Source organism: Mastigocoleus sp. MO_188.B34 (assembly GCF_030065675.1).
Taxonomy (GTDB): domain Bacteria; phylum Cyanobacteriota; class Cyanobacteriia; order Cyanobacteriales; family Nostocaceae; genus Mastigocoleus.
The window spans coordinates 1-43,301 of record NZ_JASJDK010000068.1; the positions used below are offsets into that span (position 1 = coordinate 1).

The window sequence follows — 43,301 nt, forward strand, 5'->3', positions numbered from 1 at the left end:
TTTTTGTTAGTATTTCTGGCTAAAGCTTGCATTACTGCTTTTCCTGTTGAGTCCAGTACCATCAATTGTAAATTTTCAGGTAGATAAATGTGATTTTCTGTAGGATATACTTTCACTGAAACCTGATATTTAGGTGCTTCTACTGCTTGAAAACCAACTACCAGTGCTATGGATTCACCTGCTTGTTCTATACCTAAATTAAGCAACTTACCTCGTTCAACCAAAGATAAAGCATCTCTAAATCTAAAAGCCGGTTGAGTTTGGAAAGAAGGTGCTAACATTGCTTCCGTTGCTTCCCAACCTATATCAAAAGTACCATGCAACCAATTACTCAACTTCACTATAGATTGATTTGCTCGATTTAAAACTTGTTTTATACCTGAAGTGGCTGTTACTGATTGTGGTATTGGTAATGGAATCGCACTGGGTGCTACAAAACTCAAATATAACAATAATTGATTTGGTGCCAATTTAAATAATGATACTGGCAATTGATAATATTCATTCTGCAAAGCTTCTAAATTTACAGATTTACAATAATAATTTAGTTGGTCGTAAGGTAAAAAACCTTTAATCATTACCTGTCCTTGTTCTTCTAAAACCTCAACTAAAACGTAAAAATTAGCCGCAAATTCTGGAACATCAATAACAGTTTTTGTTACTGCAATAAATCCTCCAGTCAAATTATCTGTATTAAGTAAACAGACAATTAAGTCGCCTACTTTGATATTACATACTGCATTAATTTTACTAGAATATTGTGGTTTTAGAATTGAACATTCATTTCTATTAACTTGTAGTTCAGGTTTTCTTTGTTTAAGCCATTTTTCAAAACCAATTAACGCCAGTGCATTCTGATGATTTTGCCAACGTAAGGTTTCATCAATAAATCTTTCATCAATAAATCTTTCATCAATAAATTCATGGCTAATCTCTGTTGATCGTACGAAATCTTCTGATTCAAGTTGAACAACTTCTAATGGCAGATTTAGCAAGAAATTATCACTTTCAATAAAAGTATTTTTCATAATTATACATCCTTATATTTGGATAAATAAACACTTACTCTTTCAAAGTACAAACTATTTACTTGTTTAGCTTTGACATTTCCAGTTTTTTTACCACCTGATTCTTGATTCACAAATGAAAAAATTTCATTATCTACAAAAACCTCTATTTGAGATACTAAATTGCTAAAATACTCTAATTCTTCTGGGTTTTTAACTATACACCAATGCTTTACTTTATTTAGTATTAATTGTAGTAACTGTTCTTGAATTCTTAATTTAACCTGTTGAAGATGTTTTGGAATTAAAGGTTTGATATTTCTGCTGATTTGAGACTGCGTGATTTTTTTGATACGCGATTCCGTCTCTTTTTGAGTCATTCCCTGACAATAAAGACAATAAAAAGCTGGTTTTATATAATCAGCTAAATTAGCACACCTAGAACTTAAAGAATTAATAACATCGCAAAATCCTATATCTATAGCCTTATCCAAACATGGAATCAGTTCTTTTGAAAACAAGTTTCGTAAATCTTCTTCATCTTCTGACCTAAGGTTATTTAGGGAATTTCGATCTGGAATTCCCTCATAAAGATTTGTCCTAGTTGTAGAATCTGAAGCATCTAAAGATGGACATTTAACCATGCTGTTATGACTAACTAAACGATAATCTCGCAAACGACTAGCGATCGCTTTAATTTCGTCCATTAATCTTTGCAAAGTAATCTGAACTTGGTGTGTCATCCACAAATATTCAACCATGCGATGTAATTGAATTTTTGTTGGTGGTTGACACCGTCCATATTGATGATTTTTTTGGCGATCGCCACGATAAATTTCATGAAAGCCTTGCAAAATAGCTCTTGCACGTTGAATTTCCGACTCAGTTAGATGCTGAATCGCATTGGGAGAAAAAATATGAAATTCGCGACAAATTCTTTCTAATTGTCCGTAGCTAGTTGCGTTAAGTATTCCCCAATCACTGTCTGTACAGACACCACATTCCAATAAAAACTGTTCGATCGCATCACTGTGTTTTATCTTCATCAATGTCCATCGATCCAAGCCTTTCCGAGAACTGGGTTTGAGTTTAAGATATTCCTGTAATATCTCAAAAGAACAAGGAATAAAACATTCCCGATCTTGGAACGTAGGCAAGAATCTTTCATCATCATTTAGAACCAAACTTAACAAGTCACGTAGTTGAAAGAGTTGTCCTCCAAGACTAAAACGCATAAACCTTTCTTGACAAGCTCGTAATATAAAGTGGGATACATAACACCTCAAACATATTCCTTCCTGAGAATTAGTTAAGCCATTAATTACATGATTCTGAGAAGAAAAAGAGTCAGTCGTACAAACTGAATCAAGAAGTTGGTCTTGTATCTGTTTATCTTGCTGACTCAATAAATATCCCTGGCGATCTAAATTTGGGAAAGTCTGTTGCAGATATTCTTTTGCTTTTGAAACTGACTTTTGAGTAAATCCTGCCTTTCGCTCAGAAGCATCAATTTTGACAATACTCTCGTATGAATCAATAGGTATTTTGCCTGACCTGTCTGTTCTCATAACAATTTATTGTGACAATTAACTTGATATTGAGCTTACAGCAAGAATCTCATCTCAGTATTAAATAGTAATTTTTTGTAAAAAATGATTACAAATTAACAGATAAAAGAATGTAATTTGGGTATGAGTCTTGACAAGTGATTTATCTCATTCATATACCTTGGTAGAATTTATTTTATACTTGGGGTTTGAACCCCCTTATTAATCAATACGGTTGGATTAAGCATTCTCGTAGGTTGGGTTAAGCGACAGCGCAACCCAACCTACTTCAATCTTGAGATTCAGCCTTAAATCAACTGTATTGCCTTATTAATTTAATAGGATTATTTATTTGCTCATTTATGCACTTTGTGAAATTTATCAATTTGATTTATGTGGAAGATTTTAAGGAGATATACTTAAGCGCTACAGCTAATTAACTTATATTTATTCATATTTCCTACTTACCATCTTTATTGATAATCAACTGAAAATTAACCAGTTGTTTGGATTAAATATATTTTTCTAGATTCCTGTTATTGGAATATAGTTGGATAGACTTTTAATACGCTCAATCCAATTCAGTAGGTTTGGGTAGGGTTTAAGGTCAATTTTGCCACTTCAACTTAACTTCAGGTGTATCGCTAAAAGCAAGAATACCATCTACCATCCGTAGAAAGCGATCACTATAACGATCTAGCAAAGCAGCTAACAAATCGTTCTTTCGAGGGAAATGTGTGTGGATACTTGCCTTGCGAATTCCTACACTGTTACTAATATCTTGATAGCTCATGCAATTGACGCCAAGGCGTTGTATTAGCTCTTGAGCTACGTCCAGAATTAGGGTTTTGGTATCTGTCTGTTTCATGAATTTATTTTTCTAACATTCTTGTCGTCCTATTAGATAGGAAGATTTGTAAAGTATCCTCTTGAGCAAGATTTACCATTCAATAATTTTTTTACTTTTGGTTTGATATCATGTTCGATAAATTAGTTGTAATTTCTGTCACAGCGAAGGAAGAGGGAAGGTACGGCTCCGTTGGGAGAAAGACCTTCGGTCAACTAAGCATCTTTAAAGAAACGAATTATCTCCCGTATATGGTCCAGAAATTGACCGTCAGTGGAAAGTTGGGCGATCACTTGTCTGGCTTCCCGTGATAAATGTTCGTGCTCGGTTTGATTTATGGCACGTAATTCTTCTAAATTAGCAGTAATTTTCGCTAATGCTTGACGATTTTCTTTAATGTATTGTTCTTGCTTCGCTATTACAGAAGAAGAATCTTCGGGATTGAGTAGTCTTTCCAAATTTTTAACGCTTTCTTCCAAGGTATATAAACGGTTACGCAATTCAACAATATCTTCACGGGGATATTTCCATTCTTGACTAATCATCTTTAAACGAGCATACAAATACTCATAAGCACTGATAGCTGGACGCAGTCCCGTCAATAATAAAGCAGCTCCAGAACCTATATATCCCACTGCACTGATACCCGTTGCTGCGAGGATGTACAGACCGATGGCTGAAATTAGATGTAAACCAATAGCAATTAATAAAGAGCGTTTTACTAAAACATTGACGTATTTGAGTTTTTTCGGATCAACTGTTATTCCTTGTTCTATAGATATTTCTCCTTCAGCAATTACTTTCTTCGCTTGAAAGTGTATGTTCCAGGGTACAGTAACAATTACTAATAACCACCAAAAACTTGCACCACCAATTACCCAGTCAAGGAAATTACCTGCAGGTATATGCAATAATTGTAACAAGCCAAAAACCACCAACACTAAAACCCCTATTCCCAGGCTGGAACCAATAAACAAGTTAAAATACATATTCTTTATATTTCTCCGTGAGGTATTATCTCTATCTTGAATGGAGGGAGTAGAAAAATTATCTCTTGCTTGCGATAGTTTTATAAATTACACATACTTGCCAGTTATCCGTCAGGTGCAAATAGTAATAATTATTGAATTTCATATTCTGCATTTTAAAGTGTCACATTAGGAGCTTTAGTTTTTTGCACAAAATCACCCCTGTAGTAACGACCTATTAATACAGTTGTTATAAGCTGGCTTTCCTATCAATCAGTTCACTAATAAAACTATTAAGCTCTTTGACTGAAGTTATATGATATACCGACTTATGGTCAGAAAATCCTGCAAGCTTTTTACTAAATTCAGGCGTCCACAGCTTGGATGACTTTTGCAGATTTATCCAACTTGTAATGGTACTTCGTATCATTGGACTTTTATCCGGCCAACCTTCAGGCTTGAAAAGAGGACTTTTAAATAATCTCTTTGTTACCCACCAATAATGAACCCTTAGGGGGAGATCGATATAAATTAAGGTCTCAGCTTCAGATAACCGTTGTCGAAAAGTTGCAATCGTACCTAAACCATCTATTATCCAAGCTTCAGATTTTAAAATCTCATTATACTTTTGGAGGTAAATATCTTCGGAAACTTTTTCGCCTCCATCAAGGTACTCAATTTTATCTAACTGGTACAAAGGAATACCAGTAGCTGCAGATAGGTTTTTACTTAATGTTGATTTTCCACCACCTGGCTTACCAAATACTGCGATTTTTTTCATTTGTGATAGTTTGATGAGTTACACATATTTACTACTTCTCTATCAGGCAATAATTACTAATAATCATTAGACATCTCCAGAAATGAGATATCACCCCTGACTACATAAGGCTTTTATATTCTTTTTCGGAGATGTCTATTGATAACCATTAAATCTTATATTCTGCATTTTAAAGTGTCATATTTAAGAACCTTAGATTTTTGAAATAGCTTGATTAAACTTGTAGTCATAAATTGTCAACATAAAGAAATTAGTCAACACAAAGAAAAAATCAAAACGATTTCACTCAACCCAAAACTTGATATTTCAAACATTTCACCAACGTTTGTAATTGTAGCCGACAGAACCCAAAGCAGTCTTAAAGGAATACTATATATTGATAATGTTTCGATGCTTTTAAGTATTATTAAATACAAAAAAACTCATAACTTCACAGATAGAAAAAGAAATTAAAATTCTCAACAATACTTTAATTATAATTTGACGATAAATGTATACAGCAAATAAACTGTAGTAAATATACGTATTACTTTAGTTCAATAAAACTTTAAATGTTTTGAAAAGGGGGCAAAAACTGACTTGTCACTTGATTTTTGGCGAGAAAACAACTTTCGACTCGAACCTTGGAGTACTGACTACCAACCTCCCATTGAAATACAGGAACTTTCTTCATCTGAGAGTGAGGTCAACCATGGTGTAGAGGAAACAAACTGGAGTGATTTCATCAGTCAAAAAAGAGTTTCACCTGAATTACCACAAAAACTAGTTTTTATTGATGGTCGTCGCCGTATGGATGCAGCTTTAGTTGGTGGTGCTGGAAATACCATAAACTACGGTGTTTTTGGGACCATTGCTGTTGGTGCGGTAGTTGTAGATAGAAGTAAACACACTGCTAAATGCGATCGCATTACGATTCATCGCATTTTGGGATTTGGAGGTAACCAAAAAGCACCTGAAGAAACATTTATTCCTTGTCCGTTGGGGAGTAAAACAGAATTAGTTTACCTACCAGTGAAGCCGCATTTGGATAATAAGCCAGAAATCCGCAGAAAGCTGGTACAAACGGAAATGCTAAAGGCTGAGACAATTTTGGTAGACAGCTTTGCTCGCGAGCAAAATACTTTAATCGTTCGTGATGGTCCATTATCTTACAATTCTTCACCATCAACTTTGGGTTACGTTAAAACGATGCATAAAAACTATTTGGATGGTAAGCATGCAACTCTGTTATGGGAGTTACAACCCGGGGAAAGAACTCCTATTTTTGGAATTCAAGATAAGAATCAACCTCTTTGGAGTTGGTATCTAAAATCAGGTAATTCTCAGATATCTTCTCATAAATTGGGTTATCACGATTTGCACGGTATTGTGCGTTTGGAATTATCTAGTGAAGTTGATTTGGAAGAAGCAAAACTGATTGCTGACCAAACAACATATTTAATCCCCGAATATTCTTCCCATCCATATAAAGACCCCCGCGCACCCCAGAATCTTATACCGGTAGGTGCATTGGAACGAGAATTGGGACGACGCATGGGTCGGCGCTTACAGCATTTTCTGGGATCTATAGGAGTTGTGTTATGAATTCTATTGGTTATGTACTTGGTACGCAAGAAGCCACACCATTAGAGTTTTGGGTTGCAGTGTTACCTGGTAATGTTTTACGACTTGATGATGTGGTAGAGGTGCAGTCTCAACGACCCGATGGAAATGGAGTTGTGAAGTTCTTCGGGGTTGTGGATTATGTCCGCACTTTACATGAGGGGACTCAGTTTGATACGGATACTTTCCTGGCTAAGAATGGTAGTTTACCTGTTAATGTTTCTTACGCTGCACATATACAAGTAACGCGAATTGAACCTGAGGAATATTTACCACCACAACCGGGTGATGTGGTGCAAATCGCTGTTGATGAAGGTTTAAAATGTGCGTTACATTTCGATGGAATGGAAAAACGCATACCTGCAGGAATGATGCGATCGGGTAGTCCTGCTTATCTCAATTTTGAGTTTATTGATGGTACAAACGGGGCTCATATTAATATTTCTGGGGTTTCCGGTGTCGCGACTAAAACATCTTATGCTTTATTTTTACTCCATGGAATTTTTAATTCTGCAGCTTTAGGTTCCTATCGTGCAAATACTAAAGCTTTAATTTTTAATGTTAAAGGTGAAGATTTATTCTTTTTGGATAAACCAAATAATAAACTTTCAGAAGCTAATTTAGCTAAATATCAAACATTAGGAATACCTGCAGAACCTTTCAGGGATGTACGTTTCTGTGCTGCACCGAGAAAAACTAGTCATAATGTAGATCCCCATTTAGACCAACGTGCTGATAATATTTCGGTTTATCTTTGGAGCATTAGAGAATTTTGTCGAGAACGTCTTTTTAGTTTCTTGTTTGCAGGTGACGATTTAGAAAGAAGTAATTTAGGATTTTTAGTATCTATCCTTGAGGAAAAGTTAGCACGCATAGCAGAAGAGAACGATAGAAATGATAAAAAGGTTTTGGGAGTACATTTAGACGTAGAACCTTTTGGCGATCGGGATAAAACTAAAATCACAACCTTTAGGGAATTAATAGAATTTCTGGAAGATAAATTAGTAGAAAATACCGATAATAGTTGGTTAGGGAGAAATGCACCTTCAACTGCAGAAGCTTTAATGCGTCGTTTGTGGGGAATTCGCGAGGAAATCGGTCACTTAATTCGTGGAGATTTATCGCCGGAGCAATTTGCTAAATATCAGTTAGATCCTCTTGCTGCAGCATATCAGTTAACTGTTGTTGATATTAATAAATTAAGAGGAAAAGCTCAAAAATTTGTAGTTGGCGTTTTACTGAAAAAACTTTTTTATGAGAAAGAGAAACGAGGACAATATCCAGTAATTTTTATTGTCCTGGATGAGTTAAACAAATATGCTCCCCGTGAAGGACGCAGTCCAATCAAAAACTTATTGGTAGAAATTGCGGAACGAGGTCGTTCCTTAGGAATTATATTAGTTGGAGCCCAACAAACAGCTTCAGAGGTTGAGCGTCGAGTTGTGGGACAAGCTGCAATTCGGGTTGTGGGTAGACTTGACTCCGCAGAAGCAGAAAGACCCGAATATAACTTTCTTACAGGTGCTTGTCGCAAGCGATCGCTACTGCTTAAATCCGGTAGCATGTTCATTCACCAACCGGAAGTCCCTTCACCGATTCTCGTTAATTTTCCTTTCCCTCCCTACGCAACTCGTGAAAGTGAAGTTGCGATCGATGAAATGGATGATGATGACATTGAATTTTAGTCACATCCTCGAAGATTTCAAGTTGAAGATTTCAAGTTGAAAATTGCAAGTAAAACTTCAAATTAAATCTCAAATCAAATCTCAAATCAAACCTTAAGTAAAATAACTAATATATATGCGTTTAATTCATACATCAGATTGGCACTTAGGAAGAAAACTTAAAGGCGAAGACCGTACACCTGAAATTGCTGCAGCACTTGATGAATTATTGAATCGAGCCAAGGATTTAAAAGTCGATGCGGTATTAGTAGCAGGTGATATTTATGACCGTCCAAATCCACCTGCTGAAGCCGAACAAGTTGCTTATAGTTTTTTTGCAAAACTCAAAGAAGCCAATATTCCAGCAATAATTATTGCTGGTAATCATGATTCCCATTTACGTTTTGATAGTGCAGCAAAAATTTTACCCTATGTGGGAGTTCAAGCATTAGGTAGACCTCAAAAAGCCGAAAACGGTGGAGTAATTAATATTGACACTTCTGCGGGAAAATTATGTATAGCAGCAATGCCATTTGCTTCAGAAAAAAGATTGCTTAAATATGAGGATTTATGGTCAAAAGATGACTTAGAACAACGTCTGTATTATCGCGATCGCGTGAAGACATTTTTGAATCGATTAGCTAGGGAATTTAAAGGCGATCGCGTTAACGTAATAATGGCACATATGACCATTGAAGGTATTCAACGTGCCCATTCGGAAGTAGATTTTTGTACCCAAGACAGCTACGTTATACCGGGACAAATGCTACCAAATGTAGCTCAATATATTGCTTTGGGTCATATTCATAAACCCCAGCAAGTTTCTAATTCCGTACCAACTTATTATTCCGGTTCTTTGATTCAAGTAGATTTTGGCGAAGCAGAAGAAGAAAAAGGATTTAATTTAGTTGAAGTAGAACCCGGACGTCCGGCTAAAGTTGAATTTATATCTATTCCTTGTCAGAAACCTTTAAAAGTCATTGAATGTAATGAAGCTAATTTAGAAGAAACTTTAGCAGCACAACGAGAACATCCAGGATTTTTAAAAGTAGTTGTAAAAATAAATACCTCCAAAATAGGTTTAGCAGAAACGGTGCGCAAGATTTGTCCCCAAGCTTTGATTGTTGAACCAAAGTATCCAAACGTCGAACCAAAAAAACGCGTTGAGTTGCAAGAAGACTATCAATTCGATGCTGTTAAAGAATTCCAGAATTATTATTCCCATACCAAAGGGATAGAAGAAGTACCAACAGCAATTTTAGAAGCATTTAAACAATTACATCAGGAGATGAACGATGCGATCGCTTGAATTAGAATTAGAAAATTTCACCAGTTTTCGTTCTCATCAAACCTTAGATTTTTCCAAACTGGATTTATTTGCGATTACAGGACCGACGGGTGCGGGTAAAACTTCCCTACTAGATGCTATTACCTTTGCACTTTACGGTAATGTACCGCGTTTCGGTAAGGATGCAAAAGCCAGTCAAATAGTGAGTCAAGGTAGGGATAATCTTAAAGTTAGTTTTCGATTTGAGGTGCGAGGGGTAGAATATAGAGTCACTCGAACTTGGCGTAACTGCGGTAAAACCGCAAGAAATGATGTTGTGTTGGAGAAACTAAATCATGACAAGTGGGAAAAGTTAGAGACTAAAGAAAAAGCTGTCACCAAGCGAGTGGAAGAAATCTTGGGAATGGACTTTGAAAAGTTCACACGGATAATTTTATTACCCCAAGGTAAGTTTGATGAGTTTATCAAAGGAAGAAAAGACAAGCGTCGTGCAATATTACGAGAATTAGCTGGTTTTGAAATTTTTGAAAGGATGCGAAAGCAAGCTAGCGAAAAAGCAAAAATATTTAAAAGTAAATATGAAATCCTCGAAAATCAGCAAAATGATTTAGAAATACCTAGCGATTCTGAAATTACAGAGAAAAAGCAGAAGTTAATAGCAATTGAAAAGGAAATACCTTTGTTAACAAAAGAAGTTTTAAAAGCACAACAGGAATTAGAGCGAGCAGAGAAATTATTTGAAAATATTAAACGTCTGTCTCAATTACAAAATGATTTAAGTAAACTGCATGCTAAAGATGGAGAAATTGAAAATTTGATATTGCAGTTACAACAAGTGCAAGCAGCTGACCAAATTAAGGATAATTATGCTTTGCTAAAAGCAGCAATAGATGGGGATAAAAAAGCTCAAGCTGCTGTTATATCAGCAAAAAAACACTTAAAGCAAGCACAACAGGAATTAGAAAAACACAATCAAAAACTGGAACAAATAAAAGCTCATGAGCAAGAAATAGCACCTCAAATAAAAATACGAGAAGAAGCTCTCAAATCTGCCGAAAATTACGAACAACAACTACAACAATATCAGGGAGAACTAGAAAGGAATAAGAAAAATCAGTCAACGAGACAAGAAAATTTATTCAAACTAGAGAAATCATTAAAACAGACTGAAATTAAATTAAAAGATGCTCAAAAACAAGCCGAACAAGCTGAATTAGCACTTAACCAATATTCACCAGGAGGTAAGCGCTTAGAACAACTTCAAGAAGTTTTACCTTTATTAAGTAATTGGAAATTAGTAGACGAACAAACTTGTAAAAATCGCCAAAAGCTAGAAACAATAGTTTCAAAGAAAGAAGAATATCAGCAGAATTATCAAAAAGCAGTTGTAAACTTAGAAAAATTACAGTCTATACTACAAGAAAAGCAGAAATTGCTACATAATGCAGAAAATACTAATAATTTAGCAGTTCAAAATAATCATGCTGCAGCTTTACGTTCAATTCTCCACGATGGTGATAATTGTCCAGTTTGTAGTGGTATTTATCAAAAAAACAAGTTACCAGCTTTATTAGAAATCGAGTTAGTTGATACAACAGAATTACGCACGCAGAAAGAAGCTGCAGAAGAAGATTATAAAACTGCTGAAAAAGTTGTGGACCGAGCAAAAAATTATTTAGAAAATTCTAAACAAAAAGAATTAGAATCTCAACAAGAATTACAAGAAATTGAAAATCAGCTTGCAAACCTACAACAACAAATTAACATTATTTTAAAAAGTGAAACTTGGGAAATTGACGAAATCAATAAAGAATTTAAGTTATTGCAAGAGAGCGATAAAAAATATCACGAAAGCTTGACGAAAAAAAAAGACCTAGCAGCAATAGTTATCCAAACCGAACAAGTTTTAGAAGCTCACAGAAATGCTCATAAAACAGCATCATTGGAATATGACGACGCGATCGCGGAAGTCAAACGCTGGGAAAAACAATTACAGGAATTTGAAATCAAACTTCACGAGCTTACCGGTGGTAAGACTTGTGCGGACTTAAAAGCTGAATTAGAAAAAGATAAACAAAAGCTTGAAAAACAACTACAGCAAGCTAACGAGTCTTATCAAGCTGCTGATAAAACAGTAATTCAGTACGAAACACAAAACAAAGAAGCTCATAAACTTGCTGAAGAAACAGCTAGTAAAAAGTCAAAATTAGAACAAAATTGGCAAGTTGCACTTGTCAGTTCTGAATTTACTGAAGAAAGTTTTAAGCATGCTCTGGATAATTCCAAACATCAAAAAACTTGGCAAAAACAAATTACCGACTATAGTAATCAAAAACTTAAACTAGAAACACAAGTTGAAGAAGTTAAAACTCAAGTTGGCGATTCTACAACCGATGAATCAACTCTCAATTCTCTGCGCAATACCAAGATAATCACCGAGCAAAAACTCCAAGAAAGACAAAATCGACTGACAAATTTCAAAGTTTGGATCGAAGAAGTAAAATCCAAACAAAAACAAGCACAGAAACTAAAAGCAGACTTATTCAAAGTTAAAGAACAAGCAGAAACTTATTCTACTCTTGCCCAAAATCTGCAATCTGATAAATTTCAAGCTTATATTTTGGAACATCTAGAAACAAAACTAGTAACTCGCGCGACAGATGTATTGCAAGACCTTACTGACTCTCGCTACATTCTCACTTCTAAAGATGGAGAGTACTTTGTTGAAGACAATTGGAATGGTGGTGAATCGAGACGAGTACAAACCCTCTCTGGTGGTGAAACTTTTGCAACCTCCTTATCTATGGCGCTAGCACTTTCAGAAAAACTTTCCACGGATGCAGAATTAGGTAGCTTATTTTTAGATGAGGGATTTGGTACTTTAGATGGAGAAACATTAGAAACAGTTCACCAAATTTTAGAATCTTTGCGACAGCAAGATAAATTAATTGGCATCATTACCCATGTAAAAGAATTAGGAGAGCGATTACCTCAAGTGAAGGTTCGCAAATCTCCTGAAGGTTCAAAATTAGAATTAGAAGCATTTTAATCATTAGGGCGCACGTCGGTGCGCCCCTACAGGTAAAAAATTATTTTTTCAATTGTTATTTGAATATTCCCATAAATCTCGATCTTAAAATAAGGGAGTTGTCTTGCTGTTACGATTTAATTGATGAACGCAAAACTCAAACCTGACTGGGCTGGTGAAGATTTACTATCGCGCTGCGTCAACTTAATGATCCAGACCAAACCAATCTATGCCCTGATGAAACATCAAGCAAGGCAAGTAATAATAAAAACTGCCGAGAAGAAGGGTATTCCCTGGCGGGAAAACTACGAAAAATTCCAAGCATCGGGAATCAAAGAAAAGTTAGGGGAAGTTACCAACCCAGATATAGTTTACCCGGATTATTATCAAGTACCTTTCCATGCTTATCCTGAAGGTAATTTATGTTGGAAAGCTGCTTTTGAAGCTCCCAGCGCCACTTATTCCATGGGATTGAGGGTTTGGCCGAAAGAAAAAGATTTGACTTGGGAAGTTGCTCAAGACCGATTGAGATCTAGTTTCCATCAGGTTCTAGCAAATTCAAAATATCATCCCCCGCAAGTTAAAGATATTTTAGATATTGGCTGTTCGGTGGGTATTTCGACTGTGACGTTACATCGCTACTATCAAGATAAACAAACCGATCCCGTTCGTACAGTTGGTTTAGACCTATCCCCTTATATGCTTGCTGTTGCTAAAGAAATAGATGTTAAAGGTGAAGTATCTCAATGGTTGCATGCCCAAGCAGAAAACACAGGACTTCCAGATAATTCGTTTGATTTAGTAACTCTACAATTTGTCACCCACGAACTCCCTGGAACTGCTAGCAAGCAAATTTTCCAAGAAGTTTTACGTTTGTTGCGTCCGGGTGGTTGCATTGCTTTGGTGGATAATAATCCCAAATCTCCCGTGATTCAAAACCTTCCACCGGTACTGTTTACCTTAATGAAAAGTACAGAACCTTGGAGCGACGATTATTACACCTTTGATATTGAGGAAACATTACACTCAATTGGCTTTGAAGAGCCAGTAACAGTTCCCAGCGATCCCCGACATCGAACAATTATCGCCAAAAAACCCAACTAGCAGTTCAAGTCAAAAATCAAACATCCCGTCAAATTGAAAAAAAGTACCATAGGGAAAACCACCACCAAAGCGTTCTGTTAAAAGACCGCAAAGCACCGTTTTGGCGTCCACAGTTTTGACCAAAGTAATTTGCTTGGAATGTATCGCTGGCTCATTCTTTCTTTAACTGCTTATACATTCTCAAGTTTGGACGCCAGAGGAATTATATCAGGTAATTTGATTGATATTTAATATTGATATTACTTTTTATTTTAGTTGAAAAATAACATTTATATTGACAGATGTTTCAGTTAGAACATTTAGTTAGCGTAGGATAAAAATAAGTAAACTATACTTAACAAAAATCAACATGACTTTAACAGAAGAAGTTCTCAAGACTTTGCCAGGCGATATTCTAGGAAAGTTACGCCAAGGCGATCGCATATTAAAATCCATCAGGGAAGGTAGCGCACCCGTGCCAATGGTAGTGAAGGAAAATCCACATCCCTTAGAACAAGTAAACTGGGATGTTGTGATTTCTGGTGGCACATTAGGCATTTTAATCGGTAGTGCTTTAGTTATGCAAGGTTGGCGGGTAGCCATTATTGAACGCGGTATTTTACAAGGTAGAGAACAGGAATGGAATATATCTCGCCAAGAGTTAGAAGTATTTTTACAATTAAATTTACTCAGTAAAGAAGAACTAGAAACGGCTATCGTTACTGAATACAATCCAGCAAGGGTTGGTTTTCAAGGTAGTCCAGATATTTGGGTTGAAGGGGTTCTTAATATTGGCGTTTACCCGGTTTACTTACTAGAAACCTTAAAACAAAAGTTTTTAAAGGCTGGAGGAAAATTATTTGAAAATACATCTTTTGTCGATGCTGTAGTTCATCCCAATGGCGTCAATGTTAATAACCAATTTACAACCAGGCTATTGATAGATGCCATGGGACATTTTTCACCTATTGCACAGCAAGCTCGCAAGGGGAAGAAAGCTGATGCAATGTGTTTAGTTGTGGGAAGTTGTGCTGAAGGTTTTCCGGAAAACAAAACCGGCGACTTGTTTGTATCTTTTACCCCCGTACAAAAACAGTGTCAGTACTTTTGGGAAGCTTTTCCAGCAAAGGATGGTAGAACGACCTATATGTTTACCTATATGGATACAAATCCCCAACGTCAAAGTTTAGAGACGCTGTATGAAGATTATCTGCGCCTGATGCCAGAATATCAGAGTGTGGAATTGTCGCAATTGAAATTTAAGCGGGTGCTATTTGGCTTTTTCCCTTCCTATCGTCAAAGTCCCCTCAGAACACCTTGGGATCGAATTTTACCGATAGGGGATAGTAGTGGAAGTCAATCACCCTTGAGTTTTGGGGGGTTTGGAGCTATGGTACGTCATCTACCGCGCTTAGCTTCAGGGATTGAAGAAGCACTGCAGACGGAACAACTATCAGCTGAAGGTTTGAACTTATTGCAACCTTATCAACCGAGTTTAACAGTAACTTGGTTATTTCAAAAAGCAATGAGTGTGGGTATAAATCAAAAAATTAATCCCGAACAAATTAACCAATTACTGTCAGTTGTTTTCCAAAGAATGGAAGAACTAGGTGAATCTGTACTCAAACCTTTTTTACAAGATATAGTCCAGTTTAGTGCCCTTACGAAAAGTTTACTTACTATCGGGATATTTCATCCTAAGTTGGTATTGCAAATTTTCCCTCAAGTGGGCTTAGGAGCTTTATTACATTGGATAATACATTATATCAATTTAGGCATTTATTCGGTTCTATTTAAATTAAGTTTGATGCTAAAACCCTTGTTAAATGGTTTACCAGAAGTCCCTAAATATTACTTGAATCGTTGGTTTGATGCTTGGAAATATGGCTCGGGAAGTGATTATCATTTAGAGAATAAATGATTCACAATTAGGTTAACTATCTTTGCAAAGATATATAGGCAATAAAGATGTAAAAATTCATCAAAACATTACTGCAATATTCTCATAGTTAGCCTATAAATATAAAAAACAAGAAAATAAAATGGCAGAAAAAGAATCTCAAGGAATAAAATATTTTGCAGTATTAACTGGTTTATTGCGAGAACGTCAAGGTTTCTTAGAAGAAATTCGTCAGGGACACAGATTAACAATTAAAATCACTTCTTTGTTAGTTTGTAGTTCCTTATTTTTAGCTATATATGGTGGAATTATTGGAGCTTATCATAGTTGGATGCAAGCATTAGCATCAGCAGTAAAATTACCCGCATTGTATTTGATTACTTTAATAATTTGTTTGCCTACTTTATTTTTTGCCAATATTATTTTTGGCTCTAAACGAAGCTTTGGTCAATACTTTGCTTTGGTAATGACTGCGATCGCAATCACTAGCGTGTTGCTATTTAGTTTTGCACCAATAACGCTGTTTTTTATGATTAGCACCAGTAATTACCAATTTCTAATCTTGTTAAATGTAATTCTATTTGCAATTACTGGATTGATCGGCATATTGTTTTTATACAAAGCGGCAAAAATAGTTATAGAACAGGAAGGAGAAGGAAGTAATACCCGCAGTAAAATAATTCAATACTGGTTATTTCTTTATGCATTTGTTGGGAGTCAATTAGGTTGGACATTGAGACCATTTTTTGGTAATCCAGGTTCTCCATTTCAATTATTCCGTGAAAAGGAAGGAAATTTTTATCTCAGCATTATCAAAGCTTTAGCATATCTCTTTGGAATACATAATTTATAATTCGTAGTTCGTAGTGAGACGCATTCTGACGGACGAACGTAATTTGTACGTGCTGCGCAAATTAAATTTAATTTATTTTCTTTTCTGTTAATTATTACCCATTACCTATTACCAAAAATTCATATAGTAAATTTTACCCCCACCTCTTACATGCTACAAAAAAAATCACAACCCCAAGGGATAAAACATTTTAATGTCCTAATTTCTTTATTACGAGATAGACAAAATTTTCTTGAAGAAATTAGTCTAGGAGTCAGACTAAACAGAAAAATTAGTTCTTTACTGGTTTCAAGTTCCATATGCTTTGCTATTTATGGAGTAATTATTGGCGCTTCTAATAGCTGGATGCAAGCTCTATCTAGTGGAATAAAATTACCGGCATTCTATTTACTTACATTAATAATTTGTTTTCCCACTTTATTTTTCTTTAATGTTTTATTTGGCTCTCGTAGTAGCTTTCAACAGCATTTTGTAATTTTATTAACTGCTGTATCTGTCATCAGCGTGTTGCTATTTAGCTTTGCACCAATATCTCTATTCTTCTTAATTACTACACCTAATTCCTATCAGTTTTTTAAAATATTGAATGTTCTCATCTTCGGTGTAACTGGATTTTTTGGTGTCAGATTTCTTTATGAAGGAATGCAATTACTATCTCAACAAGATGAGATTGGGAAAAAAACTCGTACAGCGATTCTAAGATTTTGGTTAGTTCTGTATGCTTTGGTAGGAATGCAATTGGGTTGGTTCCTCAGACCATTTTTTGGCTCACCTGATGATAAATTTGAGTTATTTCGCCAAGTACAAGGTAACTTTTATCTTGATATAGTAGGAGCTTTATCAGAGATTTTGGGTTTTCGTTAGTTAATACCAGATTTGGCTACAATATATGAGAAAGAGGTTTAATTATTCCTCCATCTCATATTTTTGATTGCTTCTCATAAGATTTTCTTGATTGTTAGGAAATAATTTTTGGTTTTACGATAAAAATTTATTAGAGGGTGTTTCAAAAGAGTTTATCTTATAATGATTCTTGAGATTTTATCCTAAACATATTTCAGATATATAAATTTTAAATTTAGAATATTTAAAATTATCAAAACTACTAAAAAAATAGTTTGAAGTAAAAGTTAATATCTATGTATAACGCATATTTTTATCTATAAATTAAATAGATTTAGCTATCTTTAAGGATATTAATAATACCTATATTATTAGAAGTAAATTTTAGAATAAATACCATTGTGTAAGTCCTATTATTGTTACTATATGTTCTTGTATTAGCTATCTCTAGCTTACAATTTGTTTACTAAATAATATCCAAAAAGTGCATCGTAATATCAAAAAAATATGAACAAAAAAATTTACTTAGCTAATCCTTATGGATTTTCTAAACAACAGAAAGAACTGTTACTTTCTCCCATTATCAAAAAGTTGGAATATTTGGGAGCGGAAGTTTGGGAACCATTTGAACGAAATAACCAAGTGGACTTCTCAAAATTGGGTTGGGCTTACAATATTGCTCAAGCAGATTTGAATGATGTCAAAAACTGTGATGGTATATTTGCGATCGTTAACGGTACACCTCCTGATGAAGGTGTAATGGTGGAATTAGGTATTGCAATAGCACTCAATAAAGCTATTTTCTTGTTTCGAGATGATTTTCGTAGATGTACTGATAGTGAATATTATCCACTCAATCTTATGTTGTTTGCCGGACTACCAGAATTCGGTTGGGAAGAATATTATTATACTTGTGTGGAGGATATTGATTCTGAATGCAAAGCTTTGTACAGGTGGTTAAGATCAACAAATCAATAATATATGCTTTAACATAAAATTTATACATGTAAAATTTACACATAAACTTATTGCACTTGAAATTCAAGACAGTTGCTACTTATTTGTCCAGATTATGGAACCTGAGAAAACACCTTTGCTACCATTTCAGTCCGCGCAGAAACCCCTAACTTTCTGAACATTCGCTTCAAAGCTTGTTTAACAGAATTTTGGGTGATCCATAATTGTTTACCAATTTCAGCATTGGTTAATCCCTTAGCTACCAACTCAGCAATTTGCTGTTCCCGTGGAGTAAGAGAATTTGTTAATACTAATTTAGATTTTCTAGATTCAGAAATTGTTGGCTCGGAAGTTGTTACAGCAGAAGTTTTTGATTTAGATTCTATTGAATTTGAATTCAAGTTTGAATTTGCCGATCCCGCTCGGATAGTAGCTAGTTTAGCTGACAAATGCAAACACAAAGCACTAAGATCCGCTAAATCGTGAGTATCAAAAGCCTTAGCATCATCACTACGGGTCAGATTCAATGTTCCCACCACACGTCCATCAGTAATAATTGGTCCACTCATTACATGAGCATGGTCATTTCGACGACAAAATTTTTGCCAGTCTCCCGGTGACAATACTAGTTCCTCATGAGCGGGAGCATGACGTTCAAATACATACTGACCCACAGGATTACCTTTCAAGCAAACATCGGGAATTGTCTCAAATTCAATATTTTTCTGAGAATCATCTTCTTGATAATCATGTTGTCGAAAATTACCTTCCTGGGGATTATTTGCTTGAGAATTATTTGCTTGAGAATTATTTGCTTGAGAATTGTCTTCCTGACAATTATCGTCAAGCAGATAAAGACCCCAACTTTGGACATCAAAATGTTCGCCAACTGTATTTATCACAGCTAGTCGTAATTCTTGCTCGTTAGTTGCTTCAGCAATCTCCTGGAAAAGAGAATGTAGACAATTAGCCATAAAAGTGTACCCAGTTGAGGACTATGCTGGTCTCCCAAATACCTCTATCCTAATAATTGTAGGGCTTAAAAGCTAATATAACTATTATTCGGACAGGAGAAAGGCATGACTGCAACACAAGCATCTGCTAGAGATTTAATGCGTTCTGCTTATGAAAATCGTTACACTTGGGATCGTAACTTCCCCGGATATACAGCAGATGTAACCTATAATTATGGTGATAAAACTGTAACAGGTAAAGTTCGCGTTAACGCCAATCTCAAAGCAGAAGCATCTGAAATTGAAGATGAAGAAGCAAACAAAGTAATTGCTAACCAATTGTGGGAAATTGCAATCCACCGCATTCGTCGTGAGTTTGAAGAAAGCCACGGTAATAATACTTTTTCCTTAGGTGAAACTGACGAAACCGGTGCAGTTGAAATTATTGTCGGTGGTAAATCATCAGGAGATAAATACAAACTTCGCGACAATGAAGTTGTTTTAGTTCACCGTCATATCCACGGTATTGTAGTTACAATCAACACCTTCAGTACCCACGATACTGGAGAGGGATACCTTTCCCATCGTTATGATTCTGTATACCACGATCCCAAAACTGGCGAACAGAAAGGTGGTAGAAATGAATTTGAAGATGAGTATGAAAAAGTAGGTAATTACTTCATCCTTAATCGTAGAGTTATAACAACTGAGACAGAAAATCCATCTTCTACTCAAGAAATTATTTTCTCTAATATTCAGTTATTAGATCCTGCAGCTTAAGCTTAAAAGCTGGGTAAATTACAGAATCATAATGTTCTGAAATAACCATAGGCTAATAGAGACGTAGCATGAGACTAATAGAGACGTAGCATGAGATTAATAGAGACGTAGCATGCTACGTCTCTACAATTTCGAACTGGTAGTTTTTCTGTTACGATAATTGCTATAAAATCTGATTGGTTACTTTAGAATCAAATTATTGTAAAGTCAAATCACTGCAAAAATTGTTGGATTTGTTCAACTGTTGCGCCTTCTAAAAGCAACTTTTGACCTTTTTGACCTATCATTAGTACTTTAACAACATTCTTGCCTGAATTATTCTCTTTATATTCCACATACCACTTACAAATTTCTTCTCCGACTGCAATATTTTCATCCGCTACACTGATTATCTTTGCAATTGTGGCGCTTACTCCCTCTTTCTTAACTTCTTCCCATACTTGATAATTTCCCGAAACCCCCGGAATTCTTAGTAACTTCTCAGTCGCAGAAACTGCATCTTTACCTGCGACCGCTACCTGAATTTCTGCCATTACTTCACCCGGTAATAATTACAGTTCACATTTTAGGGGAAGATATGTTGCTTTTGGGTAATTGCTAATTGGTAATAGGTAATTGGTGATTGATGAAAAGATTTACGATTAAAAACTATAATATTCTCCTAGGGGCAAATTATTACGCCCCTACTGTACGTTAATAATGGTATAAATTATTTTTTGGTATTACTCATTACTCATTACTTATCACTCATTACTTATCACTCATTACTTATCACTCATTACTTATCACTCATTACTCATTAGTCCCATTGAGAAATATCCAGGTGAATTGCTGCTTGCTGTCCCAATTCTTTTTGTCCATTTCTTGGTAAGGGAATTTCTTTAGTAAATTTATGTTTCGGTTCTAAATCAACCGATCGCCAACTATAGGTAGCAGTCTGCTTACCATCAATTATTTTGGTATCTACCAGTAAACGATCAGACCAAATGGGCATATTTTCTATATGTTCTTTAAATAACCAGTCTTGACGCTTACTAAAAGAATGAAAGCACGTGTGTAAAAGGTATCGACAGGTATCATCACCCGTCGCAGACCTATCAGACATGAAAAATGCAGTAAACAGGGGAATGTGCTTTTTTTGTAAATCTTCAGTTTTAATGGTGATGGGACTATTATGTTCTATTGTTTGCTCGTGAATCGCGACTGGAAGACCACGAATTGAAAATCGCACTTCCATTTGATAAAAGGTATCTTCTCGATTTAATAACTCCCTATCTACATTAATCAAAGAAATTTTAGCTTTGATATTACCAAAAAGAAAACGTTGCAGATTTTCAAAACCTGATTCAGAATTAACCATTCCGTAACGTCCACCGTGGGTGCGATAAATATAAGCACGATGGGAACCTTTGACGTAAGCTTTATCAATTTGAACTAGACCATCACTCTGAAGACCTACAAGTTTTTGTGAAATACCAAGACCCGGTTCATAATCTTTTGCATTAGTACCAATGAGTGAGAAAACTCGATCTACAGGAAACGTTTCATCAAGACTTTGGGGGTTGAAATTCTCAGAATTCTGTTGTGCAGGATTACTCAATTGCTTCGCTGGTGTAAAATACTTGAACATTCTTTGAGGATTAAAGTCATCGATATTATTCCACTCTAAAAAGTTAGTTAATTGCTCGAAGAATGCACCTGCAATTTGAGAATTAATTCCACCATGAGGTGTTCCATAAGTAAAAAATTTATCAATGTGGTCTTCTGCCTTTTCATTGTTTTCAGGATAAACCTTCTGTATTAAAGAACGACAGATTAAACCCCCCATAGAGTATGCGACAAGATAAACTTTGTTAGCTTTTGTCGCTTGCTTAACATCTGTAATGAGTTTCTTCAAACCATCAGCAATTTGTTCTATTTCCAAACGAACTGGATTGTTGGAACCAAAACTTTCTGAAGTGACATCATAGAATCGATAAATCCAAATACTCTTGAGAGGATCTTTTAATTTTTTAACTCGTTGATTAAGGTACTGAGCATCTCTATTTTCAAATTCTCCATTAACAAATTGTTGATAATCCAATATTGGTAGATACTCATAATCGGTCATCAAACGAATTAATGGGCTTTCAAAGAAAAATTTCTTGGGGATCCCTTGATCGCCAACTCGGATATGAGCTGAACCAGTGTTAAAGCCATAAAATGGATCGCTAACTCTACTTTCAACATCTTGTTGTGTGCTAGCGTATCCGCAAACATAAATAATTGGTAATTGCTGAGAATGAGAATTGTGCATTAACTTTAAAGCATTAATATAAAATTAGTTTTCTGAGACTCGCATCAGCCTTTATAAAAATAAGGTTTCTTTTGAAGACATAGAATCAACAGGAAATAATAAAATCTATTAATTTTAGAATCTGTTAACCTTGTTTACCTGCTTCTAAAATTCTTCACTATATACTTAATCACTGAATATTAAGGTATCAATTTGAGTTTACCAATGAAAGCTTGTTAAATTTATATATAAATTCTGCTATTTAAGTAAATATTTATAACAATTAAGTTTTGTGAATATAAGACATAATTCTTTTTGGATTATTTGGTTAAGTTTAATATTATTTTTTATTCCCTGTTCCCTATTCCCTTTCAAGATAAATATAGTGTAATAAAAAATACTTTTATTGCTATATCAGGACTTACACAATTGTCATAATACACCAGTGGTGCGTGACACTAAAAACTTTATTAATACGTTTGAGCTAACTCTGAGTGTCACACACCCCACAAGAAAAATGTGCCGGTTGCGTAAGTCCTATATGTATAAAAAATAATAAAATATCTGCACAAATCAAATGTTAATCGAGATAACAATTTGTTGATTTGTGCAGTAATATTTCAAGTATTTAGATAACCTGTTATTTAGTAATCGTCATTCATCGAGCGGGATTTAGATTTTGCTTTATTGGCACTCTTTTTAAGGGCAGACAGTCGCGCTTCATAAGCAGAACGCTGACGCTTGCTAGGAGTAATATCAATTAGAGTTTTTAAGGCACTACCCAAGCTTTTATAAGCATTGGGAAGACTGTAACCGAAGCGGGTCGCCAATGATATTGCCTTTTCATCAGCTTCAACTAACTCTTTGAGTCGCTTTTCGCCATTATTTTTTTGATATAGTCGCCAGCCAGAAACTCCACATAAAGCTAAAGCCAGCAACAACAATAACCCATCCTGTACCCACAACTCACCTACAGCACCCCCTAAACCAATTGCTAGGGCTGCCATTTCCCAACCATCCTTAGGGATAGTATCATTTTGAATGCGGGCAACTTCATGCCAGAACAGTAGATTGCGCTGATCCATTGCTAAGGTATCCCATTTTACTAGGTCAATTTGAACTTCGACCTGGTCTTTACCTATTTCTTCACAGCGAATCAGGGGAGGATTTACCTCGGTTGTACCTTCTACTGTTACCCAGCTCTGCAACTCAGGCGGTAGTAAGCCTTTTAACCGCCGGAGTTCGCTCATTTCTGCTTTAGCAGAGGAGGTTACGTAGGATGTCATATTAATCGGAACCTAGAAAACATCAATAAAAGTTAGGGTATCCTAAAAGTGAGTATAACGATTTCCATGATAATCTGCCTTACTCATTAGGAAAACTTCCTCGTCTCTTGCGAGCTTCCATAGCTTTCTCTAAAAGATCGAGTAGTCCTGGGGCTTGTTCCTGAATACTGAGTAACATTCGTTCCCCAAGTTCCACATTGCCTGGATCGTTACCTGTTTTCATTACTTCTTGTAAACGAGGCATAGCTACGCTATCAACTAATTGAATTAAACCACTCAGACAGCGATTAAATTGTTTTTCTGTCAAGTTGGCATCTTCTAGAGGAAATTCAATAATCGCGCGGATCTCGCCATCAGATGGGTCGTACTCCCATTGTAACATTTTGGTTTCCCAAGAAATTGCAAGCATTGTTTGCAAAATTGCAGCCTTGTGGGGGTGTCCTGGCAAATCTGATAGTACGTGTGGTGCAAATAACCGAAAGAATCTCCCATCTTCGTCTAATTGGACGACAATGACAAAGTTTTCTAAATTTTCAGCTTCTACGCCAGTAACAATACGATCGTCTTCGTCTTCGATTTGATAATCCCAACCAAGTTTGTCTAGATACGTGGCAATCTGTTGTACATTGGCTGCCATAAAAATCTCAAATAGAAATTACTACGCGGCTTTTACGAAACTAGTTTAACCTGCGATAGGCACAAGGATGGAGTAGAATTGCTACTTATAATGTATTTCTACTCAATTATTTTTTAAATTTAGGTAATTAATATCACTGATTTTTTAACTTCTTTTTTACCGATTATAGCTTTTGTATCACGGTAGGAATTTGAATCCTCCAGACTCTGGAATTTAGGATTTTTCTACTCCTTTCTCTTAAGTTCTGTGACAAAGCACAAATTACAACGGAAATACTATGAAATGAATGTGTAGTTTGATCTACATCGTGATTTCAAATCCACCACAAATCAAATTCACTACAAAATACATGACTAAGGCAAAATATTTACGGAATATCTTATTTAGCCTACTCTTTACAAGTTTATTATCCAGCGGGGTTAGCTTAATTTTCACCAAGTCTGCGATCGGTACGCAGGCGGCTACGCCTATCGCCACCACGCGCGGGACAAATGCTTATTTCGGTTCGTTAGACATAGTAAGTGATCGAAGTGTCAGTGTGGGCTCGAATTCATTAACAGTCATAGATAGCACTCGCTCGGAAAGCACCCAATTAGAAACGCAGTTTGTCGCTCAGTCACCTCAAACATCCCCTAAGCAATTACAAAAACTACCAAGAAGAATTAGGAGAAAAGTTTTACGTGATGCTTCACAGCGTTCTGGAATACCAACAAGAAGATTAAGCATTAAGAATGCGACTCGCAAAACATTTGGAAATCCCTGCGTGTTCAAATTCGGCGAAATTTGCACTCGAGAATTCAATCCAATCGAGGGTTGGGAAATAACTGTACTAGTTCGAGGAGAGCCAGTCCTCTATCACGCAAACCTCGACGGCAGTCAAATTATTGTAGATCCAAATGCGAAATTTACATCATCTACAAAATTACCCAAAAATCTCGCTACAGCAGTTTTACAGGATGCATCAAAACGTTCGGGGATACCAGTTAGAAGATTGAAAATCGAAGATGCGACTCGCAAAACCTTTGGAAATCCCTGTATCTTTAACTTTGGTGAAATTTGCACTCGCGAATTCAATCCTATTGATGCTTGGGAAGTAACCGTAAAAATTCAAAAAAGGTCTGTAATTTACCGTATTAGTTTAGATGGCTTTAGAATTGCAGTAGACCCCAATGCGAATCTGTAGTCAAATCATTTTAATGACCCAAAGACGTAGCAATGCTACGTCTCCAGTCATTTTATAATCCTAATCCTATCGACTATCTGATCGATCACCCATTTAATATCTACTGACCTCCCATATAGCGACTAGCCATTTGCATCATGTCTGCTACATCTACGTCACCATCACCGTCAGCATCTAAAAAACTATTGAGGACTGGATTACTACTTTGCTGAGAATTTTGGGAACTTGCACCTGTTTTTAATAAATTTAAAACCATAGGAACTAAAACTGGTAACATACCTTGAATCGCACTCATATCCAAACCGGTACGCTGGGAAACAGCTTCAGCGACTTGCTGTTGCATTTGAGGTGAAAATAGTGAAGATACTGCTTGTAGACTCGGAGAAGTACCAGCATGTTCGCTAACTAATGATTGCACCGCTTCATCTCCTTCGGCTGAACGTTTCTCTTGCAAGGAAGAACGGACAAAACTACCTACAACAGACATTGCTGACTGCATTGTAGATTGATCCGCACCTGCATTCCCGCTCAATTGTTGTACGGTGTTCATAATATTACCAATCTGCTCAATGCTACCCTGTGTTTCAGGATTGCCAACTGCACTAATGATTTGGTCAAAAAGTCCCATATCCTTTATACTCCGTGTTTTATGGTGGCACTAAAACTAAATTTTTACACGTAAAATCTTACTTAGTTATAGCTGTTAATAATAAATATGGTTTTCCATAAAAATACTAGTAATCTACCACATTCATTATCAAAACTTATGGAGATTGCTATATGAAATTTAGACAAGTATAGACATTATTTGACATTTCACTCAATAGAAGCAGAGACAGTGGACATTACATCAGCACTCACCACAGGTGTGGCTCAGCCTGGGGTGTTGTGTTGACTTTAATGATATTTTTCTATTATTTCTGCCGGTTCTTTTTGAAAAACTTTTCCATACCACTTTTATCTATACCTTCTTACTGAAGAAGTACTTGCGAAGTAATATGTAAAATATAATACCATTGAATTGCTATTACATTTAGTCATCACACCACACCACAAAGCAAATAAAGTTACAGTTTGATTTCAATAAGACTTTCGATAAAATGCAGGTGTTGTACCAGTCAAACGCCGAAAAGTAGAGGTAAAGTGACTTTGGCTGGAAAAACCAATATTGTAACTGATTTCCGCAATTGATATTTGAGTTCGAGATAATAGTTCTTTTGCTTGCTCAATTCTGCGCTCCAGTAAGTATTTATGCGGTGAAGTACCGATAACAATCTTAAACTCGCGAGTAAATTGATACTGATTCATGTCAACTAGATTTGCTAATTCAGCAAGTGTAATGTCTTGAGATAAATTATCATTAATATAGTCGACTGCTTGTTGAAATTTGTGCTTTGAGAGTTTGTTTGTTTGTTTGTGTTTGGATACTTTATCCTGGATGCTGTAGTGTCTCAGCACATGGGTAGCTAATATATGTCCCACTGATTCCACGTATAATTTTCCTGGTACACCATGTTGAAACTCTCTAAATAGTGATAGAGCTAATTGTCGAATTAAAGGATCGGAAACTGACCATTTTGCCTCAATTTCAATTGAACATCCTTGACATTCCTTAGCGATCTGCTCGAGTAAATTTGGTGTTAACTGAAAAACCATTATTTCCATTTGACTTTCTAGCCAAGCTTCGTGATTTAGGTTTGGTGGAATAATGGAAACACTACCTTCCTTAATAAACTGATATTTTTGTTTGCCATTGCTCGTTTCCCACTTCACATATAAAGATGAAGCTGTCAAAGGTATACCAATCTTGAGACTAGGATTGTCTTTGCAAAGAAAATAAGTGGGACCACAGGATAAATAATTAACGCCAATAGCATCTAATTCCAATGACTTTTGACGTGACACAGATGATAAATCGTCTATAGTAGGTAGTGAATGTGGCAATCTAAATTCTAAAGACATTAAATTCACCTTTTGCTAGGCATTTAATTTTGGAGCTATCTAAAATTTAATATCTACCTATTTGTTTTAGTTCAGGTTAATTATGCAACCCTGAGAGTATTCTCCACAAGGAATGCACAATAGGAGTACTAAAATATTAAACCTATGTAGCATGTTAATACAAATTATATATTGTGTTACATGCTTTAACCCGATACTCCCAACCGAAAAATTTCTATCTTTAGAGGTAATCTCTAGGGAGATATAATTTATCGTGAAATAACGAGTCAATCTAATGTCAACACTTCTAGGCGTAACTCATCTATTTTTGCGATAAGCTCTTGGCGTTAGACCTGTATTTTTATTAAAAACTTTAGCAAAATGACTTTGGTTAGAAAAGCCACATTCAGCAGCCACTTCAACTATGGATAGTTTTTCTTGTTTGAGTAATTGTTTAGCTTTTTCCATTCGTTGCTGAATCAAATATTGGTGAGGTGTAACACCCATTGATTGCTTAAATAACCTCAAAAAATAGTATTTACTCATATCTACCATTGTGGCAAGTTCGGCAAGTTTTATTTCTCGGTCTATATGTGAATTGATATATTCAATAACTTCTTTTAATTTATATCTAGATAATCCACCTTCATATTCCTGTAGCGATCGCTTGAAGGTAGAGTAATTCTTTATCAGATGAATTGAAAGTGATGTTGTTAAAGAATCAACATATAGTTGGTTTGCTTGTTTTTGTAATTCCAACTCAGACTTAAACGCCAATGCAATACCATGAATTAAAGGATCGGGTTGGAGAAAATGAGGAATAAGTTCGATGCAATCGCAATCTAAAGCTTCGCGAGCAATATTTGCAAATTGAAAAGGTGTGAGTAATAGGACTATGAAATCATAATCTCGAGTGCTAATACAATTACCCTTGTTATCTACATTGGCTGGAATCGTTGCAATTTCTCCATCCATAACTTGGGAAATCTGACGTTTTCCAAGTATTGTGTGGTCCATGGTTAAATCTGACGTATTCGTACCAACCAAGATTGCATGTTGTTGACAGGACATCTCTGGAAATTCATAAGCAGGTTGTCGATGACATTGAACTTGAATTCCATCCCACCCAAGTTCGTGACTAGTCAGCCAAGGTTGTCGTGGGAAAATAGTTGATAAAGACTTCTCTTGGGTTAAATCAAAAGATTGCTGTCGTCTTTTTCCCATTTTTGATCCTCCAAACCTGCTTATATTGCAAAGACGCTACAGCTGACAAACATCTGTTAGATTGACTTGAGGTAATTTATCACCGACGGGTGATAGTTACCAAGTAGATACTAATTAGAGTTATGAGTAGTTCAAAAACCAGATATAGCTGCGCGGTAGAAGTGACTCTGGAATTAATTTGTGGTAAATGGAAATGTACGATTCTCTGGTGGTTGAGAAGAGGTGGGAAAAGATTTGGTGAATTGATGCAGTTAATACCAAGAATCACTCAAAAAGTTTTAACTCAACAGTTGCGGGAACTGGAAAAAGATGGGTTAATTGAGCGAAAAGTTTATAACGAAAAACCGCGGAGAGTTGAATATTACCTTACTCCTGAAGGTGAAACCCTGGGTCCAATTTTGCAAGTTATGTGTGACTGGGGTAAAGCTAAAAAACCAGAATTTCAATTTTGTCCCGTAGAATTAGAAGGATTGCACATTTTAATCCTGACGGATGTTGCTGATTTTTGCGATCTGCTTCGTGTGGAGTTGGAGGTAACAGCAAAAGCTCAATTAACAATTCAATCTGTTACCCCCAGAGTCGAAAACCTGCAGCAAATACTACCAGATGTTGTAGTTGTAGATTTGGGGGAACAGGATTTGAGTTCCCTTGTGCAACAAATTCAACTCTTGGAAACAGAATTAGGACGATCAATTCCTATGATCGCTTTAATAGAAATTCCAGATCGCAGTCGTGCTTTTACTAAAGGATTTAAATTAGTTTTTACTAAACCAATAGAACCAGTTGAAATTGCTGTGGCGATCGCCTCTCTCACTGGGAAATTAAATGAAAATTGAAGATTGATTAACAGTAATACTAAATTAGGTTATGACATTGACTCATCTAAAAATTATGAATGGTAAACTGGTAAACTTTTACTTACTTTATTACGTAGTCTGTTTTCTTCGCAGATAATGACCGCAGGTCATATTTTGACTTGTGCATAGCCCTATATGTTATGTAATTTGTTAGCAAAAAAGTTGGGGAATCGAATTCCCCGTTTATTGTTATTTGAGATCCACAAAATAACAAATCAACGAAACAACAAAATCGGGATATTACATCTACGAAGCATTTGGGCTGTAGTACTACCAATCACTAAATGGCGAATCCGATTATGTCCGTAAGCACCCATAATTAAAAAGTCAATCTTATACCTATCTATACACTCGCTCATTAGTTTTTCAGGTTCCCCATCCAACATGTGACATATGGGCTTAAAACCACCTTTAATTGCTTTTAATTCTGCTGCATTCAGGTAGTTTTGTGCAGTGTCTGTATCGTGGTTTTTGGCAATTGTAATTATATGTAATTCTAAGTCTTTAAATGTGGGTGAATCTACTAAAAAATCTAGGGCTTTATCGCAGCTTTTACCACCATCGTAAGCAAATAAAATTCGTTTTATTGGATGATAATCTTTAGGGGTTACTAAACAAGGTTTATGAGAAGTACGAATTATTCTCTCCAAGTTTGCTCCCAAATGTTCCGCAGCAAACCCTGCCGTTTCACCGCGTTTACCTAATACAATTAAATCTACTTTGGCTTCAAATTCTTGAAAACAATCTACTAAAAAACCCTTACGGTGAGTAGAGTTAACTTGACTTACTCCATTTTCAATTAAAAAACGTTTCGCTTCTTCAAGAATAATTTTTGCCCTTTGATTATTGACTTTTGCTGCTTCACTTTCTAGTTCAACTAGCTGTTCGAGAAGTCTGTGGTAAGTACTTACACCAATACTACCACTGAAGTTTTCTACCTGAGTAGATGTTTTTTTGCGCATATCTGTTACATATAGGACTTCAATGGAAGCATCCATACGTTTTGCGATCCATGCTGCATACCCGTAACCGATTTGGGAAAAATTGGAACCATCAGTACAAAGAAGTATATTTTTCATTATTGGATATATTGTTGAGTATTTAATAACAAAAAGTATGCTGAGAAAATATTTGCTAAATTAGGGAACTCCAAAAAATAATCCAGACCATAATTCACACCATATTTTTTAACGGTAGGGGCGCACCGACGTGCGCCCCTAAGAGTAGTGTGTTTTGATACAGTTGGAACAAAGCCCTCATATAAAAACGCGGGGAATAGTTACATAAGCGGGAAATAGGTGTGAGTCAGTTAAGTATAGAACAATTTGTAAAATCCAGATATAAAGAAATTTATGGAACTTGCATTCCACGCTTTTATCACTTCTGTAGAGACGCGACAAAGCTTGCGGCGTCGGCATTAGCCTCTGTCGCGTCTCTATCACTCCTTACTCCTGAGTTCTTAATTTCTGTGCTCCAAGGTCTTCTAGGTCTTTGACCTTGTCGTGAACAGCTAGCCTATCAATTAGGGTAGAACTTGCTTCGTTTAGACCAAATAATTCTACTTCAGTACCTTGACGCCGGAATTTAAGCGCAATTTTATCAATTGCAGCAATGGCTGATTGATCCCATAGGTGAGCATTGGTTAAGTTGATTTTGACATGCTCTAGATTTTCACGAAAATCGAAAGCGTTTAAAAAGTCAGTCACAGAAACAAAGAAGATTTGTCCAGCTACGCTATAGGTTCTACTAGTACCGTCAGGATTGAGATAACTATCAACAAAAACTAATTGGGCAATTTTACGAGCAAAGAAGATTGTACTCAGCGCACTTCCTACTAATACACCCATAGCCAAATTCTTAGTCATAACAGTGATAAATACGGTTGTTAACATTACCGCAGTCTCACTTTTAGGAAAAATCCGAATATTTTTCAAAGAAGCCCAATTAAATGTACCGATGGAAACCATAATCATTACTGCGACCAAAGCAGCCATCGGAATTTTCTCTACCCAGTTTCCTAACGCCAACATAAAAAAGAGTAATAGTATCCCTGCACTGAAGGTAGATAGACGTTTTCGACCGCCTGACTGGATATTAATTACAGACTGACCAATCATTGCACAACCAGCCATTCCACCAAAGAATCCCGTAATAATATTTGCTATTCCCTGACCGCGAGCTTCCCTATTTTTGTTACTGGGTGTATCGGTCAAATCGTCTACGACATTAGCTGTTAAGAATGAAGCTAATAAACCCACCATTGATAGAGCCACTGCATAGGGAAGAATAATCTGCAAACTTTCTAGACTGAAAGGTATCTTGGGAATGCTAAAAACTGGTAGTTGTCTGGGTAGTTCTCCCATGTCACCGACCGTAGGGACATCGATCCCCAAACCATTGGAGATGATGGTAAGAAAAATGATTGCAACCAAGGGAGAGGGTAATACTTTGGTGACCCGAGGTAATAGGTAGATAATTGCCAGACCTCCCGCGACCATCGGATATACTTGCCAAGGGACATTCTGCAGTTGGGGTAATTGAGCGTTAAAAATCAGAATTGCCAAAGCATTGCTAAAACCCACCATCACAGCGCGGGAGACATATTTCATTTGGCGATCAATTTTAATTGCAGCCCACAGAATTTGGAAAATACCTGCAAGAATTGTGGCTGCAAATAGGTATTGCAAGCCATACTCGGGATAATCTTTTACTAAGTTAGTGACAAGTAGCGACATACTACCTGTAGCAGCAGAAATCATGGCGATTCTACCGCCAAGAAAAGCAATGACTACAGCCATTGTAAAAGAGGCATATAGACCTACTTTCGGGTCGACTCCAGCAATAATGGAGAAGGCGATCGCTTCTGGAATTAGCGCCAAACCTACTAGCACACCCGCGAGCAAATCTCCCCTGATGTTGGAAAACCACTCATGCTTAACAAAAATATTCTTCAAGGGTTCCTCTTTAATTAGGTCACGCTAGATCTATAATTTTAAATCATGATTGTAACCATTCAAACTATCAATAATTACTGCAAAACGAAGTAATTTATGGTAGTAGTCAATGAACAGAGGAAAATATTGTTATTAGATTATGAACAGACAAATTGACTGTTCTAAATGAATAAACAATTGATTAAATTCAAACTCATCGACTTATTATTTACTGTTTTAGTACTGAACGCTCTCAATGAATATTCTTAATACCTTGCAAAGCTTCTACCTAGCAGAGGTGACATGAAAGGGAAAAATTGTGCTCGAAAATATTACTCTACCTTTTTACTCCACTTAATTATTATTTAGCTTATACTCTTGACGTATTTTTTGAGTGGATTCTTTATACTTTCAGCTTAATATCTAGCATACCATTATAAAGTAATAGACGCACACCTTTAAAGTTGTATTGAAACTATATTTAATTCATATGCATCCGTTATTTCATTAATAACGAATTATTATTCAACCTCCTATTAAATAAGCATAGTTTATCGAAGTCAAAAACTTATTCACTAATTCTGGTTAATAAATTCTAATGTGTCTTTTATAGAAATGTACCTCGGCTGGGATTTCACGCGTTCCAACCAAGCTCGAATTGATGGAAATTCACCCAGTTCAAAACCACCTTCATCAGCAACATGGGTGTAAGCAAATAAGGCGATATCAGCAATTGTATAACGTTCTCCAACGAAAAAAGAGTGGGAACGTAAATGATCTTCCATTACTTGTAGAGCTGCATAACCTTTTTCTTGCTTAGACTTTAATTCCTCTTGATACTCTTTTTCTTTTTTGAGGATAGAAATCCAAAATCTAGATGTAGCAATAAATGGTTCGTGACTATATTGCTCAAAAAATAACCACTGAAATACCTGTGCGCGTAAAAAACGGTCATAAGGAAGAAATTCTGTTCCCTCGGCTAAATGAATCAATATGGCATTAGATTCTGCCAAATATCTATTCGGCTCAATTTCTAAAACAGGAATTTTTCCATTCGGACTTTTATCCAGAAATTCTGATGTTCGAGATTCTCCTGCCAAGATATTTATATCTGTTCTTTCAAATGGTACTCCCAACTGTGTTAATAAAAGACGTATCTTATATCCATTGCCAGAAGGTAAGAAATCGTACAAACGTAGCCGGTTCATCATCATAAATAGGGTAAACAAGTTGTTGAATAATGATCAAATAAAATACAACAATTTATGAGCAAAAAAAATATATATACAATAAAATTTATTGAGAATATTATGATGGAAATTAAAAACATTATTTCATAAAATTAATGTAATTAAATCAGGGTGTCATTATTTAATTTCTATGGCTTAATTTTTAGAAATTAAATTGCTATTAGAGGAAATAAAATATGTGTGGAAGATTTACTTTGAGTGCGACTCCAGAAGCCATAGCAGAAGAATTTGATGTTAAAAATCTTTCCGTTCTCCAACCAACATATAATGTTGCGCCAACACAAAATGTACTAGCTGTACTAAATGAAGAGAAAACTCTCCAGCGTCAATTTAAAAAATTACGTTGGGGATTAATTCCTTCATGGGCAAAAGATTGTAGCATCGGTGTTAGGCTAATCAATGCAAGGTCAGAAACAGTCGCAGAAAAACCTGCTTTTCGTTCTGCTTACAAGCGCCGACGTTGTTTAGTAGTAGCTGATGGTTTTTTTGAATGGAAAAAGCAAAAAGATAAAAAGCAACCCTTTTATTTTCTACTTCAAAATCAACGCCCATTTGCTTTTGCTGGATTATGGGAAAAATGGACTTCTCCCCAAGGAGAGGAGGTACACAGTTGTACGATTTTGACAACCACAGCTAACAGACTATTGGAACCTATTCATCATCGAATGCCATTACTCCTGAAGCAACAAGATTATGGATTATGGCTAGACCCACAAGTACAATCACCCGTTTTATTACAGGATTTATTATCCCCTTATCCTTCTGAAGAGATGAAAAGCTATGAAGTTAGTTCTTTTGTCAATAATCCTAAACATAATAGTCATCAATGTATTGAAGCTGTTGCTTAAACAGCTGCATATGATGTTTCGCAACCCTTAAAATGGCGAATTACCAGGAGATTTTTTAGTTGGAGTTAGTAAAAATTTTAGTTAGCAAAAAATTTACTTGAAATCAGTCAACTAGATTACGATCCATGTCCATTTCAAAAATTGGACTTAAATCAGTTACATTAACAATTAAGCAATCTCAGCTACTGATTCAAACATCAATTAAGCAGTTATCCGAAGCTCAGAGAGGCGAATATGCCAAGAACCCAGAAAAACGATAATTTTATCGATAAATCCTTTACTGTGATGGCAGACTTAATCTTAAAGATACTGCCAACTAATAATAAAGCTAAGAAAGCTTTTGCTTACTACCGGGATGGAATGTCCGCACAGTCTGAAGGTGAGTATGCTGAAGCCCTAGAAAATTATGAAGAAGCTTTGTTGTTAGAAGAAGATTCTCAAGACAGGGGCTTTATATATTACAATATGGCATTAATTTACGCAAGTAATGGAGAACATAACAAAGCTTTGGAGCTATATCACCAAGCGCTTGAAAATAATCCTCGCTTACCTCAAGCTTTAAATAATATTGCTGTCATCTATCACTACCAAGGCGAAAAAGCCAAAGAAGCTGGTGATGAAGATGGTGGAGAAGCACTGTTTGACCAAGCTGCAGATTATTGGATTCGAGCCATACGCATGGCACCGAATAACTATATTGAAGCCCAAAACTGGTTAAAAACCACTGGTAGAATGCAAGTTGACGTATTCTTTTAATCATTGTCGTTAATCTTATTGGTCATTAGTCGCTAACTTTATTTATTAATTAATTCAGTAATGACTAACGACCATATTCTTTTTGCTTAAATACTAACAGTAAAGATAACGCTAATAATAACATGTGTTTGTTCCAAAAACCCATGTCAATAAAGCAAGAATAAGCAATTAGTAGCTAACACTTACAAATTACCAAACTATGATAGACCGCGAACAAGTACGTAAAGTAGCACATCTAGCTCGTTTAGAATTAACTCCTGAAGAAGAACAGCTGTTTACTACCCAGTTGGGGAGTATTCTTGATTATTTTGAACAGCTCAATGAATTAGATGTTGAAAATGTGAAACCAACAACACGAGCAATTGATGTTAGTAACGTTACCCGTCCAGATAGACTCCAGCCCTACCCGGATCGGGAAGAAATTCTCCAGGGTGCGCCAGAACAAGAAGGGGAATATTTTAAAGTTCCAAAAATTATCAATCAAGAATAATTATTTAACAGTTTATAGTTAATAGTCTATAGCTAATGGCACCGTTCTACGGGCTTTAGCTATTAGAGATTTTTCAGGACTCATCTAAATTCCCACATAGAAGCTAACACGTAGGTGGAATTAATTGGTGATATGGTTCCATTTTCAGGATAATAGCGAATATTTTGTTACGCAAACCCCAAATATTGACGAATATTAGAGAATATTGGGGAATATAAAAATTTAAATATCCTCCCACGTAAAATAGGCGAGCGAATACAAGTGTTGGTTATTATTTGAAAACCATGTACGCGTTAGCAATTTTTTTAATCGTTTTCGGAAGATAAAATATTCCCTAAGATATAGCACAATAGCTTGTAGTAATGTGATGTTGGCTACACTTTAAAAACCTCCAAAGTTGTAGTCAACTATTTCCATTATTGATTGATTTCAAAAATCTTTTTATTTGATGATAATATTCATCATTCTTATAGTCAAAAATACTAATTATAGTAAAAAATACAAAAATTAATTATTGACGTAAAAAAATAGTTATACTAATGTCACAAAAATAATTTGAAAGCAAAATACTTTCGTTTTTATCCTATTGAGGAAAATATACAAGTGAATACAATTGCAACTAATAAAGTAAAATTCAAGAAAACTTTAACATGTGTCGCACTTGCCATTAGTTTGCTCATGAGTGCTTGTTCCAGTGGTGGAGAAGAAAAAACAACAGGAAATACATTAGATACTATTAAGAAGCGTAACAAAATTATAATTGGAGTCAAAACTGATAATACTCCTTATGGTTTTATAGATAAAAATGGTAAAAATGCAGGGTTAGAAATTGATATTGCAAAATATATTACTAATGAACTACTAGGTTCCCAAGAAAAAGTAGAATTTGTATCTGTAGTGGCATCCAACAGAATTGAATTTCTCAAACAAGGGAAAATAGATTTAGTTATTGCAACAATGACCAAAACTCCGGAAAGGGAAAAAATTATTGATTTCTCTGAGGAATACTATTCCGCTGGTACTGGGCTTTTGACTCATAAGTATAGTGGAGTAAAGTCATGGGACAATCTGCGAGGAAAGAAAGTCTGCGGGATTCAAGGTTCTTTCTACAATAAAGCACTTGCAGAGAAAGGAATTCAAATGGTGAATTTTCCGGGAACAGCTGAAGCATACAAGGCGCTGGAGGAAAAACGTTGTATCGGTTTGGCTTATGATGATTCAGCTTTAGTAGGAAAATTGTTAGATCCATCATGGGGTAAAAATTGGCATCAACCTTTACCTGTGATTTTTGAGAAGCCTTGGGGTATGGGAATACGCAAAAACAATCAACCATTCTTGGATGCTGTAAATGCAGCCATTACTAAAATGGAAGCGGAAGGATTTATTGTTGATGGTGAGAAGAAGTGGAAAATTCCGCCAACAGAACACGCTAAACAACGCATGAAAAAAGCACAAAGTCAAAAGTAAGGAGTAAGAAGTAAGAAGTAATAAGTAATGAGTAATGTTAGCGCAGCGGGGCGCGTAAGCGCACAGTAATGAGTAATGAGTAGTAAATTACCAATTACCAATTACCAGTTACCAATTACCAGTTACCAGTTACCAATCACCAGCTAAATTTACTTGTATTTCACTATCCAATCATGAAAAATGTTTTTCAACCTTGACTTCTCTTGGTTAAGTGACCCCACTTACCAAAATTGGCTTAGAGAAGGTATTTTTACTACTATTTTCCTATCTACTGTTTGTGTTTTTTCTTCCTTACTAATTGGTATAATTGGGGTTTGGTTACAAGATCTACCTATTAAATGGGTGCGTGGGGCGATCCAAATCTATATCCAGATTTTTCGTAACACCCCCCCTTTAGTACAGTTATTTTTTCTATTTTTTGTTTTAGCTGCTCTTCTACCAAAGGTTTACGACCCCACAACAGGAGGAGAAAGACCGATTCTTAATTCTTTTAGCAGTGCAGCGATCGCACTTTCTCTATTTGCTGGTGCATTTAATATTGAAATTTTCCGCTCTGGAATTGAAGCCGTACCGAAAACAATGGTAGAAGCATGTGAAAGCTTGGGTTTTTCTCGAACTCAAAGTTTTTTCTTGGTAATCTTACCCCTAGCTTTTCGAATATCTCTTCCGGCGTTAAACAACAATTTAGTTAATCTGATTAAAACTACTACCCTTGCTTCTGCGATCGCAACACCGGAATTACTTTATTTCGCCGGACAGATATATGCCGATAATTTTGCGACCTTAGAGGTGATGTTATTTATTTGGGTAATATACGTTACTTTAGTCGGAATATTACTTGCCCTGATGCATTGGTTAGAATTAAAACTGCACATACCGGGCTATGGAAATTAAAGATAAAAATACCAATACAAGTAAAAACATTAAGCTGACTTGGAAATCACTTCTGGGTTTCACCCTAGCGACTATTTTATTAGTAGTAACTATTAGTACTTTAAAAGTAAATTTATTAACTATAGAAGAATGGCAAACTCTCCTCCGCCGTTTGCCTTATATATTAATTGGTAATCAAGAAAACTGGGCTGTCAAAGGTGGTTTTGCACTGAATATAATTATTAGTCTTGCTTGTATGATAATTAGCACTATTTTAGGTGTAATCCTAGGATTAAGTCAGATATCTTCACAGCGAGTTGTTCGATGGTTGGCTTGGTTTCTGACCCAATTTTTTCGCAATTCTCCTTGGCTAGTCATTCTTTATGTTGTGCTTTACTTGTTTCCATTCCAAATAAATCTGGGTTTTGTTAGTGTTGAGTTTTCCCCAGTTGCAAAATCAATTGTCGGTTTATCTTTAGTGGTCGCAGCCAATATTTCAGAAATTGTCCGGGGTGCTATTCAATCAATCCCTTCAGAACAATGGGAAGCAGCAAAAGCTATGGGTTATACTAACAATCAGATTTTACGATTAGTAATTTTTCCCCAAGCTTTCAAGCGTATGATTCCTCCTTGGATGAATTGGTATGCAATTTTAACAATGGGTACTACCCTTACAAACTTAGTTGGCGTACCGGAAGGATTAACAAGTGTGCGTCAAGTTTTAGAACTTGAAGGAGAGCGTTTTGCCATACCACTTTACACTATTTTAATGTTGTTGTTTTTCTTATACTGTTACCCAATTGCTTGGTGGACAAGAAAATTAGAACAACGACTCGTGGAGTGAAGTAAGAAGTAATGAGTAAGAAGTAAGAAGTAAGAAGTAATGAGTAATGTTAGCGCCTAGCGGTTAGCAGCTCGTGTAAGCGCGCCCTGCGTGACGTTAGTCAGAGGCTTTGCCGACGCCGCAGGCTAAGGGCGTACCGGATTGCACGCGGCTTGCGCCGTTAGCGCTGCCGTAAGGCTTAACCGCAGGTAGCACAGCTAGAGGCAAAGACGCGCCTTACGGCGAATGCCGTCGCTGCAGGCTCTAGGTATTGCGCACAGTAATGAGTAACTAATCCCCAGTCGCTAATTTCCATATGACGCTGTCGCGTCACGCTTCGCTAACGCCAGTCGCTGATCCCCAATACCCAATCTATGACAGAAACATTAGTATCCCTCCGTGATGTACATAAATCCTTTGGTAAAGTTGAAGTCTTAAAAGGGATTTCCTTTGATGTAAACCAGGGAGAAATTATCTGTATTATTGGACCCTCAGGTTCGGGTAAATCAACAATTCTTCGCTGTATTAATGGTTTAGTTGAGATTAATAATGGTTTTATTCGCGTCGGAGATTTTTTCGTTCACCAATTGAAGTCTGACAGGGAAAAAATCCGCCTGCGACGTATAGTTTCAATGGTTTTTCAACAGTACAATTTATTTCCCCATCGCACAGCTTTAGAAAATGTGATGATGGCACCAATCCATGTTCTTAAACAAGACCCTAAGGAAGTAGAAGAGCGCGCTTACCAATTACTCAAAAAAGTTAGACTCCAAGGTAAAGAAAAAAATTACCCCGCAGAACTTTCTGGGGGACAACAACAACGAGTTGCGATCGCGCGTTCTCTAGCAATGAAACCACAAGTTATGTTATTCGATGAAGTGACAGCAGCTCTCGACCCGGAAACAGTTAAAGAAGTTTTAATTACAATTCGGGAATTAGCAGAAGAAGGGATGACTTGTTTGTTGGTAACCCATGAAATGGGTTTTGCAAGGGAAGTCGCTGATAATATTCATTTTATGGATCGTGGTGTAATTGTTGAAAGTGCTGCACCCGTTGAATTTTTTAGCAACCCCAAACATGAAAGGACAAAAGAATTCCTGAGTCAGGTTTTATGATTTATCGCAGAAGCTTAGAAGAGAAATATCATGTTTAGGTGTACGCTGACAAATTAATCTGAAATTTCTCCCAAGTAAAAAAAAGTGAACTGTTGTCCAGGGTGACTTTCAAGGTTTTATATTTGCGAATAAAATACTTCAAAAATAAAATAAACAATTCCAGGAAATAAAGTTGAAATAGTGACTCCATAACATGAGGTCAAAAAATAACTACTATTCCAAAATACTTTCTTCTTATACCAATTTCCTAAATTCAAGCTACAGATGGTATGCCAGGAATAAAATCATATCTTGTAATTGAGTTTCATAAGTGTAGCCTCACTAAATGAAATTGGTATTAATATATACGAAATGGAGAGTACGTCTCATGAAGATAATACTAGTAGGGAGCAAAGCGGAAAAGTGATATTTGCAAGACCAAAGCATTATGATGTCATTTAAATAACTTCATTATTTGGTGAACACTATGTAATATCAAGGATAAGTCACTAATTTTGATTTAGTTTATTGATAATTTACAGCAATAATTGACAATCAAAATTAGATATCACCTTCCGCAGCGTTGCACCCAGATGAAATGCAGGTGCTGATTCCCATATGCAAAATTCATCTATAGTCACGATTACGAATATTATGAATTCCTTAAAAAAACTGCTAATTATCTATTTAGCAACCTGGATAATTGTAATAGGATGTGAACGATTTTATCAAAACGATTCAATTAGGGCTACGGCAGAAACGCCTGCTGACGTATTTGGTTATACAACTGTATTCAAACAGGAATTAGATAAAATTGGGCAGATATCACTACAGAAATTTGCTCAACAGTATAATACTAACACTCAGTATTTACCTCAAATCACTTGGGATCCGACCAAGGCTAAATTCTGGAAGGAATTCAACCTCAATCCGAATGAGAATAACAAGAATCCTCAACGGAAAAAATTACGTCACAACGATTTTCGCCTTAATGCAGACGAACTAGCCGTTTTCAAGAAAAACGGGTTTGTAGTGAGTGAGCGCTTGGGGGCAGAGAGTTTTGCCGAGATGTACTATCGCATTTACACTAATGATTTACCAGTATTTGTTTCGACTGATTCAATACTTCATGCGTGGCATAAGTCATACGATGCCATGCTTAAAGAACTAGAAGAAACTTATATAGCTCAATCATTGGATGAAATTCTCCAAGGCATGGCTCAGAAGATTCCTGAAGCTGCAAACAAGTATGGAAATGGAGATTTAAGTTCAAGCTTAAAAGATGCTGATTACTTCCTGGCAGTAGCGCGTTCTTTACTTGCAGGAAAGACCGTGAAAACTTATTTAAATCAGGATGAACGAGTTGCTACAACTCTTGCTGCTATAGATACTCACAAACCACAGAAAATCAATCTGTTTGGGAATGAGCGCTTGGTGGATTTTTCTCAATTTAAAGTACGCGGTCATTATGAAAGTTCTAAAGAACTAAAAAGATATTTCCGGGCGATGATGTGGTGTGGCAGAATAGACTTCCGCATCGCTGGTATCCCTGAAACAAGCTCTCCACGGGAACTTGCGGGAGCGATAGTTCTCTATGACCTGCTGCAACAATCAGGTAAATTTCCACAATGGCAGCAGTTTGATCGGACGATCCAAACTTTTGTGGGCAGAACTGATTCTATGACTTTTGCTCAACTTGGTGACGTTTTAAATAAAGCTGCAATTAAATCTCCAGTCGATATCAAAGATTTAGCAACTTTAGCAACGCTGCAATCTGATATCCTTAATGACAAAATCGGCGTTCAAGACATTCGTGGTGATGTTTACAAGTCACCTTTAGGAACAGAAAAAGCCCAGTTGCCAAAGTCATTCACAGTACTTGGTCAAAAGTTTGTATTGGATAGCTGGGTCATGTCTAAGGTAGTATTTGATGACATTCTCTGGGACGACAAGAAAGTTCGGCGTTTTGTACCAACAAGCTTGGATGTAGCCTTCGCTGCGCTGGGGAACAATCAGGTAGTACCAAAATTAGTCGCCCGTATCAAAAATGACGGTTTAAACTATCAACATAACTTGGCGGCAGTAAGGAACGTTATCGATCAACAAAATCCATCTGTTTGGCAAGAAAATATTTATATGAATTGGCTAGCAACATTGCGCCAGTTGTCAGCACCAACCACAGATTCAAAATATCCGGAAACTATGCGGACCCAAGCTTGGGCTCGGAAGACACTCAACACGCAATTAGCTTCATGGACTCAATTACGTCATGACACAATTCTTTACGCCAAACCTTCCTACGGTGGTCTTCTTTGTGAATATCCAGCGGGTTTCGTAGAGCCAAGACCGGAATTTTGGGAACGCTTTGAGCAAATGGCTCTGCTAGCGGCAGAGCAGATTAAGAAAACTCCTTTTCCAAATCGCAAAGTCAAGCTATCAGGCGTTGATTATCAGATACAACTCCGAAATATCCAGGATAGACAGGTGGAATTTTTTCAGCAATTCGCTCAGAAATTGTCTGTTCTTAAGGGTATTGCAGTGAAGGAACTTGCCCAACAACCAGTTACGGAAACGGAAACTAAATTTCTTAAAGAAGTTGTTGAGATTAAGAGAGACTACATTGGGCAAATTCAATACAATGGCTGGTACCCCAGTCTATTTTACAGTAGTCGTGATGATTCTGGAAAGTGGGATGCTCTAGTTGCTGATGTCCACACTAATCCTAATCAGTCAGGCTCAGGTAGCGTGCTGCATCAGGGTGTTGGCAATGTTGATTTACTGATGATTGCAGTAGATAACGGCAAAGATCGAATGATTTATGCAGGACCAATGATGAGCCATTACGAATTCGAAATGCCTGAAATAGTCCGGAAATCTGATTCCCAGTGGCGAGAGGACATCAAACAAGGAAAGTTACCACCGCGACCCGATTGGACAAAAGGCTATCTTGTACCGGGAGAAAATCAGGATGTTAAGTTATATCCCAGATCTGATGATGAATGGGTACAACAAAAACGCCGCCAACTTGATAATCCTTAAATTCCAACCGAATGTAGATTTCGTTATCCTAAGCATCTGTGATACGGAACTTAATATTTAGGTTAAGAGGAATATAAAAAGGGGAAAAGGGAAAGAAAAAAAATAATATTTTCCCAAAAATATCGCTCTTCCATCACTCTGGTGAAGTAAAAATCTCAGACAATTTCTTAACCTTAAACAGAGACTGGGTTTGGAGTTTTATTTTCTAATACTATGAGTAAAAT

At 36.2% G+C, this 43,301-nt stretch carries 37 protein-coding genes; 21 read left to right on the top strand and 16 right to left on the bottom strand.

Translation table 11 applies throughout. The features are described 5' to 3' along the window. The 5 genes from QNJ50_RS16540 to QNJ50_RS16560 form a co-directional block, all read right to left on the bottom strand. Positions 1 to 1,028 (bottom strand): DUF1822 family protein (locus QNJ50_RS16540; protein ID WP_300637143.1); only part of this gene is annotated, 1,028 nt, incomplete at its 3' end. Between the two features lie 2 nt (positions 1,029 to 1,030). Beyond that, on the bottom strand, positions 1,031 to 2,575 hold the full coding sequence (locus tag QNJ50_RS16545; RefSeq protein WP_300637145.1) for a hypothetical protein: 1,545 nt from the start codon (positions 2,573 to 2,575) through the stop codon (positions 1,031 to 1,033). A gap of 586 nt (positions 2,576 to 3,161) precedes the next feature. Further along, complete coding sequence (locus QNJ50_RS16550) at positions 3,162 to 3,422, bottom strand: TetR/AcrR family transcriptional regulator (RefSeq protein WP_300637147.1); 261 nt, start codon at positions 3,420 to 3,422, stop codon at positions 3,162 to 3,164. Positions 3,423 to 3,616: 194 nt separating this feature from the next. Continuing rightward, complete coding sequence (locus tag QNJ50_RS16555) at positions 3,617 to 4,390, bottom strand: hypothetical protein (protein WP_300637149.1); 774 nt, start codon at positions 4,388 to 4,390, stop codon at positions 3,617 to 3,619. A 229-nt stretch (positions 4,391 to 4,619) separates the two neighbouring features. Further along, positions 4,620 to 5,150 carry an adenylate kinase gene (locus QNJ50_RS16560; protein WP_300637151.1) on the bottom strand — a complete coding sequence of 177 codons (531 nt, stop codon included), beginning with the start codon at positions 5,148 to 5,150 and terminating at the stop codon, positions 4,620 to 4,622. 579 nt (positions 5,151 to 5,729) lie between these two features. Here QNJ50_RS16560 and QNJ50_RS16565 point away from each other — a divergent pair. The 9 genes from QNJ50_RS16565 (at position 5,730) to QNJ50_RS16605 (ending at position 18,389) form a co-directional block, all read left to right on the top strand. Then, on the top strand, positions 5,730 to 6,734 hold the full coding sequence (locus tag QNJ50_RS16565; protein ID WP_300637153.1) for a hypothetical protein: 1,005 nt from the start codon (positions 5,730 to 5,732) through the stop codon (positions 6,732 to 6,734). After that, on the top strand, positions 6,731 to 8,437 hold the full coding sequence (locus tag QNJ50_RS16570) for an ATP-binding protein (protein ID WP_300637155.1): 1,707 nt from the start codon (positions 6,731 to 6,733) through the stop codon (positions 8,435 to 8,437). The genes QNJ50_RS16565 and QNJ50_RS16570 overlap by 4 nt, the downstream gene beginning before the upstream one ends. A gap of 115 nt (positions 8,438 to 8,552) precedes the next feature. Next, positions 8,553 to 9,725: an exonuclease subunit SbcD gene (gene sbcD / locus QNJ50_RS16575; RefSeq protein ID WP_300637157.1), complete on the top strand. Its 1,173-nt coding sequence runs from the start codon at positions 8,553 to 8,555 to the stop codon at positions 9,723 to 9,725. Then, positions 9,712 to 12,753, top strand: a complete 3,042-nt coding sequence (locus QNJ50_RS16580; RefSeq protein WP_300637158.1) for an SMC family ATPase — start codon at positions 9,712 to 9,714, stop codon at positions 12,751 to 12,753. The genes sbcD and QNJ50_RS16580 overlap by 14 nt, the downstream gene beginning before the upstream one ends. A gap of 123 nt (positions 12,754 to 12,876) precedes the next feature. Beyond that, the gene (locus tag QNJ50_RS16585) at positions 12,877 to 13,836 is read left to right on the top strand and encodes a class I SAM-dependent methyltransferase (RefSeq protein ID WP_300637160.1); all 960 of its coding nucleotides are present in this window, start codon (positions 12,877 to 12,879) and stop codon (positions 13,834 to 13,836) included. A gap of 349 nt (positions 13,837 to 14,185) precedes the next feature. Continuing rightward, positions 14,186 to 15,736, top strand: coding sequence for an FAD-dependent oxidoreductase (locus QNJ50_RS16590; protein ID WP_300637162.1), 1,551 nt, complete (start codon positions 14,186 to 14,188; stop codon positions 15,734 to 15,736). A 121-nt stretch (positions 15,737 to 15,857) separates the two neighbouring features. Beyond that, complete coding sequence (locus tag QNJ50_RS16595; RefSeq protein ID WP_300637163.1) at positions 15,858 to 16,568, top strand: actin-binding WH2 domain-containing protein; 711 nt, start codon at positions 15,858 to 15,860, stop codon at positions 16,566 to 16,568. 150 nt (positions 16,569 to 16,718) lie between these two features. Next, positions 16,719 to 17,432, top strand: a complete 714-nt coding sequence (locus QNJ50_RS16600; RefSeq protein ID WP_300637164.1) for an actin-binding WH2 domain-containing protein — start codon at positions 16,719 to 16,721, stop codon at positions 17,430 to 17,432. A 486-nt stretch (positions 17,433 to 17,918) separates the two neighbouring features. Continuing rightward, positions 17,919 to 18,389, top strand: a complete 471-nt coding sequence (locus QNJ50_RS16605; RefSeq protein WP_300637166.1) for a nucleoside 2-deoxyribosyltransferase — start codon at positions 17,919 to 17,921, stop codon at positions 18,387 to 18,389. A 92-nt stretch (positions 18,390 to 18,481) separates the two neighbouring features. Here the strand turns inward: QNJ50_RS16605 and QNJ50_RS16610 are convergent, their stop codons facing one another. After that, a complete protein-coding gene (locus tag QNJ50_RS16610; RefSeq protein WP_300637168.1) occupies positions 18,482 to 19,342 on the bottom strand; it encodes a LuxR C-terminal-related transcriptional regulator in 861 nt (286 codons plus the stop codon). 105 nt (positions 19,343 to 19,447) lie between these two features. On the opposite strand from QNJ50_RS16610, the gene QNJ50_RS16615 reads away from it, so the two are divergent. Next, a complete protein-coding gene (locus QNJ50_RS16615) occupies positions 19,448 to 20,101 on the top strand; it encodes a DUF3386 domain-containing protein (protein WP_300637170.1) in 654 nt (217 codons plus the stop codon). Between the two features lie 212 nt (positions 20,102 to 20,313). Here the strand turns inward: QNJ50_RS16615 and QNJ50_RS16620 are convergent, their stop codons facing one another. From QNJ50_RS16620 to QNJ50_RS16635, 4 genes are all read right to left on the bottom strand, one after another. Then, positions 20,314 to 20,634 carry a hypothetical protein gene (locus QNJ50_RS16620; protein WP_300637172.1) on the bottom strand — a complete coding sequence of 107 codons (321 nt, stop codon included), beginning with the start codon at positions 20,632 to 20,634 and terminating at the stop codon, positions 20,314 to 20,316. 266 nt (positions 20,635 to 20,900) lie between these two features. Beyond that, complete coding sequence (locus QNJ50_RS16625; RefSeq protein ID WP_300637174.1) at positions 20,901 to 22,397, bottom strand: alpha/beta hydrolase; 1,497 nt, start codon at positions 22,395 to 22,397, stop codon at positions 20,901 to 20,903. Positions 22,398 to 23,020: 623 nt separating this feature from the next. Beyond that, positions 23,021 to 23,662 carry a DUF3318 domain-containing protein gene (locus QNJ50_RS16630; RefSeq protein ID WP_027846106.1) on the bottom strand — a complete coding sequence of 214 codons (642 nt, stop codon included), beginning with the start codon at positions 23,660 to 23,662 and terminating at the stop codon, positions 23,021 to 23,023. A gap of 79 nt (positions 23,663 to 23,741) precedes the next feature. Then, positions 23,742 to 24,299: a hypothetical protein gene (locus tag QNJ50_RS16635; RefSeq protein ID WP_300637176.1), complete on the bottom strand. Its 558-nt coding sequence runs from the start codon at positions 24,297 to 24,299 to the stop codon at positions 23,742 to 23,744. Between the two features lie 349 nt (positions 24,300 to 24,648). Between QNJ50_RS16635 and QNJ50_RS16640 the strand changes: the two genes are divergently transcribed. Beyond that, positions 24,649 to 25,482 carry a hypothetical protein gene (locus tag QNJ50_RS16640; RefSeq protein ID WP_300637178.1) on the top strand — a complete coding sequence of 278 codons (834 nt, stop codon included), beginning with the start codon at positions 24,649 to 24,651 and terminating at the stop codon, positions 25,480 to 25,482. Positions 25,483 to 25,582: 100 nt separating this feature from the next. Here QNJ50_RS16640 and QNJ50_RS16645 read toward each other — a convergent pair whose 3' ends face one another. The 3 genes from QNJ50_RS16645 to QNJ50_RS16655 all read right to left on the bottom strand — a co-directional run bounded on the left by QNJ50_RS16645 (position 25,583) and on the right by QNJ50_RS16655 (position 28,647). Continuing rightward, positions 25,583 to 26,110, bottom strand: coding sequence for a DUF937 domain-containing protein (locus tag QNJ50_RS16645; protein ID WP_300637180.1), 528 nt, complete (start codon positions 26,108 to 26,110; stop codon positions 25,583 to 25,585). 452 nt (positions 26,111 to 26,562) lie between these two features. After that, complete coding sequence (locus tag QNJ50_RS16650; protein ID WP_300637182.1) at positions 26,563 to 27,444, bottom strand: AraC family transcriptional regulator; 882 nt, start codon at positions 27,442 to 27,444, stop codon at positions 26,563 to 26,565. A 297-nt stretch (positions 27,445 to 27,741) separates the two neighbouring features. Continuing rightward, positions 27,742 to 28,647, bottom strand: coding sequence for an AraC family transcriptional regulator (locus QNJ50_RS16655; protein WP_300637184.1), 906 nt, complete (start codon positions 28,645 to 28,647; stop codon positions 27,742 to 27,744). A gap of 122 nt (positions 28,648 to 28,769) precedes the next feature. On the opposite strand from QNJ50_RS16655, the gene QNJ50_RS28590 reads away from it, so the two are divergent. Continuing rightward, positions 28,770 to 29,483: a winged helix-turn-helix transcriptional regulator gene (locus QNJ50_RS28590; RefSeq protein WP_366914278.1), complete on the top strand. Its 714-nt coding sequence runs from the start codon at positions 28,770 to 28,772 to the stop codon at positions 29,481 to 29,483. A gap of 236 nt (positions 29,484 to 29,719) precedes the next feature. Here QNJ50_RS28590 and QNJ50_RS16665 read toward each other — a convergent pair whose 3' ends face one another. The 3 genes from QNJ50_RS16665 to QNJ50_RS16675 all read right to left on the bottom strand — a co-directional run bounded on the left by QNJ50_RS16665 (position 29,720) and on the right by QNJ50_RS16675 (position 33,645). Beyond that, the gene (locus tag QNJ50_RS16665) at positions 29,720 to 30,583 is read right to left on the bottom strand and encodes a universal stress protein (RefSeq protein ID WP_300637186.1); all 864 of its coding nucleotides are present in this window, start codon (positions 30,581 to 30,583) and stop codon (positions 29,720 to 29,722) included. Positions 30,584 to 30,949: 366 nt separating this feature from the next. Continuing rightward, positions 30,950 to 32,458, bottom strand: a complete 1,509-nt coding sequence (locus tag QNJ50_RS16670; RefSeq protein WP_300637188.1) for a SulP family inorganic anion transporter — start codon at positions 32,456 to 32,458, stop codon at positions 30,950 to 30,952. 554 nt (positions 32,459 to 33,012) lie between these two features. Next, the gene (locus QNJ50_RS16675) at positions 33,013 to 33,645 is read right to left on the bottom strand and encodes a glutathione S-transferase family protein (protein ID WP_300637208.1); all 633 of its coding nucleotides are present in this window, start codon (positions 33,643 to 33,645) and stop codon (positions 33,013 to 33,015) included. A 218-nt stretch (positions 33,646 to 33,863) separates the two neighbouring features. Here QNJ50_RS16675 and QNJ50_RS16680 point away from each other — a divergent pair, with 218 nt between their 5' ends. The 9 genes from QNJ50_RS16680 (at position 33,864) to QNJ50_RS16720 (ending at position 43,077) form a co-directional block, all read left to right on the top strand. Beyond that, entirely contained in the window at positions 33,864 to 34,535 is a 672-nt protein-coding gene (locus tag QNJ50_RS16680) for an SOS response-associated peptidase (protein ID WP_300637190.1), read from the top strand. Positions 34,536 to 34,660: 125 nt separating this feature from the next. Next, a complete protein-coding gene (locus tag QNJ50_RS16685; protein ID WP_300637192.1) occupies positions 34,661 to 34,795 on the top strand; it encodes a hypothetical protein in 135 nt (44 codons plus the stop codon). After that, positions 34,770 to 35,291 carry a photosystem I assembly protein Ycf3 gene (locus tag QNJ50_RS16690; protein WP_300637194.1) on the top strand — a complete coding sequence of 174 codons (522 nt, stop codon included), beginning with the start codon at positions 34,770 to 34,772 and terminating at the stop codon, positions 35,289 to 35,291. Before QNJ50_RS16685 ends, QNJ50_RS16690 begins: the two co-directional genes overlap by 26 nt. Positions 35,292 to 35,490: 199 nt before the next feature. Next, on the top strand, positions 35,491 to 35,781 hold the full coding sequence (gene gatC / locus QNJ50_RS16695; protein ID WP_300637196.1) for an Asp-tRNA(Asn)/Glu-tRNA(Gln) amidotransferase subunit GatC: 291 nt from the start codon (positions 35,491 to 35,493) through the stop codon (positions 35,779 to 35,781). Between the two features lie 603 nt (positions 35,782 to 36,384). Continuing rightward, positions 36,385 to 37,248, top strand: coding sequence for a transporter substrate-binding domain-containing protein (locus QNJ50_RS16700; RefSeq protein ID WP_300637198.1), 864 nt, complete (start codon positions 36,385 to 36,387; stop codon positions 37,246 to 37,248). Between the two features lie 180 nt (positions 37,249 to 37,428). Further along, on the top strand, positions 37,429 to 38,142 hold the full coding sequence (locus QNJ50_RS16705) for an amino acid ABC transporter permease (protein WP_300637200.1): 714 nt from the start codon (positions 37,429 to 37,431) through the stop codon (positions 38,140 to 38,142). After that, positions 38,132 to 38,965: an amino acid ABC transporter permease gene (locus QNJ50_RS16710; RefSeq protein WP_300637202.1), complete on the top strand. Its 834-nt coding sequence runs from the start codon at positions 38,132 to 38,134 to the stop codon at positions 38,963 to 38,965. Before QNJ50_RS16705 ends, QNJ50_RS16710 begins: the two co-directional genes overlap by 11 nt. A gap of 353 nt (positions 38,966 to 39,318) precedes the next feature. Further along, the gene (locus QNJ50_RS16715; protein WP_300637204.1) at positions 39,319 to 40,059 is read left to right on the top strand and encodes an amino acid ABC transporter ATP-binding protein; all 741 of its coding nucleotides are present in this window, start codon (positions 39,319 to 39,321) and stop codon (positions 40,057 to 40,059) included. Positions 40,060 to 40,656: 597 nt separating this feature from the next. Next, a complete protein-coding gene (locus tag QNJ50_RS16720; protein WP_300637206.1) occupies positions 40,657 to 43,077 on the top strand; it encodes a DUF3160 domain-containing protein in 2,421 nt (806 codons plus the stop codon). The last annotated feature ends 224 nt before the right edge of the window (positions 43,078 to 43,301 follow it).

Excerpts from the sequence above, each read along its gene's own strand:
- QNJ50_RS16705 (WP_300637200.1), top strand. The coding sequence starts at position 37,429 with ATGTTTTTCAACCTTGACTTCTCTTGGTTAAGTGACCCCACTTACCAA.
- QNJ50_RS16625 (WP_300637174.1), bottom strand. The coding sequence starts at position 22,397 with ATGCACAATTCTCATTCTCAGCAATTACCAATTATTTATGTTTGCGGA.
- QNJ50_RS16610 (WP_300637168.1), bottom strand. The coding sequence starts at position 19,342 with ATGGCTAATTGTCTACATTCTCTTTTCCAGGAGATTGCTGAAGCAACT.
- QNJ50_RS16720 (WP_300637206.1), top strand. The coding sequence starts at position 40,657 with ATGCAAAATTCATCTATAGTCACGATTACGAATATTATGAATTCCTTA.
- QNJ50_RS16710 (WP_300637202.1), top strand. The coding sequence starts at position 38,132 with ATGGAAATTAAAGATAAAAATACCAATACAAGTAAAAACATTAAGCTG.
- QNJ50_RS16580 (WP_300637158.1), top strand. The coding sequence starts at position 9,712 with ATGCGATCGCTTGAATTAGAATTAGAAAATTTCACCAGTTTTCGTTCT.
- QNJ50_RS16620 (WP_300637172.1), bottom strand. The coding sequence starts at position 20,634 with ATGGCAGAAATTCAGGTAGCGGTCGCAGGTAAAGATGCAGTTTCTGCG.
- QNJ50_RS16555 (WP_300637149.1), bottom strand. The coding sequence starts at position 4,390 with ATGTATTTTAACTTGTTTATTGGTTCCAGCCTGGGAATAGGGGTTTTA.
- QNJ50_RS16605 (WP_300637166.1), top strand. The coding sequence starts at position 17,919 with ATGAACAAAAAAATTTACTTAGCTAATCCTTATGGATTTTCTAAACAA.
- QNJ50_RS16570 (WP_300637155.1), top strand. The coding sequence starts at position 6,731 with ATGAATTCTATTGGTTATGTACTTGGTACGCAAGAAGCCACACCATTA.
- QNJ50_RS16545 (WP_300637145.1), bottom strand. The coding sequence starts at position 2,575 with ATGAGAACAGACAGGTCAGGCAAAATACCTATTGATTCATACGAGAGT.
- QNJ50_RS16615 (WP_300637170.1), top strand. The coding sequence starts at position 19,448 with ATGACTGCAACACAAGCATCTGCTAGAGATTTAATGCGTTCTGCTTAT.
- QNJ50_RS16590 (WP_300637162.1), top strand. The coding sequence starts at position 14,186 with ATGACTTTAACAGAAGAAGTTCTCAAGACTTTGCCAGGCGATATTCTA.
- QNJ50_RS16600 (WP_300637164.1), top strand. The coding sequence starts at position 16,719 with ATGCTACAAAAAAAATCACAACCCCAAGGGATAAAACATTTTAATGTC.
- QNJ50_RS16655 (WP_300637184.1), bottom strand. The coding sequence starts at position 28,647 with ATGGGAAAAAGACGACAGCAATCTTTTGATTTAACCCAAGAGAAGTCT.
- QNJ50_RS16630 (WP_027846106.1), bottom strand. The coding sequence starts at position 23,662 with ATGACATCCTACGTAACCTCCTCTGCTAAAGCAGAAATGAGCGAACTC.
- QNJ50_RS16680 (WP_300637190.1), top strand. The coding sequence starts at position 33,864 with ATGTGTGGAAGATTTACTTTGAGTGCGACTCCAGAAGCCATAGCAGAA.
- QNJ50_RS16665 (WP_300637186.1), bottom strand. The coding sequence starts at position 30,583 with ATGAAAAATATACTTCTTTGTACTGATGGTTCCAATTTTTCCCAAATC.
- QNJ50_RS16585 (WP_300637160.1), top strand. The coding sequence starts at position 12,877 with ATGAACGCAAAACTCAAACCTGACTGGGCTGGTGAAGATTTACTATCG.
- QNJ50_RS16650 (WP_300637182.1), bottom strand. The coding sequence starts at position 27,444 with ATGTCTTTAGAATTTAGATTGCCACATTCACTACCTACTATAGACGAT.
- QNJ50_RS16635 (WP_300637176.1), bottom strand. The coding sequence starts at position 24,299 with ATGGCAGCCAATGTACAACAGATTGCCACGTATCTAGACAAACTTGGT.
- QNJ50_RS16690 (WP_300637194.1), top strand. The coding sequence starts at position 34,770 with ATGCCAAGAACCCAGAAAAACGATAATTTTATCGATAAATCCTTTACT.
- QNJ50_RS16595 (WP_300637163.1), top strand. The coding sequence starts at position 15,858 with ATGGCAGAAAAAGAATCTCAAGGAATAAAATATTTTGCAGTATTAACT.
- QNJ50_RS16685 (WP_300637192.1), top strand. The coding sequence starts at position 34,661 with ATGTCCATTTCAAAAATTGGACTTAAATCAGTTACATTAACAATTAAG.
- QNJ50_RS28590 (WP_366914278.1), top strand. The coding sequence starts at position 28,770 with ATGAGTAGTTCAAAAACCAGATATAGCTGCGCGGTAGAAGTGACTCTG.
- QNJ50_RS16675 (WP_300637208.1), bottom strand. The coding sequence starts at position 33,645 with ATGAACCGGCTACGTTTGTACGATTTCTTACCTTCTGGCAATGGATAT.
- gatC (WP_300637196.1), top strand. The coding sequence starts at position 35,491 with ATGATAGACCGCGAACAAGTACGTAAAGTAGCACATCTAGCTCGTTTA.
- QNJ50_RS16550 (WP_300637147.1), bottom strand. The coding sequence starts at position 3,422 with ATGAAACAGACAGATACCAAAACCCTAATTCTGGACGTAGCTCAAGAG.
- sbcD (WP_300637157.1), top strand. The coding sequence starts at position 8,553 with ATGCGTTTAATTCATACATCAGATTGGCACTTAGGAAGAAAACTTAAA.
- QNJ50_RS16715 (WP_300637204.1), top strand. The coding sequence starts at position 39,319 with ATGACAGAAACATTAGTATCCCTCCGTGATGTACATAAATCCTTTGGT.
- QNJ50_RS16640 (WP_300637178.1), top strand. The coding sequence starts at position 24,649 with ATGACTAAGGCAAAATATTTACGGAATATCTTATTTAGCCTACTCTTT.
- QNJ50_RS16645 (WP_300637180.1), bottom strand. The coding sequence starts at position 26,110 with ATGGGACTTTTTGACCAAATCATTAGTGCAGTTGGCAATCCTGAAACA.
- QNJ50_RS16560 (WP_300637151.1), bottom strand. The coding sequence starts at position 5,150 with ATGAAAAAAATCGCAGTATTTGGTAAGCCAGGTGGTGGAAAATCAACA.